Annotated in this window: 48 protein-coding genes (2 of these 48 cut by a window edge); 24 read left to right on the forward strand and 24 right to left on the reverse strand. The window is 61.4% G+C overall.

What is annotated here, in order from left to right:
• Positions 1-164: the 3' portion of an acyltransferase gene (locus tag JKA62_RS11500; protein ID WP_201817857.1), read on the forward strand. The gene continues 724 nt to the left of window position 1, outside the view; only the last 164 of its 888 coding nucleotides appear in the window; the start codon falls outside the window, past its left edge; its stop codon occupies positions 162-164.
• Position 165: 1 nt separating this feature from the next.
• Here JKA62_RS11500 and JKA62_RS11505 read toward each other — a convergent pair whose 3' ends face one another.
• Positions 166-723 (reverse strand): DUF2780 domain-containing protein, encoded by a 558-nt coding sequence (locus JKA62_RS11505; RefSeq protein ID WP_011336267.1) that lies wholly within the window; start codon positions 721-723, stop codon positions 166-168.
• Between the two features lie 148 nt (positions 724-871).
• Between JKA62_RS11505 and JKA62_RS11510 the strand changes: the two genes are divergently transcribed.
• Both JKA62_RS11510 and JKA62_RS11515 read left to right on the forward strand, forming a co-directional pair.
• Positions 872-1,645 carry an anti-sigma factor gene (locus tag JKA62_RS11510; RefSeq protein ID WP_236676521.1) on the forward strand — a complete coding sequence of 258 codons (774 nt, stop codon included), beginning with the start codon at positions 872-874 and terminating at the stop codon, positions 1,643-1,645.
• Between the two features lie 125 nt (positions 1,646-1,770).
• Positions 1,771-2,082 carry a hypothetical protein gene (locus JKA62_RS11515; RefSeq protein WP_236676512.1) on the forward strand — a complete coding sequence of 104 codons (312 nt, stop codon included), beginning with the start codon at positions 1,771-1,773 and terminating at the stop codon, positions 2,080-2,082.
• A gap of 99 nt (positions 2,083-2,181) precedes the next feature.
• Here JKA62_RS11515 and fdhA read toward each other — a convergent pair whose 3' ends face one another.
• The 8 genes from fdhA to JKA62_RS11555 all read right to left on the reverse strand — a co-directional run bounded on the left by fdhA (position 2,182) and on the right by JKA62_RS11555 (position 11,789).
• Positions 2,182-3,381 carry a formaldehyde dehydrogenase, glutathione-independent gene (fdhA, locus tag JKA62_RS11520; RefSeq protein WP_011336270.1) on the reverse strand — a complete coding sequence of 400 codons (1,200 nt, stop codon included), beginning with the start codon at positions 3,379-3,381 and terminating at the stop codon, positions 2,182-2,184.
• 99 nt (positions 3,382-3,480) lie between these two features.
• Positions 3,481-4,338 (reverse strand): formyltetrahydrofolate deformylase, encoded by an 858-nt coding sequence (purU, locus tag JKA62_RS11525; protein WP_007959808.1) that lies wholly within the window; start codon positions 4,336-4,338, stop codon positions 3,481-3,483.
• 13 nt (positions 4,339-4,351) lie between these two features.
• Positions 4,352-4,984, reverse strand: coding sequence for a sarcosine oxidase subunit gamma (locus tag JKA62_RS11530; protein ID WP_064380256.1), 633 nt, complete (start codon positions 4,982-4,984; stop codon positions 4,352-4,354).
• A gap of 55 nt (positions 4,985-5,039) precedes the next feature.
• Positions 5,040-8,057 (reverse strand): sarcosine oxidase subunit alpha, encoded by a 3,018-nt coding sequence (locus JKA62_RS11535; RefSeq protein WP_201817860.1) that lies wholly within the window; start codon positions 8,055-8,057, stop codon positions 5,040-5,042.
• Positions 8,054-8,383: a sarcosine oxidase subunit delta gene (locus JKA62_RS11540; protein ID WP_011336273.1), complete on the reverse strand. Its 330-nt coding sequence runs from the start codon at positions 8,381-8,383 to the stop codon at positions 8,054-8,056. The genes JKA62_RS11535 and JKA62_RS11540 overlap by 4 nt, the downstream gene beginning before the upstream one ends.
• Positions 8,384-8,397: 14 nt before the next feature.
• Entirely contained in the window at positions 8,398-9,648 is a 1,251-nt protein-coding gene (locus tag JKA62_RS11545) for a sarcosine oxidase subunit beta (RefSeq protein WP_003206307.1), read from the reverse strand.
• A gap of 20 nt (positions 9,649-9,668) precedes the next feature.
• Complete coding sequence (gene glyA / locus JKA62_RS11550) at positions 9,669-10,922, reverse strand: serine hydroxymethyltransferase (RefSeq protein WP_011336274.1); 1,254 nt, start codon at positions 10,920-10,922, stop codon at positions 9,669-9,671.
• 156 nt (positions 10,923-11,078) lie between these two features.
• Positions 11,079-11,789 (reverse strand): TraX family protein, encoded by a 711-nt coding sequence (locus JKA62_RS11555; RefSeq protein WP_011336275.1) that lies wholly within the window; start codon positions 11,787-11,789, stop codon positions 11,079-11,081.
• A gap of 127 nt (positions 11,790-11,916) precedes the next feature.
• On the opposite strand from JKA62_RS11555, the gene JKA62_RS11560 reads away from it, so the two are divergent.
• From JKA62_RS11560 to JKA62_RS11580, 5 genes are all read left to right on the forward strand, one after another.
• Entirely contained in the window at positions 11,917-12,957 is a 1,041-nt protein-coding gene (locus JKA62_RS11560; protein WP_201817863.1) for a threonine aldolase family protein, read from the forward strand.
• Between the two features lie 144 nt (positions 12,958-13,101).
• Positions 13,102-13,926, forward strand: coding sequence for an SDR family oxidoreductase (locus JKA62_RS11565; RefSeq protein ID WP_129972201.1), 825 nt, complete (start codon positions 13,102-13,104; stop codon positions 13,924-13,926).
• Positions 13,927-14,016: 90 nt separating this feature from the next.
• Positions 14,017-14,502 carry an Hcp family type VI secretion system effector gene (locus tag JKA62_RS11570; RefSeq protein WP_011336278.1) on the forward strand — a complete coding sequence of 162 codons (486 nt, stop codon included), beginning with the start codon at positions 14,017-14,019 and terminating at the stop codon, positions 14,500-14,502.
• Between the two features lie 47 nt (positions 14,503-14,549).
• On the forward strand, positions 14,550-15,947 hold the full coding sequence (locus tag JKA62_RS11575) for a hypothetical protein (protein WP_236676513.1): 1,398 nt from the start codon (positions 14,550-14,552) through the stop codon (positions 15,945-15,947).
• On the forward strand, positions 15,944-16,330 hold the full coding sequence (locus tag JKA62_RS11580; RefSeq protein ID WP_064380244.1) for a hypothetical protein: 387 nt from the start codon (positions 15,944-15,946) through the stop codon (positions 16,328-16,330). The genes JKA62_RS11575 and JKA62_RS11580 overlap by 4 nt, the downstream gene beginning before the upstream one ends.
• 67 nt (positions 16,331-16,397) lie before the next feature.
• Here JKA62_RS11580 and gbcB read toward each other — a convergent pair whose 3' ends face one another.
• Positions 16,398-17,498, reverse strand: coding sequence for a glycine-betaine demethylase subunit GbcB (gene gbcB, locus JKA62_RS11585; RefSeq protein WP_011336281.1), 1,101 nt, complete (start codon positions 17,496-17,498; stop codon positions 16,398-16,400).
• 281 nt (positions 17,499-17,779) lie between these two features.
• Here gbcB and gbcA point away from each other — a divergent pair, with 281 nt between their 5' ends.
• A complete protein-coding gene (gene gbcA, locus JKA62_RS11590) occupies positions 17,780-19,072 on the forward strand; it encodes a glycine-betaine demethylase subunit GbcA (protein ID WP_201817868.1) in 1,293 nt (430 codons plus the stop codon).
• Between the two features lie 50 nt (positions 19,073-19,122).
• On the opposite strand, the gene JKA62_RS11595 is transcribed toward gbcA, so the two are convergent.
• The 9 genes from JKA62_RS11595 to JKA62_RS11635 all read right to left on the reverse strand — a co-directional run bounded on the left by JKA62_RS11595 (position 19,123) and on the right by JKA62_RS11635 (position 34,622).
• Positions 19,123-20,367, reverse strand: coding sequence for a metallophosphoesterase family protein (locus JKA62_RS11595; RefSeq protein WP_011336283.1), 1,245 nt, complete (start codon positions 20,365-20,367; stop codon positions 19,123-19,125).
• Between the two features lie 25 nt (positions 20,368-20,392).
• On the reverse strand, positions 20,393-22,261 hold the full coding sequence (locus JKA62_RS11600; protein WP_201817870.1) for a hypothetical protein: 1,869 nt from the start codon (positions 22,259-22,261) through the stop codon (positions 20,393-20,395).
• Positions 22,262-22,409: 148 nt separating this feature from the next.
• Positions 22,410-25,862 (reverse strand): GMC family oxidoreductase N-terminal domain-containing protein, encoded by a 3,453-nt coding sequence (locus JKA62_RS11605; protein WP_011336285.1) that lies wholly within the window; start codon positions 25,860-25,862, stop codon positions 22,410-22,412.
• A 994-nt stretch (positions 25,863-26,856) separates the two neighbouring features.
• Complete coding sequence (gene etfB / locus JKA62_RS11610; RefSeq protein ID WP_011336286.1) at positions 26,857-27,627, reverse strand: electron transfer flavoprotein subunit beta; 771 nt, start codon at positions 27,625-27,627, stop codon at positions 26,857-26,859.
• 9 nt (positions 27,628-27,636) lie between these two features.
• On the reverse strand, positions 27,637-28,857 hold the full coding sequence (etfA, locus tag JKA62_RS11615) for an electron transfer flavoprotein subunit alpha (protein WP_011336287.1): 1,221 nt from the start codon (positions 28,855-28,857) through the stop codon (positions 27,637-27,639).
• Positions 28,857-30,806 (reverse strand): dimethylglycine demethylation protein DgcB, encoded by a 1,950-nt coding sequence (gene dgcB, locus JKA62_RS11620; protein ID WP_011336288.1) that lies wholly within the window; start codon positions 30,804-30,806, stop codon positions 28,857-28,859. The genes etfA and dgcB overlap by 1 nt, the downstream gene beginning before the upstream one ends.
• 155 nt (positions 30,807-30,961) lie before the next feature.
• A complete protein-coding gene (gene dgcA, locus JKA62_RS11625; RefSeq protein ID WP_011336289.1) occupies positions 30,962-33,022 on the reverse strand; it encodes a dimethylglycine demethylation protein DgcA in 2,061 nt (686 codons plus the stop codon).
• 15 nt (positions 33,023-33,037) lie between these two features.
• On the reverse strand, positions 33,038-33,568 hold the full coding sequence (locus tag JKA62_RS11630) for a DUF5943 domain-containing protein (protein WP_011336290.1): 531 nt from the start codon (positions 33,566-33,568) through the stop codon (positions 33,038-33,040).
• A 76-nt stretch (positions 33,569-33,644) separates the two neighbouring features.
• Complete coding sequence (locus JKA62_RS11635) at positions 33,645-34,622, reverse strand: dipeptidase (protein WP_007959776.1); 978 nt, start codon at positions 34,620-34,622, stop codon at positions 33,645-33,647.
• Between the two features lie 234 nt (positions 34,623-34,856).
• Between JKA62_RS11635 and JKA62_RS11640 the strand changes: the two genes are divergently transcribed.
• Together JKA62_RS11640 and JKA62_RS11645 are read left to right on the forward strand one after the other, a co-directional pair.
• Positions 34,857-35,258 carry a lysozyme inhibitor LprI family protein gene (locus JKA62_RS11640; RefSeq protein WP_011336291.1) on the forward strand — a complete coding sequence of 134 codons (402 nt, stop codon included), beginning with the start codon at positions 34,857-34,859 and terminating at the stop codon, positions 35,256-35,258.
• Positions 35,259-35,305: 47 nt separating this feature from the next.
• Entirely contained in the window at positions 35,306-35,722 is a 417-nt protein-coding gene (locus tag JKA62_RS11645) for a DUF3010 family protein (RefSeq protein WP_011336292.1), read from the forward strand.
• Here JKA62_RS11645 and JKA62_RS11650 read toward each other — a convergent pair whose 3' ends face one another.
• Positions 35,723-36,895, reverse strand: coding sequence for a hypothetical protein (locus JKA62_RS11650; protein ID WP_011336293.1), 1,173 nt, complete (start codon positions 36,893-36,895; stop codon positions 35,723-35,725). It lies immediately after the preceding gene.
• A gap of 68 nt (positions 36,896-36,963) precedes the next feature.
• Entirely contained in the window at positions 36,964-37,908 is a 945-nt protein-coding gene (locus JKA62_RS11655; RefSeq protein ID WP_011336294.1) for a GlxA family transcriptional regulator, read from the reverse strand.
• Positions 37,909-38,100: 192 nt separating this feature from the next.
• On the opposite strand from JKA62_RS11655, the gene choX reads away from it, so the two are divergent.
• The 6 genes from choX to JKA62_RS11685 all read left to right on the forward strand — a co-directional run bounded on the left by choX (position 38,101) and on the right by JKA62_RS11685 (position 43,298).
• Entirely contained in the window at positions 38,101-39,045 is a 945-nt protein-coding gene (gene choX / locus JKA62_RS11660; protein WP_011336295.1) for a choline ABC transporter substrate-binding protein, read from the forward strand.
• Between the two features lie 75 nt (positions 39,046-39,120).
• Complete coding sequence (locus JKA62_RS11665; protein ID WP_011336296.1) at positions 39,121-40,008, forward strand: 3-keto-5-aminohexanoate cleavage protein; 888 nt, start codon at positions 39,121-39,123, stop codon at positions 40,006-40,008.
• A gap of 70 nt (positions 40,009-40,078) precedes the next feature.
• Positions 40,079-41,044, forward strand: a complete 966-nt coding sequence (locus JKA62_RS11670; RefSeq protein WP_011336297.1) for an L-carnitine dehydrogenase — start codon at positions 40,079-40,081, stop codon at positions 41,042-41,044.
• Between the two features lie 55 nt (positions 41,045-41,099).
• Positions 41,100-41,576 carry a thioesterase family protein gene (locus JKA62_RS11675; RefSeq protein ID WP_064380221.1) on the forward strand — a complete coding sequence of 159 codons (477 nt, stop codon included), beginning with the start codon at positions 41,100-41,102 and terminating at the stop codon, positions 41,574-41,576.
• A gap of 24 nt (positions 41,577-41,600) precedes the next feature.
• Complete coding sequence (locus JKA62_RS11680; protein ID WP_201817872.1) at positions 41,601-42,764, forward strand: gamma-butyrobetaine dioxygenase; 1,164 nt, start codon at positions 41,601-41,603, stop codon at positions 42,762-42,764.
• 273 nt (positions 42,765-43,037) lie between these two features.
• Complete coding sequence (locus JKA62_RS11685; RefSeq protein ID WP_007959758.1) at positions 43,038-43,298, forward strand: hypothetical protein; 261 nt, start codon at positions 43,038-43,040, stop codon at positions 43,296-43,298.
• 75 nt (positions 43,299-43,373) lie between these two features.
• On the opposite strand, the gene JKA62_RS11690 is transcribed toward JKA62_RS11685, so the two are convergent.
• Both JKA62_RS11690 and JKA62_RS11695 read right to left on the reverse strand, forming a co-directional pair.
• Positions 43,374-44,477, reverse strand: coding sequence for a GlxA family transcriptional regulator (locus tag JKA62_RS11690; RefSeq protein WP_011336300.1), 1,104 nt, complete (start codon positions 44,475-44,477; stop codon positions 43,374-43,376).
• 445 nt (positions 44,478-44,922) lie between these two features.
• Positions 44,923-46,299, reverse strand: a complete 1,377-nt coding sequence (locus JKA62_RS11695) for an L-serine ammonia-lyase (RefSeq protein ID WP_011336301.1) — start codon at positions 46,297-46,299, stop codon at positions 44,923-44,925.
• A 434-nt stretch (positions 46,300-46,733) separates the two neighbouring features.
• Here JKA62_RS11695 and JKA62_RS11700 point away from each other — a divergent pair, with 434 nt between their 5' ends.
• The 3 genes from JKA62_RS11700 (at position 46,734) to choV (ending at position 49,769) form a co-directional block, all read left to right on the forward strand.
• Positions 46,734-47,681, forward strand: coding sequence for a choline ABC transporter substrate-binding protein (locus JKA62_RS11700; RefSeq protein WP_011336302.1), 948 nt, complete (start codon positions 46,734-46,736; stop codon positions 47,679-47,681).
• A gap of 67 nt (positions 47,682-47,748) precedes the next feature.
• Positions 47,749-48,594 (forward strand): choline ABC transporter permease subunit, encoded by an 846-nt coding sequence (gene choW / locus JKA62_RS11705; protein ID WP_039767993.1) that lies wholly within the window; start codon positions 47,749-47,751, stop codon positions 48,592-48,594.
• Entirely contained in the window at positions 48,591-49,769 is a 1,179-nt protein-coding gene (choV, locus tag JKA62_RS11710; protein ID WP_011336304.1) for a choline ABC transporter ATP-binding protein, read from the forward strand. The genes choW and choV overlap by 4 nt, the downstream gene beginning before the upstream one ends.
• 90 nt (positions 49,770-49,859) lie before the next feature.
• On the opposite strand, the gene JKA62_RS11715 is transcribed toward choV, so the two are convergent.
• Positions 49,860-51,800 carry a BCCT family transporter gene (locus JKA62_RS11715; protein ID WP_223290698.1) on the reverse strand — a complete coding sequence of 647 codons (1,941 nt, stop codon included), beginning with the start codon at positions 51,798-51,800 and terminating at the stop codon, positions 49,860-49,862.
• 483 nt (positions 51,801-52,283) lie between these two features.
• Here JKA62_RS11715 and betI point away from each other — a divergent pair, with 483 nt between their 5' ends.
• The 4 genes from betI to JKA62_RS11735 form a co-directional block, all read left to right on the forward strand.
• Positions 52,284-52,877 carry a transcriptional regulator BetI gene (gene betI / locus JKA62_RS11720; protein WP_011336305.1) on the forward strand — a complete coding sequence of 198 codons (594 nt, stop codon included), beginning with the start codon at positions 52,284-52,286 and terminating at the stop codon, positions 52,875-52,877.
• A gap of 108 nt (positions 52,878-52,985) precedes the next feature.
• The gene (gene betB / locus JKA62_RS11725) at positions 52,986-54,458 is read left to right on the forward strand and encodes a betaine-aldehyde dehydrogenase (protein ID WP_011336306.1); all 1,473 of its coding nucleotides are present in this window, start codon (positions 52,986-52,988) and stop codon (positions 54,456-54,458) included.
• Between the two features lie 107 nt (positions 54,459-54,565).
• Positions 54,566-56,269 carry a choline dehydrogenase gene (gene betA / locus JKA62_RS11730; RefSeq protein WP_011336307.1) on the forward strand — a complete coding sequence of 568 codons (1,704 nt, stop codon included), beginning with the start codon at positions 54,566-54,568 and terminating at the stop codon, positions 56,267-56,269.
• 195 nt (positions 56,270-56,464) lie between these two features.
• Positions 56,465-57,671, forward strand: the 5' portion of a protein-coding gene (locus JKA62_RS11735) for a TldD/PmbA family protein (protein WP_201817874.1). Its footprint extends 236 nt past the window's final position; only the first 1,207 of its 1,443 coding nucleotides appear in the window; its start codon is at positions 56,465-56,467; its stop codon lies off the right edge, out of view.

Consider the following 57,671-nt stretch of genomic DNA (forward strand, 5'->3'; position numbering starts at 1 on the left):
CGCGCGTGATCATCGACATCCAGACCCGCGAGCTGGATCCGGCCCTGTGGCAGGGTGATTACGAAAACGATCCGGTGTTTCGCGAAAAGGTCCAGAACTGGGTCAACCAGCTCTGGACCCTCAAGGATCAGCGCATCGCCGAACTCAAGGGCGAGCGCCGCTGAGTCAACCGTTGGTGCCGGTGCCCCAGATGCTGCCCAGGCTTTGCAGCAACGAACCGCCGACACCCTGCTGACCGAGGTATTGCAGGAGGATCGGGGCAAACTGGCCGACCATCCCGCTGTCCATGCCCAACGCACCAAAGGCGTTGTTCAGGTCATTGGTGTCCTTGACGTTGCCCAGCGCATTCTCCAGCCCGGCGGACTTGCCCGAAGAGCCGAGCAAGCCGCTCAGCGCCGCCAGATTGCCAGCGCCGCCCGACAGCTTGTCGATGCCCGGCACTTCCTTGGCCAGCTCGGAATAGTCCGTGTTGCTCAGCTGGTTCTTCGCCAGTCCCAACATCGCACTGGTGCCGCCGACCGCTTGCTGCGGCGTGACGTTCAGCGCGCTCAAGGCACTTAACAGACCGGCGGTTTCCGAGGTCGGTGCCGCGGCGGCGGCCTTGTCCCCGCCCTGCATGCCCGATACCGCACCGGCCACGTCATTCAAACTGAAACCGGCAAACACCGGCCCTGCCGCCAGGGTCAGGAGCGATGCCAGGGCAAAACCGCGTGAAATCTTCATTCAGACATCCTCTTGTGGCATGAAACCCTTCGTCGACGAAGGGGAAAACTGCCGGTTTGACCGAGTATCCGCCGGCATGTTCCGAGCGTAGCGCATCCATTCTGAACCCGGCCGCGTATATGAAACGTGAAACCCCGGATACCCCATGATGAATGGCACGAGCGCTGTAGCTGAACGAGCCTGTGAACTACCCGAAACCAGCGCCTGCGCTGTCTGGAGACTTGTCATTCCCCTCGCCGACACCGATCTGCTCCGGCAACTGCTGGCCCAGTGCTCACTGGGCGACCGCCGTGCCTTCGAAACGCTGTACCGCAGCATTGGCCCGCGCTTGCACGGTGTTGCCTTGCGATTCATGGGGCGCCCGGATCTGGCCGAGGAAGTGTTGCAGGAAAGCCTCGCCAGCCTCACCGAAACGTTGCCGGAGGTTCCGGTGCCGGAGCGCGTGTGGCATGGCGTTACCGCGCGGATCGAACCGAAAGTACTGCATGTGCCCGAGAAGCGTCCGTTCTGGAACTGGCTGCGGGTGACGGCGGCACTGGCCTCAATCGTGGTGCTGGTGTTCCTCGGCTCGCTGTACACCCACGACGATGCCCGCTACCGCGCCACCCTGCTGAGCGCCGACGCGCAACCGGCGCTGAAGGTCGAGGCGCATGATGATTACCTGCAAGTCGAACCGCTGACATTGGCGGCTGTCGATCCTCAGCGCAGTCTGGAGCTGTGGGCGATTCCGGCTGATGGCAAGCCAATTTCCCTGGGCGTGATCCCGGCGGGCGGCAAAGGCAAGGTTGAATTGAGCGACGCGCAGAAGGCGCTGATAGGCAAGCCGATTGCGTTGGCAGTCAGTCTTGAGCCGAAGGGTGGATCGCCGACCGGGCAGCCGACGGGGCCGGTTCTTTATCAAGGAGCGTTGGCGGCGTTGTAGCCAAATCGAATATAAAAGACCCCAATCATTGCTAAAAAAGAATAAAAACCTGTCAGAACTGACAGTATGCAATACGCATAATTGAGGCGAACATCGTTACTCCATCCTGTAACGGAGTAAAAACGATGAAGCTGAAACTTGCCACAGGCACCTTGGTTTTTCTGACTTTGTTGAGCAATGCCTATGCGGAAAACTGCCCAACTGTCTCTCTCACCACTAGCAGCGGCGCCGAAGACGGTAAATTCACAGCTGCACGCATCAAAGACGGAGGCACCGCCAACTCAGTCGTTGTTTGCCAGTTTGAAGGCGAAGGCGATCTCGGCATCTCTGTCGCTCAAAGACCCGAAGCTCCGGTTACCGGCACTGGACCGAACTGGAAGAACAATGAATGTTCAGTCACCGACGGTGACGCCAGCAAGTGCCCCTATAAGCGGTAAGTCAGATTGACCAACGTACTTCGATCAGACAAAACTGGCCTATCGAAATCTTTCAAAAAAACGGCGCTAAAAAGCGCCGCTTTTTTATTGCGAGAGTGTTTACGCCGCGCTGAACAACTTATGCGGATCAATCACAAACTTCTTCGGCACGCCGGCATCGAACTCGCCGTAACCTTCCGGCGCCTGATCGAGGCTGATGACTTGCACGCCCACCACTTCGGCAATGTTGATGCGGTCCCACATGATCGCCTGCATCAGCTGACGGTTGTACTTCATCACCGGAGTCTGGCCGGTGTGGAAGCTGTGGGATTTGGCCCAGCCCAGGCCGAAGCGAATGCTCAGGCTGCCCATTTTCGCGGCGGCATCGACAGCACCCGGATCTTCGGTCACGTACAGGCCCGGAATACCGATCTTGCCGGCTACGCGCACCACGCCCATCAGCGAGTTGAGCACGGTGGCCGGGGCTTCGGATTTGACGCCGTCGTGACCATGACCACGGGCTTCGAAGCCCACGCAGTCCACCGCGCAATCCACTTCAGGCTCGCCCAGCAGCGCGGCGATCTGTTCGTGCAGCGGGGTGTCTTTCGACAGGTCGACGATTTCGAAACCCTGAGCCTTGGCGTGGGCCAGGCGGATGGTGTTGACGTCGCCGACGATCACCACCGCGGCGCCGAGCAAACGGGCGGAGGCGGCAGCGGCCAGACCGACCGGGCCTGCGCCGGCAATGTAAACGGTGCTGCCCGGACCGACGCCAGCGGTAACGGCGCCGTGGTAACCGGTCGGCAGAATGTCGGAGAGGCAGGTCAGGTCACGGATTTTCTCCATGGCCTTGTCGCGGTCCGGCAGTTTCAGCAGGTTGAAGTCGGCGTACGGCACCAGCACGTATTCGGCCTGGCCGCCGGTCCAGTCGCCCATGTCGACGTAACCGTAGGCACCACCGGCACGGGCCGGGTTGACGGTCAGGCAGACGCCGGTGTGTTGCTCCTTGCAGGAACGGCAGCGCCCGCAAGCCACGTTGAACGGAACGGAGACCAGGTCGCCGATTTTCAGGCTTTCGACGTCGCTGCCCTTCTCGATCACTTCACCGGTGATCTCGTGTCCCAGCACCAGACCGACCTGAGCGGTGGTGCGGCCGCGCACCATGTGCTGGTCGGAGCCGCAAATGTTGGTTGAAACCACACGCAGGATGACACCGTGCTCGATCTTCCTGCCGCGCGGATCCTGCATTTTCGGATAGTCGATTTTCTGTACTTCGACCTTGCCAGCGCCGAGATACACCACACCACGATTGCCAGACATGCTTTCACCTCGCTGTTGTTTTTATGGAACCGCGCCGCCCAGGCAGGTAGCGCGTTAAGTGCTCGGGTTATTGCTTGTTGGTTTTGCGTTGCTTGTGACTCAAAGAACGACGGTGCGATTGGCGTTCAAAAACACCCTCCGCTCAATGTGATACCCCACGGCCCGGGCCAGGGTCAGGCCTTCGATGTCGCGGCCCTTGGCAATCAGGTCTTCGGGGTAATGACTGTGATCCACCGCCTCGACGCCTTGGGCGATGATCGGCCCCTCGTCCAGGTCGTTATTGATGTAGTGCGCGGTGGCGCCTACCAGTTTCACGCCCTTGTTGTAGGCCTGGTGATACGGCTTGGCGCCCTTGAAGCCCGGCAGCAGCGAGTGGTGAATGTTGATCGCCTTGCCATCGAGCTTGCGGCACAGTTCCGGCGACAGCACCTGCATGTAGCGGGCGAGGATCACCAGTTCAGCGCCGGCCTCTTCGATCACCTGCCACACCTGCCGCTCCTGGGCCGGTTTGTCGTTGGGGTCGAGGGGGAAATGGTAGTAGGGAATCTGGTGCCAGTCGGCCAGCGGCTTGAGGTCCGGATGGTTGGACACCACCGCCGCCACGTCCATCGACAACTGGCCGATGCGCTGGCGATAGAGCAAGTCGTTGAGGCAGTGATCGGCCTTGGAGACCATGATCACCACTTTTGGCCGGTAGTTCGGCGCAGTCAGCTCGAAGATCATGCCGAACGCCTGACCACGCTCGGCGAGGCCGGCGCGGAAGGACTGTTCGTCAAAACCGTCGGGCTGACGGAACTCCACCCGAATAAAGAAGCGGCCCGAGAGCCGGTCATCGAACGAGTGATGCTCGGTCACGTAGCAACCTTGCTCGAACAGAAAACGCGTCACCGCGTCCACGGTGCCGAGAACGCTGGGGCAGTCGGCGGTCAGAATCCATGTATCCGGGGCGCGGCTCATCGTTTTCTCCTGATCAGGCCTGAACGCTAAGGCCGTATTCGGCGGACGCATCCTGCAACCACAACCACCAGTAATCCGAGAAGCTGCGACGGATCAGCAGTTCCCAGGTGTCTTCGGCGGTGTGGCGGATCATCAACTGCGACTTGGCGAACACCGTGCCGACCGCCTTGCCGACCGGGAAGTTGTTCGGGTGCACGTCGTAGCTGGTGGATTTCATCAGCACCTGACGCACGTTCGGGCCGCTCAGTTCGAGCAACTGCTGGCCGCCGCTGACGTTGACGATTGCGATGTGCAGATCGCCCAGCGCTTCGCGCAGTTTCTGCTCGGCAGCGAACTCTTCACCGCTCGGCACGATCAGCAGCCACTCGTCCGGGCCCATCCATTGCAGGCTGGTTTCGCCTTTGACGATCACGCTCAGGGCACCCGGCAATTCAATGCCCAGCGCCTTGTGCACACCGGCAGCGAACGCGGCATCGTGGCCATCACCACGGATGGTCAGATGACCGAGGAGTTTCTTCTCGCGCACGGTCACACCGGCGTTCTTGCGGCCCTTGCCGACCAGGCTGGCGAGGTCGGCATGATGCAGCGACGACTCGGCCTTGGCCCCGGTGGTCGGGCGTTGTTGGTAAACGTTGGCTGCGGTCATAAAGCACCCTTCCTGAATTCGGTGTCGCTCCCGCGCCAGGCGCGGGAGCGATCAATTAGATGTTCTGGCGATCGCCTTTCGGATCGAAGAACACCGAAGAAACGATTTCCGCCTCGATCACGCTGCCATCCGCCAGCGGTGCGAACACCCGCTCGCCCATGCGCTTGAGACCGCCCTTCACCACGCCCATGGCAAACGAATAGCCGAGGGAGTTGTGCGCGTAGCTGGAGGTCACGTGGCCGACCATGGTCATCGGGATCGACTGCTTGGTGTTGAACACCAGTTGCGCACCTTCCGGCAGCCAGACGTTCGGATCGATCGGCTTCAGGCCCACCAGTTGCTTACGCTGGTCACGCACGCAGTCTTCACGGTTCATGCCGCGCTGGCCGATCCACGAGAACGGTTTGGTGCGGCCGACGCACCAGCCCATGTTCAGGTCGTCCGGGGTCATCGAGCCGTCGGTGTCCTGGCCGACGATGATGAAGCCTTTCTCGGCCCGCAGGACGTGCATGGTCTCGGTGCCGTAAGGCATCAGGTTGTACTGCTTGCCCGCCTCGACGATTTTTTCCAGCACGCCCATCGCGTAGTCGGCCTGGACGTTGACTTCGTACGACAGCTCACCGGTGAACGAGATACGGAACACCCGCGCCGGCACACCGCCGACCAGACCTTCTTTCCAGGTCATGAACGGAAACGCTTCATTGGCCAGGTCGATGTCGGTCACGGCGCTGAGCAGCTTGCGGCTGTTCGGGCCGGACAGGGTCATGGTCGCCCAGTGGTCGGTGACGGAGGTGAAGTACACCTTCAGGTCCGGCCATTCGGTCTGGTGGTACAGCTCCAGCCACTGCAGTACGCGAGCCGCACCGCCGGTGGTGGTGGTCATGACGAAATGGTTGTCGGCCAGACACGCCGTCACACCGTCGTCGAAGACCATGCCGTCTTCCTTGCACATCAGGCCGTAACGGGCCTTGCCCACGTCGAGCTTGGTCCAGGCGTTGGTGTACACGCGGTTGAGGAACTCGCGGGCGTCCGGGCCCTGGATGTCGATCTTGCCCAGGGTCGAAGCGTCCAGCAGACCGACGCTGTCGCGCACAGCCTTGCATTCGCGTTTGACGGCGGCATGCATGTCTTCGCCGTTTTTCGGGAAGTACCACGGACGCTTCCACTGACCGACGTCTTCGAACTCGGCGCCGTTTTTCAGGTGCCATTGATGCAGTGCGGTGTAACGCACCGGTTCGAAGATGTGCCCGCAGTGACGACCGGCTACCGCGCCAAACGTCACCGGCGTGTAGTTCGGACGGAACATCGTGGTACCCATCTGCGGGATGGTCACGTTCAGCGAACGGGCGGCGATGGCCAGACCGTTGACGTTGCCGAGCTTGCCCTGATCGGTGCCGAAGCCCAGCGCGGTGTAGCGTTTGACGTGCTCGACCGACTCGAAACCTTCGCGGGTCGCCAGTTCGATGGCGGCGGCGGTCACGTCGTTCTGCAGGTCGACGAATTGCTTCGGCGCCCGGGAAGTACCTTTCTCGTGCGGCACCTGGAACAGCGCCAACGTCGGCTCTTCCAGACGACTCAGGGCTTTCGGCAGGATCGCTTCGACGCTCTGGAAGCCGGCTTCGGACGCAGCGCGCACGCCGCCTTCAAAACCGTCAGCCAGGGAATCGCCGAGACCGTAGACGCCGTTGATGCCACCGACGCACACGCGTTTCTGCGGTGCTTCGCCCGGTACGAAACCGAGGATATCTTCGCGCCAGATCGGCTTGCCGCCGAGGTGCGACGCCAGGTGGACCACCGGGCTGTAACCACCGGAGCTGGCGATCAGGTCGCAGTCGAGCCATTCGCCCGGGCTGGTGACCTTGTGGCCTTTGACATCGATCGCCGCCACGCGGGCAGCGGTCACGTGCTTGCTGCCACGGGCCTCGATCACGGCGCTGCCGGTGAGGATGCGAATGCCTTTGGCGCGCGCTTCTTCCACCAGCGCGCCACGCGGGTTGCTGCGGGCGTCGGCGATGGCGACCACTTGCAGGCTGGCATCGAGCCAATCCAGCGCCACCCGATAGGCGTGATCGTTGTTGGTCGACAGCACCAGCTTTTTGCCCGGTGCCACGCCGTAACGGCGCACGTAAGTCGACACCGCGCCGGCGAGCATGTTGCCTGGCACGTCGTTGTTGCCGTAGACCAGCGGACGCTCGTGAGCGCCGGTCGCCAGCACCACACGCTTGGCGCGGACGCGGTGAATGCGCTGACGCACCTGGCCGATCGGCGCGCGGTCACCGAGGTGATCGGTGAGGCGTTCATGAATGGTCAGGAAGTTGTGGTCGTGGTAGCCGTTGACCGTGGCGCGCGGCAACAGCAGCACGTCCGGGGTGTTCTTCAGCTCAGCGATGACGCTGGCGACCCACTCCATCGCAGGCTTGCCGTCGAGGCTTTCACGGGAATCGAGCAGGCTGCCGCCGAACTCTTCCTGCTCGTCGGCGATGATCACCCGCGCACCGCTGCGCGCAGCGGCCAGGGCAGCGGCCAGACCGGCCGGGCCGGCGCCGACGATCAGCACGTCGCAGTGCTGGTTCATGTAATCGTAGGTGTCCGGATCGTTCTCGGTCGGCGAGCGGCCAAGACCGGCAGCCTTACGAATGTATTTCTCGTAAGTCATCCAGAACGATTGCGGGTACATGAAGGTTTTGTAGTAGAAACCCGGCGGCATCAGCTTGCCGCCGACCTTGCCGAGAATCCCCATCATGTCGTTGTTGACGCTCGGCCAGCCGTTGGTGCTGGTGGCGACCAGGCCTTGGTACAGCGCTTGTTGCGTGGCGCGCACGTTAGGGATCTGGGTGGCTTCGGTCGCACCGATCTGCAACACCGCGTTCGGCTCTTCGGCGCCGGCGGCGAAGATGCCGCGCGGACGCGAATACTTGAAGCTGCGGCCAATGATGTCGACGCCGTTGGCCAGCAGGGCGGCGGCCAGCGAGTCGCCTTCAAACCCTTTGTAGGTCTGGCCATTGAAGGTGAAGCTCAGCACTTTGTTGCGGTCGATCCGTCCACCGTTGGACAGGCGATTGGTCTGGCTCATACCTTCTCTCCCAGCGCCGTCGTGGCTGTTTTCGCAGTGTCAGCCTTGTCGGTGAATTGCGGCTTGGTGCCGATCTTGTAGGTTTCGAGAATCTCGTAGGTCACGGTGTCGCGGGTGACGTTGAAGTACTGGCGGCAACCGGCGACGTGATCCCACAACTCGTGGTGCAGACCGCGCGGGTTGTCGCGAAAGAACATGTAGTCGCCCCACTCCTCGTCGGTGCAGCTGTTCGGATCCAGCGGACGCGGAATGTGCGCCTGGCCGGATGCGTGGAATTCCTCTTCGGAGCGCAGTTCGCCGCAGTGAGGACAGAAGATATGCAACATGGGGATTTCTCCTGTTAGTGGGCGACAGCCGCAGCGCCGTGTTCGTCGATCAACGCACCGTTGTGGAAACGGTCGATGGAGAAAGGTGCGGCCAGCGGGTGCATTTCACCCTTGGCCAGGCTTGCGGCAAACACGTTGCCCGAGCCAGGTGTCGCCTTGAAGCCACCGGTGCCCCAACCGCAGTTGAAGAACATGTTCGGTACCGGGGTTTTCGAAATGATCGGGCAGGCGTCCGGCGTGGTGTCGACGATGCCGCCCCACTGACGGTTCATGCGCACTCGCGACAGCACCGGGAACATCTCGACGATGGCCTGGATGGTGTGCTCGATCACCGGGTACGAACCGCGCTGGCCGTAGCCGTTGTAGCCGTCGATACCGGCGCCGATCACCAGGTCGCCCTTGTCGGACTGGCTGATGTAACCGTGCACGGCGTTGGACATGATCACGCTGTCGATGATCGGTTTGATCGGCTCGGACACCAGCGCTTGCAGCGGGTGGGATTCGATCGGCAGACGGAAACCGGCGAGCTTGGCCATGTGCCCGGAGTTACCGGCGGTGACCACGCCGACGCGCTTGGCGCCGATGAAGCCCTTGTTGGTTTCAACGCCGATGCACACACCGTTTTCCTTGCGGAAACCGATCACTTCGGTCTGCTGGATCAGGTCCACACCGAGGGCGTCTGCGGCACGGGCAAAGCCCCACGCCACGGCATCGTGACGGGCCACGCCGCCGCGACGCTGAACGGTCGCGCCCATCACCGGGTAGCGGGTGTTTTTCGAGCAGTCGAGGTACGGAATTTCGTCCGCGACCTGCTTGGCGTTGAGCAGTTCGCCGTCGACGCCGTTGAGGCGGTTGGCGCTGACCCGACGCTCGGAATCACGGATGTCCTGCAGGGTGTGGCACAGGTTGTAGACGCCACGCTGGGAGAACATCACGTTGTAGTTCAGGTCCTGCGACAGGCCTTCCCACAGTTTCATCGCGTGTTCGTACAGGTGCGCCGACTCGTCCCACAGGTAGTTGGAGCGAACGATGGTGGTGTTGCGCGCGGTGTTACCGCCGCCCAGCCAGCCCTTCTCGACCACGGCCACGTTGGTGATGCCGTGCTCTTTGGCCAGATAGTAAGCCGTCGCCAGACCGTGCCCGCCGCCGCCGACGATGACCACGTCGTAGACCTTTTTCGGGGTCGGCGTGCGCCACATGCGCTGCCAGTTTTCGTGGTGGCTGAGGGAGTGTTTGAAGAGGCCGAAGCCCGAATAGCGTTGCATAGTCATGTACTCCAGAACGCTCAGCGATAAACCGGGAAGTCAGCGCACAGGGCCGAAACCTGCTGGGCGACGTTGGCCTCGACATCGGCATCGCCGAGGTTGTCGAGGATGTCGCAGATCCAGCCGGCCAGCGTCACGCACTGGGTCACCTTGAAGCCGCGGGTGGTCACCGCCGGGGTGCCGATGCGCAGGCCGGAGGTGACGAACGGCGACTGCGGGTCGTTCGGTACGGCGTTCTTGTTGACGGTGATGTGCGCGCGACCGAGGGCGGCGTCGGCGTCCTTACCGGTAAGGCCCTGACGGATCAGGCTGACCAGGAACAGGTGGTTGTCGGTGCCGCCGGACACTACATCGTAGCCACGTTTGATAAAGACGCTCGCCATCGCCTGGGCGTTGTCGATCACTTGTTGCTGATAGGCCTTGAAGCCGGGCTCCAGCGCTTCCTTGAAGCACACGGCCTTGCCGGCGATAACGTGCATCAGCGGGCCGCCCTGGGCGCCGGGGAATACCGCCGCGTTGAGCTTCTTCTCGATTTCTTCGTTGGCCTTGGCCAGGATCAGGCCGCCACGTGGACCGCGCAGGGTCTTGTGGGTCGTGGTGGTGACCACGTCGGCGTACGGCAGCGGGTTCGGGTACAGACCGGCAGCCACCAGACCGGCGACGTGGGCCATATCGACGAACAGCAGCGCGCCAACCTTGTCGGCGATCTGACGGAAGCGCGGGAAGTCGAGGGTTTTCGAGTAGGCCGAGAAACCAGCGACGATCATCTTCGGCTTGCACTCGACAGCCAGACGCTCGACTTCGTCGTAATCGATCAGGCCGGTTTTGGTGTCGATGCCGTACTGCACGGCGTTGTACAGCTTGCCCGAGGACGAGACCTTGGCGCCGTGGGTCAGGTGACCGCCGTGGGCCAGGCTCATGCCGAGAATGGTGTCGCCCGCTTGCAGCAGGGCCAGGTACACGGCGCTGTTGGCCGAGGAACCGGAGTGCGGCTGGACGTTGGCGTAATCGGCGCCGAACAGTTGCTTGGCGCGTTCGATGGCCAGGGCTTCGACCTTGTCGACGTGCTCGCAGCCACCGTAGTAGCGCTTGCCCGGATAGCCTTCGGCGTATTTGTTGGTCAGGCCGCTGCCTTGCGCTTGCATGACGCGTTTGCTGGTGTAGTTCTCCGACGCGATCAGCTCGATGTGATCTTCCTGACGTTGCTCCTCGGCATTCATCGCCGCCAGCAGTGCATCGTCGTAACCCTGGATCTGGTCTTGCTTGCTGAACATCGCGTCTCTCCCAGCGGCATCTGTGCGCCATTCGTCTCGGTAAGGCACGGCGCTCAGCCAGTGCCCTTTGATGCGATGGTATGGCCGGCGCAGGGAGGTCAAATGCCTACGGACGCCACGCAAAGGTGCGTTTACGACATGGCGGCGGCGACGGACTCAAACAAGTAGCTGGCGCAAGGCCAGAAGAACCACGAAATGCGCGGGATAGAGCGCATACGCCCAGCGCCGCATGGGTGGCGCGTGGAGGTAAATGGCGTGTCGCAGCAGGAACATTCCGAGCAAAGGCGCCATCAGGCAGGTCGCAATGCCGCCGATGGCGACCAAGTTGCCGAACTGCGCAGATTCGAAGAGCACCTGCCACTGATTCGCCGCCAGACACACCAGCCCCGGCAGCAGGCTGAAATACCAGGGTTTGCGAAACACCAGCAACATCGCCAATGGCAGCAGGACGCCGAACAGACCGAACATCAGTCGCTCCGGGAACATCGCCGCCAACAGCAACGCGCCGACGGCCAGCAATCGCGAAATCAGCGCTCGATCCTGCCAGCCCCGCGCCACCAGCAGGCCCAGCGCCAGGGTGGGCATCACGTTCAGGGTGTCGGGCTCCGGAATGTACAAACGGTAGGGAATCTCGCTGAGCAGGCTGAACAGCAGCAACCAGCCCAGATAGCGCCATTCGGTCTTGCGCGCGCCGTCTCGGGCCAGGTTCGCCGCCATCGCCACGCAGAACCACGGGAACGCCAGCCGCCCCGGCACATACAGCCAATCGGCGCTGATCCCGACATATTGCAGGTGATCGAGCAGCATGCTCAGCAGCGCCAGCCACTTGAGCAGATCGAGTGCGCCGTCACGCTGGCTCAGGTGCATAATCGGCTCGCATCCTTGTAAAGTTCTGACAGCGACATCCCGTGTGCTCCCCGGATGATCTTCGGTAAAGTGCGCACCCTCATTGACCAACGGAGCGCCACAAGCGCACCGATCACGGAAGCCGGCCATGACCGACAAGAGCCAACAATTCGCCAGCGACAACTACTCCGGTATCTGCCCTGAAGCCTGGGCTGCCATGGAACAGGCCAACCACGGCCACCAGCGCGCCTATGGCGACGATGAATGGACAGCCCGCGCCTCGGATGATTTCCGTAAGCTGTTCGAGACCGACTGCGAAGTGTTCTTCGCCTTCAACGGCACCGCCGCCAACTCGCTGGCGCTGTCGTCGCTGTGCCAGAGTTACCACAGCGTGATCTGCTCGGAAACCGCCCACGTCGAAACCGACGAATGCGGCGCGCCGGAATTCTTCTCCAACGGCTCGAAACTGCTGATCGCCGGCACCGAAAACGGCAAGATCACCCCGGCCTCGATCCGCGAAGTCGCCCTCAAGCGCCAGGACATCCACTACCCGAAACCGCGCGTGGTGACGCTGACCCAGGCCACCGAGGTCGGCAGTGTCTACACCCCGGAAGAAGTCCGTGCCATCAGCGACACCTGCAAGGAACTGGGCCTGAACCTGCACATGGACGGCGCGCGGTTCTCCAACGCCTGCGCCTTCCTCGGCTGCTCGCCGGCGGATCTGACCTGGAAGGCCGGCGTCGACGTGCTGTGCTTCGGCGGCACGAAAAACGGCATGGCGGTGGGTGAGGCGATCCTGTTCTTCAACCACAAACTGGCCGAAGACTTCGACTACCGCTGCAAACAGGCCGGGCAACTGGCTTCGAAGATGCGTTTCCTGTCGGCGCCGTGGGTCGGCATCCTGGGAAACGACGCCTGGCTCAAATACGCCCGCCACGCCAACCACTGCGCGCAACTGCTGGCTGAACTGGTCAGCGACATCCCGGGCGTGGAACTGATGTTCCCGGTCCAGGCCAACGGCGTGTTCCTGCAACTCTCGGAACCGGCCATCGCCGCCCTGACCGCGCGCGGCTGGCGCTTCTACACCTTCATCGGCAAGGGCGGCGCGCGCTTCATGTGCTCGTGGGACACCGAAGAGGAACGCGTACGCGAACTGGCGCGCGACATCCGCGAAGTCATGTCGGCCTGATTTATCTCTTCCGCCCCCTTCTCCTGATCGTTCCCACGCTCTGCGTGGGAACGATCAGGCAGCTCCTCCCCCTCCCGTTTCAGCTCCATCGTCTACATTGTCTGTCGAGCCATCGCTCACATAACAATAAGCAGGAGCTTGCGCATGTCGCTAAAAGGCAAAACCTTGTTCATCACTGGCGCCAGCCGTGGCATCGGGCGCGAGATTGCGCTGCGGGCTGCACAGGACGGGGCCAATATCGTGATCGCGGCCAAGAGCGCCGAGCCGCACGCCAAGTTGCCCGGCACCATCCACAGCGTCGCCGCTGAAGTCGAAGCGGCCGGCGGCAAGGCCCTGGCGCTGCAACTGGATGTGCGGGATGAGGAGGCGGTGCGACAGGCGCTGGCCCAGGCCAATCAACATTTTGGCGGGATCGATGCGCTGGTGAACAACGCCGGGGCGATCAAGTTGACCGGTGTGCAGCACATCGAACTCAAGCGTTTCGACCTGATGCACCAGATCAACACCCGCGCTGTGTTGCTGTGCAGCCAGGCGGCCTTGCCCTACCTGAAGAAATCCTCCGGGCACATCCTTAACCTGTCACCGCCGCTGAATCTGGCCAGTAAGTGGTTCGCCCAGTACAGCCCCTACACCGTGACCAAGTACGGCATGAGCATGCTGACGGTCGGGATGAGCGAGGAGTTTGCCAACTACGGCATCAGCGTCAATTCGCTGTGGCCGCAGACCATGATTGCCACGGCGGCCATCGAGTTTCAGCTGGGCAATCGGGAGTCGTTCAAGCATGCGCGCACGCCAGCGATCATGGCGGATGCGGCGCATGTGATTCTGAGCAGCAGCGGGCGGCGGATTACCGGGCGGTTGTTGATTGATGAAGAGATCTTGCGCGAAAGCGGCGTGAGCGAATTCGACCACTATCGGTTTGAGCCGAAGAGTGACGCGAAGTTGATGACGGATCTGTTTATCGACTGAGCATTTTCAGAATCGACCTACACCAGGACCTACATAAACCAAACAGGCTTCGCCATAGACTGCCTGCTCCTTTTTCGAGGAGTGCTGACTATGGCGAACCCTGCCTACATGACCATTACCGGCAAGACTCAAGGCCTTATTTCAGCCGGGTGTTCGACCCCGGAATCGGTCGGCAACAAATACCAGAAGGCCCATACCGATGAAATCATGGTGTTCGCCTTGAGCCATGAAATGCGCCGCGACAACAACCTCGGCAAAGCCGTCCACCAACCGGTCATCATCACCAAAGCGGTCGACAAATCCTCCCCCTTGCTGGCCCAGGCGCATTCGAACAGCGAAGAACTCGAATGCACAATCAGCCTTTACCGAACCTCGCCTCAAGGTCAGCAGGAGAAGTTTTATTCAATTTCCCTCGATGGGGCCGTTCTGGCTGAACTCTCGCAGGAAGTGCCCCACGTCATTCTGCAAAACGACGCTCAACCTCAAGAGCAACTGGCCATTCGTTACCGCGGCATCAGTTGGGTACACCACATTGCGGGCACCACCGGCCATACCTCGTGGGGCAGCCAGGATTGAACCCTCGACCACATGATCCCTGCGGCGTTGAGGATGCCGCAGGCAACTTGCTCGGCCAGGCGCTGACCGCCAGTGCTCGCCATCTGGCGTTCGGCATCGCGCGCGTGCAGTTCAATCAACAAGTCGCATATTTCGCCAAACACATCACCGATGAGGTTGCCGCCGGACGCCTGACTCCGGAGCAGGGAATCCTTGCGCTTGTGCAGGAACAACACAACCTGCTGAACCAGTCTCGGATCCTGCAGCAAAACAGGCACGGAGCGATCACCGGCACGGCGAAGGCACGACGCTTGTCGATGCTCCCACAGCCTGCAGCAACTCCCGATCCGGAACGTCTGCTGCGGGCCGCTCACCAGCAGAACCTGAAAGTGACACGCCCGAACTCAGCCCCGCCCTCCTCTCCGCGTCCGGTCAACGACTTGCGAATGGCTCCCCGCGAGCATTGGCCGCAGGAGCTGCCGGCGCCCGAAGAGCCAGGGTTCTACATCGTGCCCAAAAGCGTGTCCGCCGAGAAACTTCAGGCGCAGCTGTTTGCGTCGCCAAACCCGAGTGTCATCGCCAAATTCAAAAGCCTGAATCCACTGGAGGACGTGGTGAAGGCCGGATCGATGATTGTTCTGAGTGATCCAGACAATCAGCAATGCACCTATGAAGAATCACTGCTGATGGAAACCGCGCACATCGTCAGCACGGCGCTGGCGCCGTTGACGGTGGAAGAGGCGGACTTTTTTGCCCAGCACTACGAGGTCATCAGACGGACGCTTTCAGATGGGTCGAAAGTTATTGGGGTTGGTACCGCTATGGCCGCTAACCATCTGGATGGCATAAAAGCCGCTTTGAAAGATATTGAGGAATTGCATACCAGCACGATCAAGGCCAATGGCAGCCTGAATTCAAAGGCATTCAAAAAGCGCCGCGCCGGATTACTTCAACGGCTGGACGGACAGCTCACCGGATTGACCAAGAGAGCCATCGGCCTCCCTGATTACCCAAACCTTAAAATCGCTTTAGGTATTGAGCATCCTCACCGGGTGCACCGTTGGAGAAAGGCTGGCGGCATCGGCCAGACGCCCGGGTACTCCACTCACATTCAAGGCGTAGTGAAAGCCTCGCAATACATCAAATACGGTGGCTGGATTGGTACGGCCGTGGGTGGCGGAGCCTCGGCAATGAAGGTTCAAGATGTCTGTACGAACGGCAGTGCCGAGGCATGCAAAAAGGTGAAATACACTGAAGCCGGAAGTTTTCTGGGTGGAGCTGTCGGTTCTGCTGTGGGTGCAAGCGCGGCCTCCACCATTTGCGTAGCAATCGGGGTATCGACCGCAGGTATCGCTGGGGTGCTGTGTGGGGTACTGGTTGCGGGAGCCGGATCTTTTACGTTCGGCTCTGTGGGCGAAAAAGGCGGCGAAATCGCCGGTGAATTGATTTACGAGAAAATCCGATGAGTTATGCAACTGCAAGAGAAGCATTCATTATTCTAAACATCATAAATTTCGCCACACTCATAATAATAAACTGCATATCGCTATATATCGCAAAAACAAAAATAGAGCTAATTATCAGCAGCCTTCAGAACAGCTCAATATTAAGCGGCCTCATCATGCTATGGCATGGCGGGATACATGGGCGGATCTACATGATGGGAGAAATTTTTGGTTTCCTGAAACGCCCGGAAGTCTACATTTACCAAGGAAAATTGAGTGCAACCGATATAATAAATTTTCCACCAGATTTTAAACGCACGCTGCTGACACTGTATAAATACCAGCGAATTTCAGGCTTCATGTTTGTATTCTTTGGGCTTCTCGCCGTATTCGAAGTCATTTAAAAACAGCAACTAATGCCTTCTTGTGATTTCCCCTATGGGAGATCACAAGAAGGCCTGCAAACTAACCTCAATACTCGATCCGAACATCCCCCTTCGGCACACTGCAGCAAGAAAGAATGTACCCCTCCGCCTCGTCGTCCTCGGTGATCCCGCCGTTGTGATCCATCTCCACCTCGCCGCCCAGCTTGAGCACCTTGCACGTCCCGCAGATCCCCATGCCGCAGGCTTTCGGGATCATCAGGCCGACCTTGGCAGCCGCCGCATGCACGGTCTCGCCCGGCGCAACACGGATGCTCTTGTCCGAAGAGGTGAATTCCACCAGGTGCAGATCCGCCGCCGGGACTTCCGGTGCTTCCGCTGCCTGTTCGGCCTGTTCCACCGCGTCGGCACGGGCTTCCGGCGGCGTGGCGCCGAAGGATTCCTCGTGATAACGCTTCATGTCGTAGCCGGCGTTTTCCAGCAGGCGTTTGACCGCCGTCATGTACGGCGTCGGGCCGCAGCAGAAGACTTCGCGCTCGAGGAAGTCCGGCACCATCAGTTCGAGCATCTTGTGGTTGAGGTAGCCGCGATAGCCGGCCCACGGCTCGCCCAGCCCATGCTTTTCGCAGATCAGGTGCAGGCTGAAGTTGTCGATCCGCGACGCCATGTGTTCCAGCTCGCGGTGGTAAATGATGTCTTTCGGCGAGCGGGCACTGTGGATGAACGTCATGTCGACGTTGCCGTTGGTGTCGTAGAACCAGCGCGCCATGGACATCACTGGGGTGATTCCGACGCCACCGCTCAGGTAGAGCACTTTCGGGCTCGGGAAATCGATGGCGTTGAACAGCCCGACCGGTCCGTGCACCGCCAGCTCCTGGCCTTCATGCAGGGTGTCGTGCAACCAGTTGGAGACCTTGCCCCCCGGCACGCGCTTGATGGTCACCGAAAAACTGTACGGCACCGACGGCGAGCTGGAGATGGTGTACGAACGCATGATCGGCTGGCCTTCGATCTCCAGCTCCAGGGTCACGAACTGCCCGGGCTTGAAGAAGAACAGGATCGGCTGGTCGGCCATGAAGCAGAAGGTGCGCACATCCCAGGTTTCCTGGATGACTTTGACGCAACGGACGATGTGTCGGCCATTGGCCCAGGTCTGGGTGGTGACCGGATTCAGGAAGCTGTTCGACATGCTGTTCTCCACGGCCGACTGTCGGCCTTCATGTGGCGATTCTGCGTATAGCGCGAACGCCCCGTTTACCTATCCGCGACATTGACATACTTATCGCGACCAGCCCCCAACCACCGGGGGTTGCGCGTCGGGAACAGATTGCACCATGTCGCCCATGGATAAGGTTCCGGGCAGCGGCGGCCCCACACTCGCCCCCAACACAAACAGATTCTTTACACCTTGCGCTGCAACCCTGATCAGCCACTTTCGCGGCCACGCAGATGGCCTTGAGGAATTCATCGATGGACACCGCAAAAATCAGCCTGGGCGACCCGCTGGAACCCGCACGCAAGGCCACCGCACAAATGCTCCAGGAACGCGAGCGCACCTATTCGCTGCCGCAACCGTTCTACAGTGACGAACGCCTGTTCGATATCGACATGCAGGAGATCTTCCAGAAAGAGTGGTTGATCGCCGGCATGACCTGCGAGATCCCGGCCAAGGGCAACTACATCACCCTGCAGATCGGCAAGAACCCGATCATCGTCATTCGCGGCGCCGATGGCGTGGTGCATGCGTTCCACAACGTCTGCCGCCACCGTGGCTCGCGCCTGTGCACCAGCGACAAGGGCAAGGTCGCCAAACTGGTCTGCCACTACCACCAGTGGACGTACGAGCTGGACGGTCGCCTGCTGTTCGCCGGCACCGAAATGGGCGCCGACTTCGACATGAAGCAGTACGGTCTGAAACCGGTGAACGTTAAGACCGCCGGCGGTTACATCTTCATCAGCCTGGCGGAGAACCCGCCGGCCATCGATGACTTCCTGTCGACCCTGAACCACTACATGGAACCGTACGACATGGAAAACACCAAGGTGGCGGTGCAAACCACCTTGATGGAAAAGGCCAATTGGAAACTGGTGCTGGAAAACAACCGCGAGTGCTACCACTGCAGCGGTTCTCACCCGGAACTGTTGAAAACCCTGCTGGAATGGGACGACGTCACCGACCCCCGTGCCGATCAGGCGTTCAAGGATCACGTCGCCGCCTCCGCTGCCGCGTGGGAAGCCGAAAAGATCCCTTACGCCCACGCCAGTTTCGGCCTGCGCAACCGCATCGTGCGCATGCCGCTGCTCAAGGGCACCGTGTCGATGACCATGGACGGCAAACAGGGCTGCGCCAAGCTGATGGGCCGGATCAAGAACCCGGACCTGGGCTCGATGCGCATCCTGCACCTGCCGCACTCGTGGAACCACTGCATGGGCGACCATATCATCGTGTTCACCGTGTGGCCGATCAGCGCCCAGGAAACCATGGTCACCACCAAGTGGCTGGTGCACAAGGATGCGGTCGAAGGCGTGGATTACGACGTCGAACGCATGCGCCAGGTATGGGACGCGACCAACGATCAGGACCGTCGTCTGGCCGAAGAGAACCAGCGCGGGATCAACTCCACCGCCTACCAGCCGGGCCCGTACTCCAAGACCTATGAGTTCGGCGTGGTCAACTTCGTCGATTGGTACAGCGAGCGGATGCTGAGCAACCTCGGGGCCGAGCCTGCGCCGTATCTCAAGGGGGTTCCGGTTCAGGGTTGATTCGCGTCATTGATCGTTCCCGCGCCCTGCGCGGGAACGATCAGAACGGATCACGTCGATGACCACCTCACCGATCCATCCTCCCCGATAAACTCCTCGAAAATCTCCTCCCCCACCAACCTGATCTTCGCGTACCCGTTCAACACCCGCAGCGGGTAGTCCGGATCGTTCGCATCCTTCGTCTCCGAAAACAGCACCCGCGAATGCCCGTTCAGCTCGCTGGTGGTGCCGTAGGGAATCGCTCCGTGCCCGGCACAACGCGCATGCAGTCCGCCCTGGGCCGCATAGACAATGCCGTTGTGCAAATGGCCCCAATACCAATAATCCGGCTCACGCCCCAGCGCATCGCACACCGGTTGATACAGCGCAGTCTTGTGGTGCCCGGTGATGTCGAAGCCCTGATGGTGGCTGAGCACCATGAGTTTTTTGCGCTTCGGCAGGCCCTTCATCCATTCGATCTGCGGCTTGTTCAGGGTGCCGTCCATGTACAGGTTCATGACGTCCGAGGCGTACGCCGTATCCAGCCCGACAATCAGCCAGTCGTCATTGATCAGGGCAAAGTAACTGGTGCCCTGCTGCCCCGGAAAGCGCGCCGCCAGTTCCTTGAAGTAACCGTGGGCGCCGCTGTACATCTCGTGGTTGGAATTGAGGGTGAACGAGCCGTGGGTGCCCATCGGCCAGCCGGCCATGTCGGTGTCTTCCTGGGAGTGAGTGCCGGCGTAATAGACGTCCCCCAGGTGAATGGTGAAATCGGCATTGGCCAGTTGCATCTGGTTGGCCACCGACACCGCCGGCGCATGGCTGTTGAACGGTCCGGTGCCCCAGTCGCCGGCAATCGCCAGCGTCACTTCGCGCTCCATGGTCACCAGCGCCGGATCGGTGCCGAAAGTCGCGTGATGGCGCAGGTTCTCGATCCACTTGAGCAGAGCCTCGCTCCACAGCAGATCCAGCAGTTCCCATTTGCGGCAGCCAAGCAACGTGCCGTCCTTGAGCACCTTGGTCTGCAATTGATCGGGCGATTGCGGCAACGGCGTCGCGTTGCCGATGCGCAGGATCGACAAACCGTGGGCCAACTCCCACGGCACGGCCGGCTCGTCGGTCGGCAACTCGCCGTGCTTGAGCACGTATTGCGCCTGATCGTGACCGCGTTGGAGCAACTTGATGATGGCCTCGAATTCCTTGGGTTCGAGTTCGCTGATGAGCTTCATCCAGGCCATTTCGATGCGCGTGAACAAGCCGTGCAGGCGCAGCTTGACCTTGTCGTATTCGTGTTTCAGATGTCCGACCGCTGACATGACGTAATCCTCTATCCGTAAGGGTTCACAGGGTTTTCATGAATTCGATCAGCGCACGCTTGTCGTCGTCCGACAGCGTCGTGCCGTACAGGTGACCGCTGTTGTGGTTGCCTTCCAGGCGCGTGTCGTAGGTGAAATCCGCCGAGGCTTTGGCCTGGGCGCCACTCGTCACGAAGCCGACGTTGACCGGGTCGTAGACATCGGAGCCGGTGATGAACACCTGCGGACGTTTTTCCGGCGGTTGCAGCAAGTCCCACAGGGTCGGCACCGAACCGTTGTGCAGGTAAGGTGCGCGCAGCCAGATGCCGTCGGTGGGCGTGTTGCTGTAGCTCTGGGTCTTGCGATAGGCACCGAAATCGAACGGCGGTTTCTTGAAGGTGTGGAACGCCGCTACCAGCCCGGTGGTGAACGAGTTCAGCCGGTGCGGATCGGTGCCGAGCTGGTCGATGTTGGTGGTGACTTGCCCGGTATCGACGCGACCGAAATCGTGACAACCCGCGCAGTTAGCCTCCCACACCGGTTTGCCCTGGGCGACTTTTGCCTGATCCAGTGCCCACGGCCACGCCGGCGCCTTGTGCCCGAGCAGCCAGTTGGTCACCCGGTTGAAACTCGGCGGCAGCACCGACTCCGGCGTCGCGCCCACCGCCATCGCAGCGGCGTAGTTGCGCTCGTGGATCTTGTTGTTATTGCCGTCCCAGTGCAGGTACATCGATTCCCGGGGTTTCTGGTTCCACACTTGCGGCAGGTCGACAGTGCCGATGGTCGAGTCATCCGGGAAGCCGAACACCACCATTTTCGTCGGGTTGAAGGTGTCGGTGCGCCCCGGCCCCTGTTGCGGGCGCAGCTTCTGCCAGGCGTAGGCCTGCTTCTGTTTGAGCAGCGCGGTCTTGGCCATCGGGATGATCAGGTAGCGGTTGTAGAGCTTCTCGAAAAAGCCCAGCTGGAATTTGCTGTTGATCGCCGCCATCACCGCGTCGGTGGTGAATTTCGGATCGCTGGCGCAATCGTAGGCGAACCACTGGAAGGCCTGCAGTTGCAGGGTGTTGGCCGGCGCGCTCGGCACATTCACCGCAACGTCGCTGGCATTCGCCCGGTAGGAACCGGTGTGGCACAGCGCGCAGTTCGGCTCGACGGTCGGGTAGCCGATCTGCCGCTTGGCCATGCCGATCGGCAGGTCCTTGCCGTTCTCGAACAGGAAACCGAAGACTTCCCAGCCACCGGGTTTCGGCAGTTTTTCCGGGCACATTTGTGGCAGCACGGAGAACAGGTAATAGGGAATCCGCGCCTCGATACCCAGGCCAATCGCGGCGTACTTGTAGTGATCTTCGTCTGAGGCGTAATCCTGCTCCGGCACCACGCGCAGCATCTGATACCAGGTCTGGTAACCGATGAACGCCAGCAGCGCCACCACGATCAGGGTGCCGACTTTGAACGCGTGACTCTGCCACTGCCGCGCCCACGCCGCCCGCCATTCGCGCCAGCCGTCACACAGCAGCGCCAGGGGTCGGTTTTCAGGGGGGGTGCCGAGGTACAGCAGGATGCCGAGGATCAGGAAAAAGCTCAGGTCACCCATCAGCATCGGCACGAACACCGAACCCTGGCTGCTGGTGTTGATCAGGTAGATCCAGAACACCACCGCAATCAGCCGCGTCAGCACGCACAACCAGGAATGCACCACGTAGCGCGGCGCGTCGAAGCCCGACGGCATGTAGAACACGCTGATGCCGACCAGCAGCATTCCGGCGTTTTCCAGCCACGGGTCGGAGAGTTGCGGCGGCAGGCCGACCACCGATGTCAGCAACCCCGGCGCGAACAGCGCCGGGATCGCGAACACCATGTTCATCGCAATGCCGAGCCAGATGAAGCGTTGAAACCAGCGGATGTAGCTGTCCATATCAGTTCCCCAGATCGTTCCCCCGTCGAAGCGTCGAACCGTCCGCGGGGGAATGCATCTCGTGACGCTCCGCGTCACAAAAGCGGACGCAGAGCGTCCATGGCGGCGTTCCCACGCAGAGCGTGGGAACGATCGACACGATCGGGGGCTATCCGAGGGCCGTTTTCTCCAGGTGTTCAAGGATGATCGGATACACATCGACCACCGCGTTCTTGCCGAACATGCAATCGATGTGGCCGTAACCCGGCACCACATGCCGGCTGTAGCGTTCCGGCCCGTGCTTCTCACAAACCCGCTGATAGGTCTTGAGCGTGCTTTCCGGCAGATAACACTGGTTGTCGGCACCGCTGATAAAGCAGATCGGCATGGTCAGCCGATCAAAGTGCGGCATGTACACGTCGCGCCCTTTGAAATCCACCAGATGCCCTTTGCGCACGATCAGCGCCAGGTGCTCGAAGGTCTCGATGTTCGACTCGCCGAACAGCTCGTGCAGGTTGTCATGCAGGGTTTCATTGAGGGTGTCGTGGCGATACAGCGAGGCGTACATGAAGGTGATGCGGTGGCACACCGGGTTGGTGCAATAGCCCTGGGCTTCGATCCGCGCGTAGCCGTTGAGCGCCTTGTCGTAGAGCCGGTTGAACCAGTTCTCCTTGCTGTCGGCGTAGGCAGTCATCGATTTGATGCCGATCGCATCGAGCATCCCCGGCAGGTGCAGCCCGGCCTTCAGCCCCGTAGCGGTCGCGACCACCGTGTCGGCGGCAATCTGCGAGCAGACCACCGAACGCACGCCCTGCAAACCGGCGAGCAGCGACATGAAGAAGGTCGTGGCGCCGTAGCAATGCACCACGCACTGCACGTCTTTGGCTTTGGTTTCCTGCTGGATCTGTGCGATGGCGGCCTTGAAGTCGTACTGGGCGATCTGGTCGCCGTTCCATTCCTTCTTGCTCGCCGGCAGCAGGATGCTCACCCGGAAATCCAGCAGCCACACGTCGTAGTCGTGCTTGCACAAAAATTCCAGCAGGTTGGTCTGGATCGTATCGGTGGAGAAGATATTCGAACCCACACCCAGACCATGCACCAGCATCACCGGGCCTTTGCTGCCGGCCTGATAACGGGTCAGGCGCAACTGCACGCCGTCTTCGGTGGAGAAGAAATGCACGGCCGGCGTCGGCGCATCCAGTGGCCGTTTCAGCCGTGGCGGCGCGTCGGGGTTGAAGTATTTGTCACCGGCAAACACCCCGCCATAACTCTCCCAGAGAATCCCGGCGAAGAACTTGCCGAACCGCGCCAGCCCTTCGATGCGCTCACGCTCGTTACGCGCATTGAGGACTTTCATGGTGGTCATCTGCTTGGCGAAGTCGGTCGGTTTGATGTGCATCACCCCGGAGCCGATCACCTCGCCGGTCTTGTCCGGCCCGCGATACAGCGTGACGTAGAGGGTGCTGGTGTCATGCCAGATGTTCAGCACGCCATTGTCTTCCGGCACGGTCTTGAAGGCGCTGAAGAAGTAGTCGTTGCCGTCCTCGGCGGTCAGTTTCATGTCGTACTTCATGTGACGCGTATCGACCTGCTGCTCGAATTGCTCGAACAGGTTGAACACGCCGTTGCTGGCAGTCAGCGGTTCCGGCGACAGCGCCGGAGCGATCACCGTGCCGACGATGGTCGCGGCGTGTTCCGGCTCCTTGATCATCCGGTTGAGGTCGTTGGCGGTGATGGTCAGGGTGAAGTCGATCGGCGAGTTGTCCGCCTCGCCACGTTTGGCGGCAGCTTCATAGACTTTGAGGTCGGTGCTTTGCGCGGCGGTGAAGGCGCGGGAGAAGTAGCCTTTCATGGTTTCGGTGAACTGCACGCCAAGGGTCGGCGGCGCGGTTTGTTTGCGCGGCGCCGACGGCAGCGTGTAGTCGATCGTCCAGCCACGATCGGCCGCCAGCAGGCCCATGTTGCGCTCGCTCACGGCGGAGATGGTCAGCAGCGGATTGACCGCCAGTGATGTCGGGATCACCGCGCCGTCGGTCACGTACAGGTTGGCGTAGACATCGGTGCCGCTGGCGCCGCTGAACACCTGGCCCTTGTGATTGACCACGCCTTGCGCGGCATCTTCACCCATCACACAACCACCCAGCGGATGCACCGAGACGATGCTGTGCTTGAGCAACTTGGTCCAGATCGGATTCTCGACCCAGATCCCGCCCAGGGCCTTGGTGCTCTGGTACAAGCGTTCGTTGCCGATCTTGAAGTTTTCCTGCTCGCCGACGCCCGGCCAGTCGATGCGCAGTTGATCCTTGTTGTCGAGGACCATGCGTCCCTGGCCGCTGTCGTGGCTCATGATCAGGTAGGTCTGCATGTTGTGCAGCGCGCCGTGGTACGGGCCGCGCAGGAAGCTTTCGGCTTCGCGCTCCTTGTACTTCACCTTGCCGCTGAAGCTGTCGTCGGTGGGCTTGCCGATCATCTCGGCGAACCCGGCCATCGCCGGCACCATCGGCCGGCCAAGGGCGCCGGGGATCGAGCCTTCCTCGATGACCATGCGACTGCTGCGGTCACCCTCGGTGCGCATGTCGATGATCGAGGTGATGCACGGGCCGACCGGTTGCAGTTCCTTGGCCGAATGCGCGCCGAAACCGATGCCGTTGATGGTCTGCTCGCAGTTGTGGCCGAAGCCGAGGATGTCGCCGTTGCCGCTCATGTTCTCGCCGAGCTGGCCGGACATCACCAGGCCTTTGTCCCGCGAGCGCAGCAGAATTTCAGTGGAGCCGAGGGTGCCGGCGGAGACCACGACGATGTCGGCTTTCACAAACAGCGTCGGCGCGTCGAATTTTTCGCGACCGCTGTCCAGGTACTGAAAGTGCACGATCCAGCCATTGCCGTCGCGCTCCAGATGCCGCACCTGGGCCTGACAGAAAATCTCCGCGCCGTGATTGGTGGCGTCCGGCAGGTAGTTCATCAGCGTGGTGTTCTTGGCCTTGTTGTTACAGCCCGACACGCAGTCGCCACAGTGGTTGCACGGCAGTTGCTCGACGCCGACGTGATTGAGGTTGTTGGGCAGTTTGTCGAAGGTCACGTTGATCGGCGGCTTGTAGAAATGCGCGCCTTGCTTGAGGAAGTCTGCCGATTTTTTGTTGGCATCAAGCTTCGGCAGGTTCGGCGCGGTGCTTGGGTAGGGATTGGGCTTGAGCATCTCTCGGGCTTTTTCGTAACCCGCCTTGAGTAAGCCGTCGTGATCCTCGCGCACCGCCAGTGGCCAGCGTGGATCCTTGAACACGTCGGCGGTCGGTTCCAGCGAGACGTTGGCATTGATCAGCGACGTGCCGCCGAGGCCGCAGCCGACCACCACGTTCTGCTGGGCGTTGACGTGCAGGTCGAACAACCCGGTGCGCGAGCCGATGTGGCCGTCCGGATCGTGTACCTGCAACTCCTCGGTCGCGGCGATCATGGTGTTGGGGTATTCGCCGGGCTGGATTTCCCGACCGCGTTCCAGCAGACAGACCCTTTTACCGGCCCTGGACAGGCGCGACGCGGCAATGCCGCCGCCATACCCGGAGCCGATGACGATCACGTCGTAGTGTTCCTTGATTTCGCTGATGGGCGTTGCGATCCGTGTCATGAGGGGGTTCCTCTCTCAGGCAGATGGGGCAACTCTGCGGTTGCCTGCAATCAATGGGCGAACGGGCACCTGGCCTCCGGGAAATCCCGACGGCAGTACAACGGTTTGGGCAGGAATCAGGTGCTACAGACGGGCGTGCTGATTGACGGCACGACGCAACGTACGCTTGCGCGGCGAAGGAGCCGGCAGAACGCGGAGCGTGCAGGGATTGGGGGGTAAGCGGTGTGGCTGGGTATCCATCACGCGTTCTCCCTGAACCAGATGTGGATAAGTGACAGCTGTCCTTGTGCCATTGCAGTGAAGACAGGCACCGGATCGAAGTCAAGGCGGGCTCTTAGAACTGTATGAAATCTGATCAATTGCGATTTGGACTAAGCCCGCCGGGGTTTGCAGGGTTTGGCGAACAAGTTATCCACACAGACACCCACAGCTAATGGGGACAACTGTGGATGACCTGGAAAAATAATCGGAGTTTTGTGAAGAAAATTCGTGACTTATCCAGATGCAGGGTTTCCATTAGCGATTGATCATTTTTTGATCAATCCTCTACATGGCACGGATTACCTGGCTTGCAGAGGATGGCGAACACCTTATCCACAGAAGCGCCAACAGAGTTCGGGGGTAACTTGGCGAGTGCTGTGGAAAAGCGCTGAGGGCGTTGATAAATCGGGGTTTGCGTGGGGATTGGCGGGTTAAAAGGTTGAATTGAGCGTTTTTTGATCAGATCCTTGTAAGCCACGGTTTATAGGGCTCTTGGCGGATAGCGAACATCTTATCCACAGAAGCGCCAACAGAGATTGGGGGCAAGTCTGGGCGTTGTTCTGGGGAAAACCTCAGAAAAAACCGCGAGTTAGGCTGGTTGTTTTTTGACCTGAGGGCTGGAGAGCTTGATTGGCGTGGGGTACAGGGAGGGGCGAACACGTTATCCACAGATCCGCCAACAGGGATTGTGGGTAAAGCGCCCTCTCCTGAAGGGAGAGGGTCAGCAAAGGTTTCAGCGGACAACACCTTCTTCGATCAGCAGTTTGAGAATGGCTTCAGCACCGGCCTGCGCCGTCACGCCCTTAAGCACTTGCCCACCACCGCCGCTAGCCTTGGCCGTCGCCGCCTTCATCCGGTCCGCCCCGCTCTTGGCCTTGATCACCTTCAACCGTTTCGGCCGGGGCTTGGCCGGTTGCAGGGTCGCCACCGCGAGCAGTTCGTCATCCACCACTTCCACGTCTTTCGCCTGAAGAACACCACGCCGCGCCGGACCGTAAGCACTCTGCCGAGGCTTGGGCGCAGCGTTATCCACAGTCGCGAGAAACGGCAGGCGCACCTTCAACCGGCGCCGCTGCCCGCGAGGCAACGCTTGCAGCACCAGCGCCGAACCGTCGTTGATCGACTCGACCTGCGCCAGCCCCACCACCAGCGGCCAGCCCAGCCCTTCAGCCAGCAGAAACGGCAGCATCCCCGAACCTTCTCCGGTTTCCGCCTGACTGCCGGTCAGTACGACTTGCGCGCCAGCATCACGCAGATAGTCGGTCAACGCCGGCAGCGCATCGGCGCCCGCCGGTTGTTCCAGCACATGCATCTGCGCAAGCCCCATGCCCAGATAGGCGCGCAGCGCCGGTTCCGCGATGTCGCCGGCGTGCAGCACTTGCAGGTTGTCCCCCGCCAGTTGCAGGCCGAGTTCTACCGCGCGGGCGTCCTGATCGGCGCGGCGAGGGCGGCCGGAGGTCGGGTGGGCGCCGATTGAAACCAGACTGATGATCTTTGTGCTCATAACCGTTCCTTAAGCCGCATCGCGCTTGGCTTCGTTGCGGTAAGCCTCTACCGCCGCGATCAAGGCCTGAAGAATTTCCGCGCTCTCACCGATCACCGACAGGTCGGCACGCTTGATCATGTCGCAGCCCGGATCGAGGTTGATCGCCACCACTTTGTCGCAGGCACCGATGCCCTGCAGGTGCTGGATCGCCCCGGAAATCCCCACGGCCACGTAAACCCGCGCCGTAACCCAGGTGCCGGACGCGCCGACCTGGCGGTCGCGGGCCATGAAGCCATCGTCCACTGCCACCCGCGAGGCGCCTTCGGTGGCGCCGAGGGCGGCGGCGGTCCTGTGGAAAAGCTCCCAGTCCTTGACCCCGTTACCACCTGAGAAGATGAACTCGGCTTCGGCCATCGGAATCGCTGCCGGATCCACCGCCACCGCACCCAGATCCTCGATCCGCGACAGGCTGCGTGCGACGGGTGTGGATAACTCCACCGGCAGCGCTTCGTGACGGGTTTCGCTGACCGGTTCGGCACATTCGGCGGACGCCAGAATCAACCGCGCCACCGGACGGGCCAGATCCTGCAGACCAGCACCGGCGCGGCCGATGCACTCCTGATCCTTGACCTGCCACACCCGTGTCGCCGGGCGTTCACCCAGTGCGGCAGCAAAGCGCCGCCCGAGTTCGCCGCCACCGCTGCGGCTGTCCGGCAGCAGCCAGTGACGCGGGGTGAACTGGTTATCCACAGCCCGCAGGCCCTGGATCCGTTGCTCCGGTGCATAACCGCTGAATTCTTCGCCTTCCAGCACCAGCAAGCGGTCAACGCCTGCGGTGGCGAAAGCGTTTTCCTTGTGCTCACCGAACACCACGGCCAGCACCGCGCCGTCGCTGCCGGCCAGCTGATGAGCCAGACCAAGCAGGTCGCGGTCGTGGCTGCTCAAGCGGCCGCCGACCATGTCCGGCACCACGCTGATGTAGAACGCCGGCGCCGGCACCTGATGCAGCGGCAACTGCACTTCGACCGCGGCCGAGCGTTTGACCGCCCCGCCCTGCTGGGCGCCGCTGCGGTCGATACGCTTGATGCCGTTCGGCCCGATGAAGCCGATGCCGTGCAGGTTCTTGCGGATGATCCCGTTGGGGCCCATCCAGCTGTGTTGCGCCGGCTGCATGGCCGCGTGCAGCGGGTGCAGACGGTTGCGTGCGATCCATTCGGCGCGGGGATCGCGGCGGATAATGTCGCTCATCAGTGGGCCTCCGCAGGTTCACGCTTGGCCGGGGTGGCAGGCTTGTTCGGCGCGGCGTCTTCGAGCAGCGCGTCGGCCACCAGTTCGGCAATGTCCTTGATCAGCGGACGCGGTTCGACCACGCCTTCGAGCATCGCCGTGCACTGTGGACAACCCACGGCCACCAGCTCGGCGCCGGTCTCGCGGATGTCTTCCATGCGCATGTCGGGGATCCGCTGCTTGCCCGGAATGTCAGTGATCGGCGCCCCGCCACCGCCGCCGCAGCAGCGCGAACGGAAGCCGGAACGTTGCATCTCCTTGATCTCGATGCCGAGCGCACGCAGCACTTCGCGCGGTGCCTCGTACTCGCCGTTGTAGCGGCCGAGGTAGCACGGATCGTGGTAGGTCACGCTGTTGCCTTTGTGCTGACCGAGGTTCAGCGCGCCGGCCTGGATGATTTCCGCCAGGTAGGTGCTGTGGTGCTGCACGAGGTAGTTGCCGTCGAACGCGCCGTACTCGTTTTTCAGCACGTGGAAACTGTGCGGATCGCAGGTAACGATGCGGTTGAAGCTGTATTTGGCCAGGGTCTGGATATTGCGCTTGGCGAGCAGCTGGAAAGTCGCTTCGTCACCCAGACGGCGGGCCACGTCGCCGCTGTCGCGCTCTTCCAGACCCAGCACCGCGAAGTCGACCTTGGCCGCTTTCAGCACTTTGACGAACGCCCGCAGAGTGCGCTGGTTGCGCATGTCGAAAGCGCCATCGCCGACCCAGAACAGCACGTCGGTGGACTTCTTCTCGCTGAGCAGGTTGAGGTTCAGGTCCGCCGCCCAGTTCATCCGTCCGCCCGGGGCAAAACCGCCAGGGTTGTCGGTGGCGATCAGGTTTTCCAGGACTTCGGCGCCCTTGTTCGGGGTCGCGCCTTTTTCCAGGGTCAAGTGTCGGCGCATGTCGACGATGGCATCGACGTGCTCGATCATCATCGGGCATTCCTCGACGCAGGCGCGGCAAGTGGTGCACGACCACAGGGTTTCGGCATCGACCAGACCGTTGACGATCGGTTGATGCGGATTGCCGCTGTGTTCGCCCACCGGTTTGCCCGGATACGGGCTGCCGGCGAACTGGGCATCGGTGCCGCCGGCGAGGCCGACGACCATGTCCTGAATCAGCTTTTTCGGGTTCAACGGCTGGCCGGCGGCGAACGCCGGGCACGCGGCTTCGCACTTGCCGCACTGCACGCAGGCGTCGAAACCGAGCAACTGGTTCCAGGTGAAATCCTTGGGTTTCTCCACGCCCAGCGGCGCGGTCGGATCATTCAGGTCCAGCGGTTTCAAACCGGTGGAACGGCCGCCACCAAAACGTTCGGCGCGACGGTGCCAGGCCAGGTGCAGGGCACCGGCGAAGGCGTGTTTCATCGGCCCGCCCCAGGTCATACCGAAGAACAACTCGGACACACCCCACAGCACACCGATCCCGAGAATTGCTGCGAGCACCCAGCCGCCGAAGTTCTCCGGCAGGATTCCGGCCACCGGCAAGGTCACCAGGAAGAACGAGGCCGAGAACGCCAGCAGGCTTTTCGGCAGGCGCATCCACGGGCCTTTCGACAGCCGCGCCGGCGGGTTGAGCCGGCGCCGATAAACGAAGATCGCCCCGACGAACATCACCGCCGTCATCAGCAGCAACGCGTAGCCGAGGATCCGGTTATGCAGGCCGAAACCGTGCACCAGAATCGCCAGCACAATCGACGCCACCGCCCCGCCCGCCGTGGCGACGTGGGTGTTGGCGATGTATTTGTCCCGCGCCACCACGTGGTGCAGATCGACCATGTAACGCTTGGGCATGGCGAACAGGCCGCCGATCAGATCGACCTTCGAGGCCCGGCCCCGACGCCACATGGCCACCCGCCGCAACGCCCCCAGCACCGCAAGGGCCAGGGCTGCGAACAACAGGATTGGAAGAAGGGTGTTCAACATGGTGAAGCTCCCACCAGTACAGCCTGGAGAAACACGTTCGGCGTGTTCCTGTGGGAGCGAGCTTGCTCGCGAAAGCGCCGGGTCAGTCGATGCAGCGGTGACTGACAGCATGCATTCGCGGGCAAGCCCACTCCCACAGGGTCATGTGCAAGCCTTTAGAAGTCTTTGCACAACCGCAGGGCGTCATAGATCGCAGCGTGAGTATTACGCTGCGCCACGCAGTCACCGATGCGGAACAGCAAGTAACCGTCGCCGGTGCTGCTCAACGAAGGTTGTGGCTGGATCGCAAACAGTGCCTCGACATCGATCTGGCCCTTGTTACGCGAGCCGTCCTTGAGGGCGTAGTAGATTTCTTCGTCCGGGCGCACGCCGTTCTCGACGACCACCTGATCCACCACCCGCTCCTCTTTGGCGCCGGTGTATTCGTTCTCCAGCACGGCGACGAGTTTGTCGCCTTCGCGGTAAACCTTCTCCAGCATCATGTCGCCGGTCATGATCACTTCTTTCGGGTACATGCTGCGGTAGTAGGTCGGGAACGACGTACCACCGATGGCCACGCCCGGTTTGATGTCGTCGGTGACGATCTCGACCTGGCTGCCCTTGTCGGCAAGGAAGTCGGCCACCGACATCCCGGTGAATTCGCAGATGGTGTCGTAGACCAGCACGTTCTTGCCCGGCGCGACCTTGCCGTCGAGCACGTCCCAGCTGCTGACCACCAGCCCTTCGGCGGCGCCCCAGTGTTCGTTCTGTTCAAGGTATGGATGCCCGCCAACCGCCAGCACCACGATGTCCGGGCGCAGGTCCATGATGGTGTCGGCGTCTGCGGCAGTGCCCAGGCGCAGGTCGACTTTCAGCCGTGCCAGCTCCAGCTGGAACCAGCGGGTGATGCCGGCGATCTGGTCACGCTGCGGCGCTTTCGAGGCCGTAGTGATCTGGCCGCCGATGAATTCCTTCTTCTCGAACAGGGTCACGTCGTGGCCACGTTCGGCCGCCACACGGGCAGCTTCCATCCCCGCCGGGCCGGCACCGACGATCACCACCTTGCGTTTCGGCCCGGTGGATTTCTCGATGATGTGCGGCACGCCCATGTATTCACGGGAGGTCGCGGCGTTCTGGATGCACAGCACGTCCAGACCTTGATACTGACGGTCGATGCAGTAGTTGGCGCCGACGCACTGTTTGATCTGGTCGATCTGGCCCATCTTGATCTTGGCGATCAGGTGCGGGTCGGCGATGTGGGCGCGGGTCATGCCGACCATGTCGACGTAACCGCCCTCGAGAATCCGCGTGGCCTGGTTCGGGTCCTTGATGTTCTGCGCGTGCAGCACCGGAACCTTGACCACTTCCTTGATTCCGGCCGCCAGGTGCAGGAACGGCTCCGGCGGATAACTCATGTTCGGAATCACGTTGGCCAGGGTGTTGTGGGTGTCGCAACCCGAGCCGACGACGCCGATGAAATCGAGCATGCCGGTGTCGTCGTAATATTTGGCGATCTGCTTCATGTCTTCGTGGGACAGACCGTCCGGGTGGAACTCGTCACCGCAGATGCGCATGCCGACGCAGAAGTCGTCACCTACCTCGGCGCGTACGGCTTTCAGGACTTCCAGACCGAACTTCATGCGGCCCTCGAAAGTGCCGCCCCATTCGTCGGTCCGCTTGTTGACGCGCGGGCTCCAGAACTGGTCGATCATGTGCTGGTGCACGGCCGACAGTTCGACGCCGTCCAGGCCACCGGCCTTGGCGCGGCGCGCGGCTTGCGCGTAGTTACCGATCACCCGCCAGATTTCTTCCGGCTCGATGGTCTTGCAGGTGGCGCGGTGCACCGGTTCGCGGATACCCGACGGCGACATCAGGGTCGGCCAGTGGAAACCGTCCCAACGGGAGCGACGGCCCATGTGGGTAATCTGGATCATGATCTTGGCGCCGTGCTTGTGCATGGCGTCGGCGAGATTCTGGAAGTGCGGGATGATCCGGTCGGTGGACAGGTTCACCGAACTCCACCATTGCTGCGGGCTGTCGATCGCCACCACGGACGAACCGCCACAGATCGCCAGGCCGATGCCGCCCTTGGCTTTCTCTTCGTAATACTTGACGTACCGCTCGGTGGTCATGCCGCCGTCGGTCGCGTAGACCTCGGCGTGCGCGGTGCTGAGCACGCGGTTGCGGATGGTCAGTTTGCCAATTTGAATTGGCTGAAACATTGCTTCGAAAGCCATGGCGGGTTCCTCGACTTACAACGGCTTGACGGTGAACAGGCCGTCGTCGTGGCCTTCTTCGGAGCCACCGTAAACCTGCTCGGCCACGGTGCGGATCTGGCTGCCGCGCGCGGCGAGGATCTGATCCATGGCACCGGCAAACCAGCCGGTGAACATGTAGTCGACCTTGCGCCCGACCTTGCCGTAGACGTAGACGAATGCGGAGTGTTCGAGCTTGACGCTGGCGGTGCCTTTGTCGAGGTCGATGTCCTGGATCTTGAACAGGCCCCAGCCGCGCTGCGACAGGCGCTTCATGTAGTGCTCGAACACCGCGACGCCTTCCAGGCCGTGGCACTCGGCTTCTTTTTCACACCAGTGCCAGGCGGATTTGTAGCCAGCCTTGTAGAGGATTTCGGCATAGGCGTCAGCGCCCAGCACTTCCTCGATGCCCATGTGGTTGTTGACGAAGAAATGGCGCGGCACGTACAGCATCGGCAGGGCGTCGGAGGTCCAGACACCGGTCTCGCTGTCGACTTCGATTGGCAATTGCGGGGCGATCTTGGCCATGGAAACTTAACTCCAGAAAATTTTGGTGTTGCCCCCGGCACGGACGGCCGGGGGAAAGTATTCGGGAAGCGGCGGCTTACTCGCCCCAAACGTCTTTGAGGACGTTCACCCAGTTTTCGCCCATGATCTTGCGTACCACGCGCTCGGAGTGGCCGCGCTTGAGCAGGGTTTCGGTCAGGTTCGGGAACTCGCCGACGGTGCGGATGCCCAGCGGGTTGATGATCTTGCCGAAGTTGGTCAGACGGCGGGCGTAGCCCTTGTCGTGGGTCAGGTATTCGAAGAAGTCCTGGCCGTGACCCTGGGTGAAGTCGGTGCCGATGCCGATGGCGTCTTCGCCGACGATGTTCATGGTGTATTCGATGGCTTCGGCGTAGTCGTCGATGGTCGAATCGATGCCCTTGGCCAGGAACGGCGCGAACATGGTCACGCCGACGAAACCGCCGTGGTCAGCGATGAACTTCAGCTCTTCATCGGACTTGTTGCGCGGGTGCTCTTTCAGCCCCGACGGCAGGCAGTGGGAATAGCAGACCGGTTTTTTCGATTCGAGGATGACTTCTTCGGAGGTCTTGGAGCCGACGTGGGACAGGTCGCACATGACGCCGACACGGTTCATCTCGGCGACGATTTCGCGACCGAAGCCCGACAGGCCGCCGTCACGTTCGTAGCAACCGGTGCCCACCAGGTTCTGGGTGTTGTAGCACATCTGTACGATGCCGACGCCGAGCTGCTTGAACACCTCGACATAACCGATCTGGTCTTCGAACGCATGGGCGTTCTGGAAGCCGAAGAGGATGCCGGTCTTGCCCTGCTCCTTGGCCTTGCGGATGTCGGCGGTGGTGCGGACGGGGATCACCAGGTCGCTGTTTTCGCGAATCAGTTTCTGGCTGGCGGCGATGTTGTTGACCGTGGCCTGAAAGCCCTCCCACACCGACACGGTGCAGTTGGCCGCCGTCAGACCGCCCTTGCGCATGTCTTCGAACAGCTCGCGGTTCCATTTGGCAATGATCAGACCGTCGATAACGATGCTGTCGGCGTGTAATTCGGCTGGGCTCATCAGGCGTCCCCTTATTGGCGATTCATGCGCCGAATCGTCTGCCGGCGCTTTGGGGCCAGCATATGCCTCGGTGCGCGACCAGCCGGGTGCAAAAACGACAGGGGAATTGCCGAAAGCGTCAATCCGCGACAAAGGGTCGCCAACCGGTCCGACCGGCCACCTGTTCAAGCCCGCGAGCTTGAGCCAGAATCTGCCGCATCCCGGAAACACCACTGGATTAGAGCGGCGACATCAATGAAATCGATCTTCCTGGCCCTGGCCCTGATTGCGACCGGCGTACACGCCGCCGAAGAGTCCGACAACAACCCGTGCGACGCGGTGGAAAACGACATCCAGACCCTGGAATGCTCGACCTACAGCCGCACCACCGCCGAGGACCTGCTCAAGGACAACTACGCCAGCCTGAACGAGCGCATGCAGACCACCTACGGCAAGAACCCGGCGCAACTGGCCGACATCACCGCCAGACTCAAGGCCGCCCAGCAACAATGGCTGAAAACCCGCGACGCCGACTGCGCCGTAGAAGCCTTCCCGGCGACGGACGGCAGCAAGGCGTTCAAGATTGCGCAGAATGATTGCGTGGCGCGGATGAGTGACGAGCGGTCGGAGTTTTTGGAGTCGATCGGACAGGAGTGAGGGCTTGAGCTGTAAGCTGCACCTCTTCAGCTAATCAAGGGATTCACATGAACATCTGCGGTATCGAAATCAAAGGCAGTGAAGCGATCATCGCCGTGGCGTCCCTCGACGGTTCGGTGCTGAGCCATGTCGCGTTGAACACCAAGAAAATCGCCCTGGACGATGACGACGAGGCGGCCAACGTCAAACTGTTCGCCGCTCAGGTGGCGTCGTTCGTGCGCGAGAACTCTATCGATCGCATCGCGATCAAGAAGCGCAGCAAGAAGGGCGAGTTTGCCGGTGGACCGACCACGTTCAAGATCGAGGGTGTGTTTCAACTGCTGGACGGTTGCGAGGTGACGCTGCTGTCGCCGCAGACGATCAATGCCCAGGCCAAGAAGCACACTTTCGAGCTGCCGGGCACGCTGAACAAGTATCAGCATGAAGCCTACAAGGCAGCGTGCTCGGCATTGGTGAAGAAGTAACTAGCGCGCTTTACGTGCGCTCAGCCAGTCACCGAAGGACTTGTCTTCCAGCGCATAGCCACCACGGCTCGACTTCCACACCAGCTCCTTGTCGCGCAGGGCATCGATGCAGGCCTGAATGGTCTGGGTGCCCGGCACCACGTCGCTGCCCATGTTTTCCAGTGCCTTGCCGACGGCCATGAGCGTGCTGTCAGTGAACGGTGCAAAGGGCTCGTTGTTCTGTGAGCGCTCCACCATCACCTCCAGCACGGCGCGCTGAGGGATGGTCAGAGCGTTCCACGCGCTCTCGAACTCGGTCCACACGCCTGCGCGCAACAATTCGGCACGGCTTTGCAGCAACTGCCCCAGATTGCTGGCCTCGCCCAACTCCAGCGCGACTTCACCAATGATGGTGCGCAACATCTCCGGGCGCCGCCCCACCAATTCAAAGGCATCGTCGATATCGGCCGCGCTGAACTGATTGGTCTCGGCCAGATGGGCGTTGAGGTGCAAGGTGTACGCCTGGGTGAACTCTTTTCCCAACAACGGAAAGGGCGTGATGCTCGAGCCGAAAAACGGTTGGCTCTTGCCCAGCACCAGATGGGCGAGTTTGTCGCGATTGGAACCGGTGAACACCAGGTGCAAACCGCTGCCCTCGCCTTCCCGTCCCTGGTTGAGCTGATCCCGTGCAGCCTTCAGGGCAAACATCGCGTTGATGCCTGCGGCGGTGGTGAGCGCGTGCTGGGCCTCATCAATCACCAGCACTACGGATTTTTCCGCGGCACTGTGGAGCAGTTCCAGCGCTTGCGTCAGGGTCGCGCCGGCCGGCAGTTGCGGCTTGGTGAAATCCCAGGACAAGGTGCGCAGGAAGCTGAGTTTTTCGATGCCGATATTCTTTGCCAGCTTGCGAATGCCCTTTTCGAAGGGGACCAATGCGCCTGCAATGGCACTGGCGATCAAGTCTGCAGGGTCTTTTTCCTTGTCGGCCCACAGGTCGACGTAAACCGTCAGCCAGCCTCGGGCCTGGCATTCCGGGATCAGATCTTCGCGCAGAAAGGTACTTTTGCCGGTGCGACGCGGCGCTGCCAGAAAAAGGCCGGAGGTGAAATCCTGCAGACCTGCACCCACCAGACCATCGGCAACGCTGCGGGCCAGCGCGGGGCGGCGGAAAACGAAGCCGTTGTTTCGGGACATGGTTTTACACTCAATTATTCAAACGACTGTAATTTATACCTGAAAGTATAATTAACTATAATCGTCCGTCAAACGGCCTCCCGTCGCCGATCCTCCCGCGGACACCGGGCAAACTTCGCCCGGTAGCTGCGGGTGAAATACGACGGGGATTCAAACCCGCAGGCGATGCTGACTTCCAGCACGCTCATGTCGGTCTGGCGCAACAGCTGACGGGCCTTTTCCAGTCTTAGGCGCAGATAGAAATTGCTCGGTGTGTCGTTCAGGTGCAGACGGAACAACCGCTCAAGTTGCCGCCGGGTCACCTTGATCGATTCCGCCAGTTCCAAAGTTGTCAGCGGCGGTTCGCTGTGCTGCTCCATCTCGCCGATCACATGCACCAGCTTCTTGTTGCTGATGCCGTAGCGCGTGGCGACCTCCATGCGCTGGTGGTCCTTGCGCGGACGAATCCGCCCCAATACAAACTGCTCGCTGACCTGGATCGCCAGTTGCGGGCCGTGGGCCTGAGCGATCAGGTCGAGCATCAGGTCGATGGACGCGGTGCCGCCGGCAGACGTGATGCGTCGGCGGTCGATCTCGAACAGCTCCTGGGTGACGCTGAGCTGTGGATAAGATTCCTTGAAGGCGTCGATGGCTTCCCAGTGCAGGGTCAGGCGATGGCCATCGAGCAGGCCCGCCTCGGCAAGGACGAAGCTGCCGGTGTCGATGGCGCCGAGGGTCACGCCTTCGTTGTCCAGCCGTCGCAGCCAGTGCTCCAGCGCCGGGGTGGCGAACTTCAGCGGTTCGAAACCGGCGACCACCAGCAGCGTCGCACCTTTCTTCAGCGGCTCCAGCGCCGCATCGGCGTTGACCGACATCCCGTTGCTTGCCAGCACCGCCCCGCCATCGGCGCTCAACACATGCCAGCGGTACAGCTCGCCGCGAAAGCGGTTGGCCACTCGCAACGGTTCGATCGCAGAGATGAACCCGATGGCGGAAAAACCCGGCATCAACAGAAAGTAGAAATCCTGGGACATGGCGCGCACTCGGTCAGCGGGTAGCGTGCAACGTTGATACGCCAGTTGCGAGCGGCATTCAAGAGCACAGGTCGCTGCAGTGCAAGAGCTGGTCGCCGCAGTGCGCTTTCAAGGGCGTACAGCTGCGTAATTTGAGCATCACCGGCGCACAGACACCGGAACCCACAATAACGACCTGCCGAGGAACCCGACATGAAACGACTGATCAGCAGCTGTGTTCTCGCACTCAGCGGTACCGCGTTTTTAAGCGCCAGTGTCATGGCGGCCGATTCCCCATCGTGTCAGAACGTGCGCATGGGTGTGGTGAACTGGACCGACGTGATCGCCACCAGCGCCATGGCCCAGGTTCTGCTCGACGGCCTCGGCTACAGCACCAAACAGACCAGCGCCTCCCAGCAGATAGTCTTTGCCGGCATCCGCGACCAGCGTCTGGACCTGTTCCTCGGCTACTGGAACCCGCTGATGACCCAGACTATCACCCCGTTCGTCGATGCCAACCAGGTCAAAGTGCTCGAAGCACCAAGCCTCAAAGACGCCCGCGCCACCCTCGCCGTGCCGACCTATCTGGCGGACAAGGGCCTGAAAACCTTCGCCGACATCGCCAAGTTCGAGAAAGAACTGGGCGGCAAGATCTACGGCATCGAGCCTGGCTCGGGCGCCAACACCCAGATCAAGGCGATGATCGCCAAGAACCAGTTCGGCCTTGGCAAGTTCCAGCTTGTGGAATCCAGCGAGGCCGGCATGCTCGCCGCCGTTGATCGCGCCGTGCGTCGCAAGGAGGCCGTAGTGTTCTTCGGCTGGGCGCCGCACCCGATGAACGTCAACGTGCAGATGACCTATCTGACCGGCAGCGATGACGCCCTCGGCCCGAACGAAGGTATGGCCACCGTGTGGACCGTCACCGCGCCGAAATACGCCGAACAATGCCCGAACGTCAGCCGCCTGCTGAGCAACCTGACGTTCACCGCCGAAGACGAGAGCCGGATGATGCAGCCGCTGCTCGATCACAAGGACGCTTTCGAATCGGCCAAACAATGGCTCAAGGATCACCCGCAGGACAAACAGCGCTGGCTCGAAGGCGTCACCACTTTCGATGGCAAACCGGCGGCTGAAAACCTCCAGCTCACCAGCAAATAAACCGCAACGAACGAACCACTTCGCAGCCTGCCACGGGCTGCGAACAGACCCATCACGCCTGAAGGAAAACGCACCATGAATCACGACGTCATCATCACCTGCGCACTCACCGGTGCTGGCGACACGACCGCCAAAAGCCCACACGTGCCGGTCACCCCAAAACAGATCGCAGCTGCCGCAGTAGAAGCGGCCAAGGCCGGCGCCACGGTCGTGCACTGTCACGTTCGTGACCCGCAGACCGGCAAGTTCAGCCGCGACGTGGCGCTGTACCGCGAAGTCATGGAGCGTATCCGCGAAGCCGACGTCGACATCATCGTCAACCTCACCGCCGGCATGGGTGGCGACCTGGAAATCGGCCCGGGCGAGAACCCGATGGAGTTCGGCCCGAACACCGATCTGGTCGGCCCGCTGACCCGCTTGGCCCACGTCGAAGAACTGCTGCCGGAAATCTGCACCCTGGATTGCGGCACCCTGAACTTCGGTGACGGCGACACCATTTATGTCTCCACCCCGGCCCAGCTGCGCGCCGGTGCCAAGCGCATCACCGAGCTGGGCGTGAAGGCGGAGCTGGAGATTTTCGACACCGGCCACCTGTGGTTCGCCAAACAGATGATCAAGGAAGGCCTGCTCGACAATCCGCTGTTCCAGCTGTGCCTGGGCATCCCGTGGGGCGCGCCGGCCGACACCACCACCATGAAAGCCATGGTCGACAACCTGCCTGCCGACGCGGTGTGGGCCGGGTTCGGCATCGGCCGGATGCAGATGCCGATGGCCGCGCAAGCGGTACTGCTCGGCGGCAACGTGCGGGTCGGTCTGGAAGACAACCTGTGGCTGGACAAAGGCGTGCTGGCGACCAACGGCCAACTGGTCGAACGCGCCAGCGAAATCCTCAGCCGCCTCGGCGCCCGCGTGCTGACCCCGGCTGAAGGTCGCAAGAAAATGGGCCTGACCCAGCGCGGCTGAAATCACCCTTTCCCCCGGTGGGCGGGCGATTGACGCCCACCGTTTTTTTGCCTCACTCCAGGAAGTGACCATGAGCTTTATCACCGAAATCAAAACCTTCGCAGCACTCGGCAGCGGCGTCATCGGCAGCGGCTGGGTCGCCCGCGCCCTCGCCCACGGCCTCGACGTGGTGGCCTGGGACCCGGCGCCGGGCGCTGAAGCGGCGCTGCGCAAACGCGTGGCCAATGCCTGGGGCGCGCTGGAGAAAAATGGTCTGGCGCCGGGTGCGTCGCAGGATCGCCTGCGCTTTGTCGCGACCATTGAAGAGTGCGTGCGCGATGCGGACTTCATCCAGGAAAGCGCCCCGGAACGCCTCGAACTGAAACTGGACCTGCACAGCAAGATCAGCGCAGCGGCCAAGCCGAATGCGCTGATCGGTTCCAGCACTTCCGGCCTGTTGCCGAGCGAGTTCTACGAGAGCTCGACCCACCCGGAACGTTGCGTGGTCGGTCACCCGTTCAACCCGGTTTATCTGCTGCCATTGGTGGAAGTGGTCGGCGGCAAGAACACCGCGCCCGAAGCCGTGCAGGCCGCGATGAAAGTCTACGAATCCCTCGGCATGCGCCCGCTGCATGTGCGCAAGGAAGTCCCGGGCTTCATCGCCGACCGCCTGCTCGAAGCGCTGTGGCGCGAGGCGCTGCACCTGGTCAACGACGGGGTGGCGACCACCGGTGAAATCGATGATGCAATCCGCTTTGGCGCCGGGCTGCGCTGGTCGTTCATGGGCACATTCTTGACTTACACCCTGGCCGGTGGCGATGCCGGTATGCGCCACTTCATGTCGCAGTTCGGCCCGGCGTTGCAGCTGCCGTGGACATACCTGCCAGCGCCGGAACTGACCGACAAGTTGATCGACGATGTGGTGGACGGCACCAGCGATCAACTGGGCCGGCACAGTATTTCGGCGCTGGAGCGCTATCGTGATGATTGCTTGCTGGCGGTGCTTGAGGCGGTGAAGACCACCAAAGAAAAGCATGGAATGAGTTTCAGCGAGTAATCGCATATTGAGCGTCCCACGCAAAGCGTGGGAACGCTCGTGTCTGGAGATAAACATGCCCACCCTCACCACCTACCAAACCCGCATCATCCCGGACTGGGTCGACTACAACGGCCACCTGCGCGACGCCTTTTATCTGCTGATTTTCAGCTACGCCACCGACGCCCTGATGGATCGCCTCGGCATGGACAGCAACAACCGCGAAGCCAGCGGCCACTCGCTGTTCACCCTCGAACTGCACCTCAACTACCTGCACGAAGTGAAGCTCGATGCCGAGGTCGAAGTGCGCACGCAGATCATCGGCCACGACCAGAAACGCCTGCACCTCTATCACAGCCTGCACCTGGCCGGCGGTGACAAGGAGCTGGCCGGCAACGAACAGATGCTGCTGCACGTCGACCTCGCCGGGCCGCGTTCCGCACCGTTTACCCCGGACACCCTGGGCCGTCTGCAAGCCATCGTCGCCGAGCAGGCCGATCTGCCCGCTCCCGCTTACATCGGCCGGGTCATCGCCCTGCCCCCAGCCCGGTAAATCCATCCCTCACAAGGAGCCGCCATGCAAACCGCCGCTGCAGTTGCCGATTTCCGTACTTATCCGTTGATCAGCGCGCTGAACGGCGTGCAGAACCTGGCGGATCGCGTCCTGATTGAATGGGCTGACGGGCGTGTCAGCCCGTTCCACCACGTGTGGTTGCGCGACAACTGTCCGTGTCCGCAATGCGTCTACAGCGTCACCCGCGAGCAGGTGTTCGAGATCGTCGACGCGGCACAGGATCTGTCGCCCTCCGCCGTGCACATCGACACCGATGGTTGTCTGCGCATCGACTGGCAGGACGGCCACCTCAGCCGCTTCGATGCCGGCTGGTTGCGCGCCCACGCCTATGACGACGAATCCCGTGCCGAACGCCTCGCCGCCAAACCTGAACCCTTCCTGTGGCGCAGCGATTTGCAGTTGCCGGTGTTCGACTATGCAGCCCTGATGAACGACAACGCCGCACTGCTGCAATGGTTGCTGGCGGTACGCGATATCGGCCTGACCCAGGTGCGCGGCGTGCCCACCGAACCCGGCTCACTGAAGCTGATCGCCCAGCGCATTTCGTTCATCCGCGAGAGCAACTTCGGCGTGCTGTTCAACGTGCAATCCAAGGCGGACGCCGACAGCAACGCCTACACCGCTTTCAACCTGCCATTGCACACCGACCTGCCGACCCGCGAGCTGCAACCGGGGCTGCAATTTCTGCATTGTCTGGTGAACGACGCCGAGGGTGGCGAGAGCATTTTCGTCGACGGTTTTGCGATTGCCGAAACGCTGCGTCAGGAAGATCCCGCGTCGTTTCAGGCGCTGTGCGAAATCCCGGTGGAGTTTCGCAACAAGGACCGCCACAGCGACTATCGCTGCCTCGCGCCGGTCATCGCCCTGGACGCGTTGGGTCGGGTCGCAGAAATCCGCATGGCCAACTTCTTGCGCGGGGCGTTCGACACGTCCGTGGAGCAAATGCCCCTGCTGTATCGCGCTTATCGGCGCTTCATCGCCATGACCCGCGAGCCACGTTTTCGGGTCATGCAGCGGCTCAATCCGGGCGAGCTGTGGTGCTTCGACAACCGCCGCACTTTGCACGCGCGCAACGCCTTCGACCCGGCCACCGGGGCCCGACATTTTCAGGGCTGCTACATCGATCGGGATGAATTGTTGTCGCGGATTCTGGTGTTGCAGCGCTAGACCGCATCATCGTAATTCGCAGGCAAAAAAAGCCCCGATACAAGCCGTGACAGGATCGGGGCGAGGGTACTGTTGAGGAGCTGCCGTGGCGAGGGTGACCAAACCTTCGTGAAGCAAGCTGAGGCCAGTGTGCCCACTCCCCTTGACGGCAAGTTAGCCGAAAACGACCTGTTCATAGTTGTCGCGGCCACTGCGACAAATCGCCCTTGCCGTGCCTGGGCAGGCCTACCAGAATCGAGCCACGACCTCCGTTGCCGAAGAAGGATTCGCGTCATGATGTATGCCGATTTGATCGATCAGGAAGACCTGTTGGGCCAGCTCAAGTCGTTGGGATTCGAAGTACCGTCGGGCTCCACCGCCCAGCAGGCCTGCGAGTGCGCGGTGCGGGGTCTGGATGATGTGCGGGCCAACACGCTGCGCACCATGGTCAAGCAAATGTACACCAGCAGCGCGAGCATTCAGCCGACCGTGCGCGAAGCCATCGACAAGCAGTTGCTGCCGGCCCTGGCGCAGTATCAGCAAACCCGCGCCTGAAACCTGACAAAAAAAGATCGCAGCCTGCGACAGTGCCTTTCCTGAAGGCGCTGTCGCAGGCTGCGATCTTTCGTTTTAGAGGCGCACGCTGGCGAAGGTCGACTCGTTGCGTGCCTGGCTCAGCGCCGACATCGGCCCGGACAGCGGCGACATCACGATGGCCTGCGGCAGCGGCATCATCGCCACCTGCTGGGTGGTGTTGGAGCCGACGCGCTCGTCACGCGGCGGAATGCCGAAGTATTCGCGGTAGCACTTGGAGAAGTGCGGTGTCGACACGAAGCCGCAGACCGACGCCACTTCGATGATCGACATCGGCGTCTGCTTGAGCAGTTGCCGCGCACGGATCAGGCGCAGCTTGAGGTAGTAGCGCGACGGCGAGCAGTGCAGGTATTTCTGGAACAGGCGCTCGAGCTGGCGACGGGACACGGCGACGTACACCGCCAGTTCGTCGAGGTCGATCGGCTCTTCCAGGTTGGCTTCCATCAGCGCAACGATTTCCTGCAGTTTCGGCTGGTTGGTGCCGAGCATGTGCTTGAGCGGGACACGCTGGTGATCCTGCTCGTTGCGGATGCGTTCGTAGACGAACATTTCCGAGATCGCGGCGGACAGTTCACGGCCGTGATCGCGGCTGATCAGGTGCAGCATCATGTCCAGCGGCGCGGTGCCGCCGGAGCTGGTGAAACGGTTACGGTCGAGGGTAAACAGGCGGGTGCTCATCGCAACACGCGGGAAAGCTTCCTGCATCGCCGCCAGACATTCCCAGTGCACGCTGCAATCGAAGCCGTCGAGCAGGCCGGCGCAGGCCAGGGCCCAACTGCCGGTGCACACGGCACCGAGGCGGCGTGACTGACGCGCCTGGCTTTGCAGCCACGAGACGTGTTCACGGGTAACAGTGCGCTGAATGCCGATCCCGCCGCACACGATGACGGTGTCGAGGGCCGGGGCTTTGTGCATGGAGGCGTCGGGGGTGATCTGCAGACCGTCACTGGCCCAGACCTGGCCGCCATCAACGGTGAGGGTGGTCCAGCGATACAGCTCGCGACCGGACAACTGGTTGGCCATGCGCAGGGGTTCGACTGCGGAAGCCAGGGAAATCAGCGTGAAATTGTCCAGCAGCAGAAAGCCGATGGATTGAGGCGCACGGTTCTGGGGTTGAGCCCCGGAGTTGAACGACGTCATCGCGGTATCTCCTCACACAAAGCGGGTGATGGCCTCAGGCGGAGGCTCTTGTTATTGCCATCGTTCTCTTGCGTGAGACGGGCTTTGTTATGACAGAGCAATTGCCATGCCTAAAATTGAATGGCTGTTCAATAACTCCTGAAAACGACGTCGCGACGCGTCTATACAAGCGCTCCGCCGGAGGGTAATTCGAAGTGCCATCAGCGGCCGCGAAAGCCCTGCTCCGGAGCGTGTGAGCAAATCGGTAGCACTTGTGGGAACTGGCCTGTGCGCGATTGTCCTACAGTGTCACCGCAGGCACGGGTGACGGACGGTAGCGCCTGCGAATCAGGCGCTGGAGGTGGGAAAGGCTCTTATCTGATAACGACGCGCCAAAAGGTGGCGCGTTTTATTGCCCATGCTCACTTGGTGCGCAGTTTTGACTGGTCCGACGTTATCTGAGGAATCAGCATTCCACCGCGCTGACCGCCAACCCGCCCCGCGATGTCTCTTTATATTTGTCATGCATGTCGGCGCCGGTATCGCGCATGGTGCGGATCACCCGATCCAGCGAAATAAAGTGCTGACCGTCCCCGCGCAAGGCCATCTGCGCCGCGTTGATCGCCTTCACCGCCGCAATCGCATTGCGCTCGATGCACGGCACTTGCACCAGACCACCCACCGGATCGCAGGTCAGGCCGAGGTTGTGTTCCAGGCCGATTTCCGCCGCGTTGCACAATTGCTCCGGGCTTGCGCCGAGGATTTCCGCCAACCCTGCCGCCGCCATCGCACAGGCCGAACCGACCTCACCCTGACAGCCGACTTCGGCGCCGGAGATCGAAGCGTTCTTCTTGCACAGAATCCCCACCGCCGCCGCCCCGAGGAAATAGTCGACCACGTTGGCGTCAGTCACCGCCTCGCTGAATTTCATGAAGTAGTGCAGCACCGCCGGAATGATCCCCGCCGCGCCGTTGGTGGGCGCCGTGACCATGCGTCCGCCGGCGGCGTTTTCCTCGTTCACCGCGAGGGCGAACAGGTTGACCCACTCCATCGCGCTGAGGGTCGAGCCGATCACGTTGGGCTTGTTCAACTCCTGAAGGCTGCGGTGCAACTTCGCCGCGCGGCGGCGCACGTTGAGACCGCCGGGCAGGATGCCTTCGTGCTTGAGGCCCTGCTCGACGCAATCCTGCATCGCCCGCCAGAGCTTCATCAGGCCGGCGCGGATTTCCTCTTCGCTGCGCCAGACCTTTTCGTTGGCCATCATCAATTCGGCCACGCGCAGGTTGTGGGTCTTGCACAGCTCCAGCAACTCCACCGCGCTGGAAAAATCGTAAGGCAACTCGGTGCGATCCAGATCCACCACACCACTGGAAGCCTGCGCCTCGTCCACCACAAAACCGCCGCCGACCGAATAGTAGGTGTCGCGATGCAGCTCGCCGCGATCGCCTTCGGCAACCAGGGTCATGGCGTTAGGGTGAAACGGCAGGTTTTCGTCGATCAGGCGCATGTCGCGGCCCCATATAAAGGGCACCGACAAACGACCGTCGAGCAACAGCGTGTGGGTTTCGCGCAGGGCCTGGATCCGCGGGCCGATCTGCGACGGGTCGATCGCGTCCGGCCACTCGCCCATCAGGCCCATGATCACCGCGTTGTCGCTGCCGTGACCGACACCGGTGGCCGACAGCGAGCCGAACAGCTGCACCTCGATGCGACGCACCTGCTCCAGTAGATGTTTGTCGCGCAACGACTCGACGAACAGGGCGGCGGCGCGCATGGGCCCGACGGTGTGGGAACTGGACGGGCCAATGCCGATTTTGAACAGGTCGAAAACGCTGATAGCCATTGCTGCAGAGCTCCTGAGAGTGCCGGTCCGGGGCGTGAAGCGCCCGCTGGCGGAGCTGCTACGCTCAAGCTGCGATCCGCCGGAATGCCCGCATCATCGGGCTTTTCCCGGGTCGTTCGGCGTCTGACACCGACGCACTCATGCCCACCAACGCCGTGCCGGTTTCAGCCCGTGTTTTCGCCGTTTTTATGCGGTTCAGATGGCCAGACAGGGCAGAAAAAAGCTGTAAACGACGTCACTGACACTGGATGCGACCATCCCTGTACTGGATACGACGCACCCTGTAGGCGTCAGATTTTCACTGGTACATGATCGTATCGACTCGATTGCAAGGCGCTGCGGTAGAGCTGTCTCCAGAACGCCATCCAACCGCAACCCATAAGTGCGGTGGTCCAATCGGAACACTGCCAAAAAAAACACCAAGGAGTCCATTCATGAAAGGTTCCCCGTCGTTGTTGTTGGCCGCCATGCTGAGTCTGCCGTTACTGGCTCAAGCCGCAGAACCGGCGCAGTGCAGTACCGTGAACTTCTCCGATGTCGGCTGGACCGACATCACCGCAACCACCGCCACCACCAGCGTTGTGCTCAACGCCCTCGGCTACAAGACCAAGACCACCATGATTTCCGTACCCGTGACCTATAAGTCGCTGGCCGACGGCAAGAACATGGACGTGTTCCTTGGCAACTGGATGCCGACCATGGAAAACGACATCAAGGCCTACCGCGACGCCGGCACCGTGGAAACCGTGCGCACCAACCTCAAGGGCGCCAAGTACACCCTCGCCGTTCCGCAGGCCTTGTATGACAAGGGTCTGCACGACTTCGCCGACATCGCCAAATTCAAGAAAGAACTCGACGGCAAGATCTACGGGATCGAACCGGGCAACGACGGTAACCGCCTGATCCAGAGCATGATCGACAAGAACGCCTTTGGCCTGAAAGACGCCGGTTTCAAGGTCGTCGAGTCCAGCGAAGCGGGCATGCTGTCACAGGTCGACCGCGCGCAGAAACGCGACACCGCCGTGGTGTTCCTCGGCTGGGCGCCGCACCCGATGAACAAGCGCTTCAAGATTCAGTACCTGACCGGCGGCGATGACTTCTTCGGCCCGGATTTCGGCGCCGCCACCGTGGCGACCAACACCCGCAAGGGCTACGCCGAGGAATGCAGCAACGTTGGCCAGCTGCTGAAAAACCTGGAGTTCACCGTCGACATGGAAAGCGAACTGATGGGCAACATCCTGGACGACAAGATGAAGCCTGACGCGGCCGCCAAGGCCTGGCTGAAAAAGAATCCACAGGTGCTCGATACCTGGCTCGCTGGCGTGACCACCATTGACGGTAAACCTGGCCTGGAGGCCGTGAAAGCCAAGATTGCCCAGTAATCGCTTATGCCGGGCGGGCTAGTCCCGTCCGGGCTGTTTATTTCCTTGCATGCGGACGTTCACTACCATGCTGATTGATCAGAAAATCCCTTTAGGCCAGTACATCGCGGGCTTCGTTGAATGGTTGACGCAACACGGCGCCAACACCTTCGACGCAATCGCCGTGACACTGGAAACGATGATCCACGGCGTGACGTTTGCGCTGACCTGGTTCAACCCGCTGGTGCTGATCGGCCTCATCGCCCTGCTGGCCCACTTCATTCAACGCAAATGGGGCCTGACCGCGTTCGTGGTCGCTTCCTTCCTGCTGATCCTCAACCTGGGGTACTGGCAGGAAACCATGGAAACCCTCGCCCAGGTCATGTTCGCGACCCTGGTCTGCGTGGTCATCGGCGTGCCGCTGGGCATCGTCGCCGCGCACAAACCGATGTTCTACACTTTGATGAGGCCGGTACTCGATCTGATGCAGACCGTACCGACCTTCGTTTACCTCATTCCTACCCTGACCCTCTTCGGGCTGGGCGTGGTGCCGGGCCTGATCTCGACGGTGGTGTTCGCCATCGCCGCGCCGATCCGCCTGACCTACCTGGGCATCCGCGATGTCCCGCAAGAACTGATGGACGCCGGCAAGGCCTTCGGCTGCTCGCGTCGCCAACTGCTTTCACGGATCGAACTGCCTCACGCCATGCCGAGCATCGCGGCCGGCATCACCCAGTGCATCATGCTGTCGCTGTCGATGGTGGTGATCGCGGCACTGGTGGGCGCCGACGGACTCGGCAAACCGGTGGTCAACGCACTGAACACTGCTGATATCGCCCTGGGCTTCGAAGCGGGCCTGGCGATCGTACTGCTGGCGATCATGCTCGACCGTATCTGCAAACAACCCGACGCCAAAGCAGGGGGTGACGCATGAGCATAATTCGCTTCGATAACGTTGACGTGATCTTCACCAAGGATCCGCGCGAAGCACTGAAACTTCTCGATCAAGGCCTGACCCGCAGTGAAATCCTGAAAAAGACCGGGCAGATCGTCGGCGTTGAAAAGGCCAGCCTGGACATCAACAAAGGCGAGATCTGCGTGCTGATGGGCCTCTCCGGCTCCGGCAAGTCGAGCCTGCTGCGCTGCATCAACGGCCTCAACACCGTGAGCCGCGGCAAGCTGTTCGTCGAACATGAAGGCAAGCAGATCGACATCGCCTCCTGCTCCCCGGCCGAGCTGAAAATGATGCGCACCAAACGCATCGCCATGGTGTTCCAGAAGTTCGCCCTGATGCCCTGGCTGACGGTGCGCGAGAACATCAGTTTCGGTCTGGAAATGCAGGGTCGTCCGGAGAAGGAACGGCGCAAACTGGTCGATGACAAACTCGAACTGGTGGGCCTGACCCAATGGCGCAACAAGAAGCCCGACGAGCTGTCCGGCGGCATGCAGCAGCGTGTCGGCCTGGCCCGCGCGCTGGCGATGGACGCCGACATTCTGCTGATGGACGAACCGTTCTCGGCCCTCGACCCGCTGATCCGTCAGGGCCTGCAGGATGAACTGCTGGAACTGCAACGCAAGCTGAGCAAGACCATCGTGTTCGTGAGCCACGACCTCGACGAGGCGCTGAAACTCGGCAGCCGCATCGCGATCATGAAAGACGGCCGGATCATCCAGTACAGCGTGCCGGAAGAGATCGTGCTCAATCCTGCGGACGATTACGTGCGCACCTTCGTCGCCCACACCAACCCGCTGAACGTGCTGTGCGGTCGCAGCCTGATGCGCACCCTGGACAACTGCAAACGCATCAACGGTTCGGTATGTCTGGATCCGGGCGGCGATTCGTGGCTGGACCTGGCCGAAGGCAACACCATCAAGGGTGCGCGGCAGAACGGTTCGGTGCTGAACCTGCAGAACTGGGCACCGGGGCAAGCCGTGGAAGGGCTGGAGCGCAAACCGACGCTGGTGGACTCGAACATCGGCATGCGCGACGCGTTGCAGATCCGATACCAGACCGGCAACAAACTGGTGCTGCACGACAACAACCATGTGGTGGGGATTCTTGGGGACAGCGAGCTGTATCACGCGTTGCTCGGGAAGAACCTAGGGTAAAGAGAGCAGACACAAAAACGCCGCGAGAGGATCGCGGCGTTTTTGTTTTCATCATTCCCACGCATCGCGTGGGATTGATCACTTCACAACTCAGCTATAGACCCGGCCAAGGAGCTGCCGATGGCTTTCAAACTGATCGAGCACATCGCGTGTGATCTGATCCTGTGTGAAGCCCATCAGGTCGTAGTCCTGGCTGCCGTTGTGCAGGTACACCTCGGCGCGATAGAAACGCTGGCGCGCTTCATCGGACTGAACCGACTCGCTCGGGGTCGCCAGGTAGCCGTCCAGGCTCACTTCGTAGACAAAAGGGTTGCCCTCTTCCATCTCGACCCGCACGCCCATGCAGCGCTTGGATTTGCCCAGCAGCGTCTGCACTTCCAGACCCTGTGCACGCATTTGCGCAGCGGCATCTTCCAGTGCCGGGCTGACGTGTTTGTCCATGAAGCGCTGAACCACCGACTGGCTCGGTTGCAGATCCAGCTGGGTCAGGCGCTCGCTGAAACCACGACGACCGCGTTCAGCCAGTTGCGCCTGTTCCTGTTCGATCTGCATGTCCTGGCGCATCGCCTTGTGCAGGCCGAACATGAAGCACACCAGCACCACCGAGAACGGCAGACCGGCCAGCACCACCATGGTCTGCATGGCTTCGAAGTTACCGGCGAACAGCAGGCCGATGGTCACCAGCGTGATCACGACCGACCAGAAGATCCGCAGCCAGTGCGGGGCGTCTTCGTCGACGTTGCCGCCCTTGCAGGACAGGTTCGCCATCATCACCGCGCCGGAGTCGGCCGGGGTCAGGAACAGCACGAAACCAACGAAGATCGAAACACCGATCACGACTTTCGACGCCGGGTAGTGTTCCAGCAACTGATAGATCGCCATCGACGGCTGTTCCAGCGCCGTCTTGCCGAGTTCCACCGCGCCCTGGTTCATCACCAGATCCAGCGCCGAGTTACCGAAGATCGACAGCCACGCCAGGGTGAAACCCAGCGGAATCAGCAGCACGCCAGCCACCAGTTCACGCACGGTACGACCACGGGAAATCCGCGCGATGAACATGCCGACGAATGGGGCCCAAGAAATCCACCAGGCCCAGTAGAACAGCGTCCACAGGCCCAGCCAGCGGTCGGACTTCTCGCTGTCGCCTTCATAGACGTACAGGTCGAAAGTCTTCAGCACCACGCCGTTGAGGTAGTCGCCGATGTTCTGCACGAAGCCGTTGAGCAAATGCAGGGTCGGGCCGAACAGCAGGACGAAAATCAGCAGGCCGCTGAACAGGATGATGTTGAGGTTGGACAGACGACGGATACCGTTTTCCACGCCGGACACGGCAGCGATGGTCGCCACTGTGCTCATCACGATGATCACGATCAGCAGGTTGGTGTTGCTGTGTTCCATGCCGAACAGGTTTTCCAGGCCCGAGGACACTTGCAGCGAGCCGATCCCCAGGTTGGTCACCAGACCCAGCAGGGTCACGAACATGCCGAAGCCGTCCACCGCATGACCGGCAGCGCCCTTGACCCAACGCTCGCCCACCAGCGGGTACAGCGCCGAACGCAGGGCCAGCGGCTGGTTATGACGGTAAGCGAAATAGGCCACGGCCAGACCGACCAGTGCGTAGATCGCCCAGCCGTGCAGGCCCCAGTGCAGGAAAGTCAGCTGAACAGCCTGACGTGCCGCCATGTTGGTGGCCGACGCGCCTTCCGGCGGATTGAAGTAGTGATCCAGTGGCTCGGAGGCGCCAAAGTACAGCAGCGAAATACCGATACCCGACGAGAACAGCATCCCGGCCCAGGCGCCGTAGCTGAAATCCGGGGTGTCGTCCTTGCTACCCAGTTTGAGTTTGCCGTACGAGGAAAACGCCAAGCCCACCACAAACACCAGGTAAGCGGCGATCACCACCATGTAGTACCAGCCGAAGCTGCGGGACAACCAGGCCTGAGCCACTCCCAGCATTCTGCCGGCCTCTTGCGGGGCGATGATCAGAATGGCGGTCAACAACAGAATCAGCGCGGTAGAGGTGTAGAACACCCAACCGTTGACCGTCACCTTCTCGGGCGGGGTCTTTATTAGCGAGGCAGAACTCATGGCACAAATGCTCCAGGCAGTGCGAGAGAAGAACACAAGGCAACACGGAACCCGACCAATCGGTTAGTTGGCAGCCGACCGGCGGGTGATATAAAGACACCCCGAAAAAAGCCCGAACCTGCAGAGTTGGCACCGCGAATCGCCGTCGTGGCCGAGGCTTGGACGTTCATCCGAAACCTGGCCTTGAGCGTCTTGCCCATTCAACACGTCCATCGAACGTCGAACCGCGCCTTGCCCCGCGCAGGTTTCGAGCATTTTCGGATGTCGGTTTTATCGCCACTTACACGTAGGAAAAATCTGTAGGCAGCGACGATTTGTCGCAGATCTTATTCTTTGTTGATTGAACGTTCAATCAAAACAAAATAGACTGGCCCTCAATCCGATCGGCGTTTGTCGTCCGTCGGAAGGCCTAAGGAGATGTGCAAGATGCCCAAGGTCGGTATGCAACCCATCCGCCGCCAACAACTGATCGAAGCCACTTTGCAGGCGGTTGATCAGGTCGGAATGGGGGACGCCAGCATTGCGCTGATCGCCCGTTTGGCCGGTGTCTCGAATGGCATCATCAGTCACTATTTTCAGGACAAGAACGGCCTGATTGCCGCCACGATGCGGTATCTGATGAGCGTCCTCAGCGAGAACGTCACCGCGCGCCGTCAGGCGCTGGCAGACAGCAGCCCCCGGGCGCATCTGCAGGTGATCATCGAAGGCAACTTCGACGCCAGCCAGGTCAATGGCCCGGCAATGAAAACCTGGCTGGCCTTCTGGGCCACCAGCATGCACCAGCCGTCTTTGCACAGGTTGCAGCGGATCAACGATCACCGTCTGTATTCCAACCTGTGCTGCGAGTTCCGCCGTGTGTTGCCGCTCGAAGATGCGCGCACCGCCGCCCGTGGACTGGCAGCTCTGATCGACGGCTTGTGGTTACGCGGCGCGCTGTCGGGAGACGCTTTCGACACTGCGCAGGCGCAACAGATCGCTTACGAATACATGGATTTCCAATTGGCCAAGCAGGTGAGCTAGAGCACAGAAAAAACGCTCGGCCCCTGAACTGTCACCGACCAGCGATGCCACAGCTACATGGCTCACCCGGTGACCAACGCCAACCACTAATGCACTTGCGAGGACACTATGGCCCGTTTCGAACTGCAAAAACTCTACATCGATGGCGCGTACTCCGACGCCGGCAGCGATGCCACCTTCGAAGCCATCAACCCGGCTAACGGTGAAGTCCTCGCACATGTGCAACGTGCGACCAAGGAAGACGTCGAGCGTGCTGTGGTCAGCGCCGAAAAGGGCCAGAAAATCTGGGCCGCGATGACCGCCATGGAGCGTTCGCGCATCCTGCGTCGCGCCGTCGACATCCTGCGCGAGCGCAACGATGAACTGGCTGCCCTGGAAACCCTGGACACCGGTAAAGCCTTCTCCGAAACCAAGTACGTCGACATCGTCACCGGCGCCGACGTGCTGGAATACTACGCAGGCCTGGTACCCGCCATCGAAGGCGAGCAGATCCCGCTGCGTGACACTTCCTTCGTTTACACCCGTCGCGAGCCGCTGGGCGTTGTCGCTGGTATCGGCGCGTGGAACTACCCGATCCAGATCGCCCTGTGGAAATCCGCGCCAGCCCTGGCGGCCGGTAACGCGATGATCTTCAAGCCAAGCGAAGTCACATCGCTGACCACCCTGAAACTGGCTGAGATCTACACCGAAGCCGGCGTTCCGAACGGCGTGTTCAACGTACTGACCGGCAGCGGCCGTGAAGTCGGCACCTGGCTGACCGAGCACCCGCGCATCGAGAAGATCTCCTTCACCGGCGGCACCGACACCGGCAAGAAGGTCATGGCCAGCGCTTCGGCTTCGTCGCTCAAAGACGTGACCATGGAACTGGGCGGCAAGTCCCCGCTGATCATCTGCGACGACGCCGATCTTGATCGCGCCGCCGACACCGCCATGATGGCCAACTTCTACAGCTCCGGTCAGGTCTGCACCAACGGCACTCGCGTGTTCGTGCCGAGCCACCTGAAAGCCGCTTTCGAAGCCAAGATCGTCGAGCGCGTTGCGCGCATCCGTGTTGGCAATCCGGAAGACGAGAACACCAACTTCGGCCCGCTGGTCAGCTTCCCGCACATGGAAAGCGTGCTGGGCTACATCGCCAAGGGTAAAGAAGAAGGCGCCCGCGTTCTGTGCGGTGGCGAGCGTCTGACCGACGGCGAATTCGCCAAAGGCGCGTTCGTGGCTCCAACCGTGTTCACCGACTGCACCGACGACATGACTATCGTCCGTGAAGAAATCTTCGGCCCGGTGATGGCGATCCTGAGCTACGAAACCGAAGAAGAAGTGATCCGTCGCGCCAACGACACCGACTTCGGCCTGGCCGCCGGCATCGTCACCCGCGACCTGAACCGCGCGCACCGCGTGATTCATCAACTGGAAGCCGGTATCTGCTGGATCAACGCCTGGGGCGAGTCCGACGCAAAAATGCCGGTTGGCGGCTACAAGCAGTCGGGCGTCGGCCGTGAGAACGGCATCAGCTCGCTGAACAACTTCACTCGCATCAAATCGGTGCAGGTCGAGCTGGGCGATTACGTCTCGGTGTTCTAAGACCCGCCATTGTGTGCTGCCCGCGAAGCCGCCTTCGCGGGCAAGCCCGTTCCCACTAGGGAAGCGCTGGCTGTCTGACCTGACCAACTTCAAAGAGGGTGCATTCAATGTCCCAAGAATTCGATTACATCATCGTCGGTGCCGGCTCTGCCGGTAACACCCTGGCGACCCGTCTGACTGAAGACGAAGGCGTCACCGTCCTGCTGCTTGAAGCCGGCGGCCCGGACTATCGTTTCGACTTCCGTACGCAAATGCCGGCCGCTCTGGCATTCCCGCTGCAAGGTCGTCGCTACAACTGGGCGTACGAAACCGATCCGGAGCCACACATGGACGGTCGCCGGATGGAATGCGGTCGCGGCAAGGGCCTCGGCGGTTCCTCGCTGATCAACGGCATGTGCTACATCCGCGGCAACGCAATGGACTACGACGGCTGGGCCAAACTGCCAGGCCTGGAAGACTGGTCCTACCTCGACTGCCTGCCGTATTTCCGAAAAGCGGAAACCCGCGACATCGGCCCGAACGACTACCACGGTGGCGACGGCCCGGTCAGCGTGACCACGCCGAAAGCGGGCAACAACCCGCTGTTCCACGCCATGGTTGAAGCTGGCGTGCAGGCCGGTTACCCGCGCACCGAAGACTTGAACGGCTATCAGCAGGAAGGCTTTGGCCCGATGGACCGCACCGTGACGCCGAATGGCCGTCGTGCTTCCACCGCCCGTGGTTACCTGGACGTGGCCAAGAAGCGTTCGACCCTGACCATCGTTACTCACGCCCTGACCGACAAGGTTCTGTTCGAAGGCAAGCGTGCCGTTGGAGTGCGTTACCTGGTCGGCGCCGCTGAAGAGCGCGTCGAAGCCCGCGCCCGCAAAGAAGTCATCGTCTGCTCCGGCGCGATCGCTTCGCCGCAACTGCTGCAACGCTCCGGTGTCGGCCCGGCGAAACTGCTGGAAAGCCTCGACATCCCAGTGGTTCACGATCTGCCAGGCGTTGGCGAAAACCTGCAGGATCACCTTGAGCTGTACCTGCAATACGCTTGCACCCAACCGGTCTCGCTGTACCCGTCGCTGCTCTGGTACAACCAGCCGGCCATCGGTGCCGAGTGGCTGTTCAACGGCACCGGCATTGGCGCCAGCAACCAGTTCGAAGCCGGCGGTTTCATCCGTACCCGTCCGGAATTCGAGTGGCCGAACATCCAGTATCACTTCCTGCCGGTGGCGATTAACTACAACGGCAGCAACGGTGTGAAAGAGCACGGTTTCCAGGCGCACATGGGTTCCATGCGTTCGCCGAGCCGCGGTCGCGTCCAGGTCAAATCCAAGGATCCGCGCCAGCACCCGAGCATCCTGTTCAACTACATGGCCACCGAGCAGGACTGGCAGGAATTTCGCGACGGCATCCGCCTGACCCGTGAAATCATGCAACAGCCTGCACTGGACGCCTTCCGTGGCCGCGAAATCAGCCCGGGCATCGAAGTGCAAACCGATGAGCAGCTGGACAAGTTCATCCGCGAGCACGCCGAAACCGCGTTCCACCCGTCCTGCTCGTGCAAGATGGGCACCGACGACATGGCCGTAGTGGATGGCGAAGGCCGCGTGCATGGCATGCAGGGTCTGCGTGTGGTCGATGCGTCGATCATGCCGATCATCACCACCGGCAACCTGAACGCGCCGACGATCATGATGGCCGAGAAAATCGCCGACAAGATCCGTGGCCGTCAGCCGCTGCCGCGCAGCAAGGCGCCGTACTACGTCGCTGGCGATGCGCCAGTGAAAGGCAAGGCGATGCGTGATGTGAGCGCTGTTGCTCAGTAAGTTGTAATACCGGGCGGTGATCGTTCCCATGCAATGTGGGAACGATCAGCCTACTCAAAGCAGTAAATCCCCCTACACCCCCTCTTCACTTGATCCTACCCCCTCGCAGGCCTACTCTAGTCCTCGCCCAATCGTTTCACCCCCTCCCCGCCGAATTCGCTTCGCCGCTGCTCCCATGACAAGGAGGTTCCCCTGATGTTCGATTTCCACCCCCAGCTCAAGCAGCGCTTTGCTGCCTTGCGCACGGGCGCCGAGTTTTTTTCCCTGCGGTATGTACGCGAGTCCGGCCAGTACCTGTCGGTGCGCAAGAACGTCGCCGAGCCGCCGAGCCTGAGCCGCGACGAAGGCGCGATGCTCACCGTGCGCGTCAACGGCGTCGAAGCCTACGCCGCGACCAATGACCTGTCGCAACAAGGCCTGCAAGCCGCCCTCGAGCGCGCCGAACAGCAGGCCCGGCGGATCAAGCCCCACGCCCTGCTCGATCTGAGCCAGCAGCCGGTGTCCAGCGACCGCGCCGACTACTTTTCACCCAATCTCGAACAACCCTTTCCGTCCCTGAGCGAATGCTTCGAGCTGCTCGGCGCGGAATCCGCCTCGGTGCCAAAGGATGAGCGCCTGGTGAATTGGGAAGTGAGCATCGGCATCACCTACGTCGAACAGATCTACCTGAGCAGCGCCGGCGCTGAATTGCGCCAGGCCCAGCGCTTCGTCTATCCGGGCCTGGACGTCACCGCCTACGACGGCAACGACAGCCAGACCCGCAGCCTCGGCCGCGAGAACTTCGGTCAGCAGGGCGGCGCCGACGTGATCAGCCGTTGCGGCCTGATCGGTGCCGGCCCACAAGTCGCCGATCAGGCGCTGCAACTGCTGCTCGCGCCGAACACCCCGCAAGGCCCGCGCGATTTGCTGCTGATGCCCGACCAGATGATGCTGCAGATCCACGAATCCATCGGCCACCCGCTGGAACTCGACCGGATTCTCGGCGACGAGCGCAATTACGCCGGCACCAGTTTCGTCAAAGCCTCGGATTTCGGCAGCCTGCAATACGGCTCGAAACTGCTCAACGTGACGTTCGATCCGGGCATTCCCGAAGAACTGGCGAGTTACGGTCACGATGACGACGGTTCCAAGACCAGCAAGCAGTTTTTGATTCACGAAGGCCTGCTGGTCCGTCCGTTGGGCGGCGCACTGTCGCAGTTCCGCGCGGGTCTGGACGGCGTCGCCAACAGCCGCGCCTGTGGCTGGAACCGCCCACCGATCGATCGCATGGCCAACCTTAACATCGAGCCGGGCGACCAGCCGCTTGATCAGCTGATCGGCGGCATCGAAAACGGCATCCTGATGAGCACCAACCGTTCGTGGTCGATCGACGATGCGCGCAACAAATTCCAGTTCGGCTGCG

The organism is Pseudomonas sp. B7, assembly GCF_016735645.1.
Classification (GTDB): domain Bacteria; phylum Pseudomonadota; class Gammaproteobacteria; order Pseudomonadales; family Pseudomonadaceae; genus Aquipseudomonas; species Aquipseudomonas glycinae.

What these genes read in the sequence shown, in the direction of transcription:
- JKA62_RS11695 (WP_011336301.1), bottom strand. Translation starts at nt 46,299, where the DNA reads ATGGCTATCAGCGTTTTCGACCTGTTCAAAATCGGCATTGGCCCGTCC.
- glyA (WP_011336274.1), bottom strand. Translation starts at nt 10,922, where the DNA reads ATGTTCAGCAAGCAAGACCAGATCCAGGGTTACGACGATGCACTGCTG.
- JKA62_RS11505 (WP_011336267.1), bottom strand. Translation starts at nt 723, where the DNA reads ATGAAGATTTCACGCGGTTTTGCCCTGGCATCGCTCCTGACCCTGGCG.
- etfB (WP_011336286.1), bottom strand. Translation starts at nt 27,627, where the DNA reads ATGAGCACAAAGATCATCAGTCTGGTTTCAATCGGCGCCCACCCGACC.
- JKA62_RS11650 (WP_011336293.1), bottom strand. Translation starts at nt 36,895, where the DNA reads ATGTCCCGAAACAACGGCTTCGTTTTCCGCCGCCCCGCGCTGGCCCGC.
- JKA62_RS11545 (WP_003206307.1), bottom strand. Translation starts at nt 9,648, where the DNA reads ATGCAACGCTATTCGGGCTTCGGCCTCTTCAAACACTCCCTCAGCCAC.
- betI (WP_011336305.1), top strand. Translation starts at nt 52,284, where the DNA reads ATGCCCAAGGTCGGTATGCAACCCATCCGCCGCCAACAACTGATCGAA.
- JKA62_RS11510 (WP_236676521.1), top strand. Translation starts at nt 872, where the DNA reads ATGAATGGCACGAGCGCTGTAGCTGAACGAGCCTGTGAACTACCCGAA.
- JKA62_RS11570 (WP_011336278.1), top strand. Translation starts at nt 14,017, where the DNA reads ATGGCGAACCCTGCCTACATGACCATTACCGGCAAGACTCAAGGCCTT.
- JKA62_RS11655 (WP_011336294.1), bottom strand. Translation starts at nt 37,908, where the DNA reads ATGTCCCAGGATTTCTACTTTCTGTTGATGCCGGGTTTTTCCGCCATC.
- JKA62_RS11685 (WP_007959758.1), top strand. Translation starts at nt 43,038, where the DNA reads ATGATGTATGCCGATTTGATCGATCAGGAAGACCTGTTGGGCCAGCTC.
- dgcB (WP_011336288.1), bottom strand. Translation starts at nt 30,806, where the DNA reads ATGTTGAACACCCTTCTTCCAATCCTGTTGTTCGCAGCCCTGGCCCTT.
- fdhA (WP_011336270.1), bottom strand. Translation starts at nt 3,381, where the DNA reads ATGTCTGGCAATCGTGGTGTGGTGTATCTCGGCGCTGGCAAGGTCGAA.
- JKA62_RS11535 (WP_201817860.1), bottom strand. Translation starts at nt 8,057, where the DNA reads ATGAGCCAGACCAATCGCCTGTCCAACGGTGGACGGATCGACCGCAAC.
- choW (WP_039767993.1), top strand. Translation starts at nt 47,749, where the DNA reads ATGCTGATTGATCAGAAAATCCCTTTAGGCCAGTACATCGCGGGCTTC.
- JKA62_RS11540 (WP_011336273.1), bottom strand. Translation starts at nt 8,383, where the DNA reads ATGTTGCATATCTTCTGTCCTCACTGCGGCGAACTGCGCTCCGAAGAG.
- JKA62_RS11700 (WP_011336302.1), top strand. Translation starts at nt 46,734, where the DNA reads ATGAAAGGTTCCCCGTCGTTGTTGTTGGCCGCCATGCTGAGTCTGCCG.
- gbcB (WP_011336281.1), bottom strand. Translation starts at nt 17,498, where the DNA reads ATGTCGAACAGCTTCCTGAATCCGGTCACCACCCAGACCTGGGCCAAT.
- purU (WP_007959808.1), bottom strand. Translation starts at nt 4,338, where the DNA reads ATGAGCCGCGCCCCGGATACATGGATTCTGACCGCCGACTGCCCCAGC.
- JKA62_RS11530 (WP_064380256.1), bottom strand. Translation starts at nt 4,984, where the DNA reads ATGACCGCAGCCAACGTTTACCAACAACGCCCGACCACCGGGGCCAAG.
- JKA62_RS11605 (WP_011336285.1), bottom strand. Translation starts at nt 25,862, where the DNA reads ATGACACGGATCGCAACGCCCATCAGCGAAATCAAGGAACACTACGAC.
- JKA62_RS11630 (WP_011336290.1), bottom strand. Translation starts at nt 33,568, where the DNA reads ATGGCCAAGATCGCCCCGCAATTGCCAATCGAAGTCGACAGCGAGACC.
- JKA62_RS11560 (WP_201817863.1), top strand. Translation starts at nt 11,917, where the DNA reads ATGACCGACAAGAGCCAACAATTCGCCAGCGACAACTACTCCGGTATC.
- JKA62_RS11665 (WP_011336296.1), top strand. Translation starts at nt 39,121, where the DNA reads ATGAATCACGACGTCATCATCACCTGCGCACTCACCGGTGCTGGCGAC.
- JKA62_RS11515 (WP_236676512.1), top strand. Translation starts at nt 1,771, where the DNA reads ATGAAGCTGAAACTTGCCACAGGCACCTTGGTTTTTCTGACTTTGTTG.
- betB (WP_011336306.1), top strand. Translation starts at nt 52,986, where the DNA reads ATGGCCCGTTTCGAACTGCAAAAACTCTACATCGATGGCGCGTACTCC.
- JKA62_RS11690 (WP_011336300.1), bottom strand. Translation starts at nt 44,477, where the DNA reads ATGACGTCGTTCAACTCCGGGGCTCAACCCCAGAACCGTGCGCCTCAA.
- choV (WP_011336304.1), top strand. Translation starts at nt 48,591, where the DNA reads ATGAGCATAATTCGCTTCGATAACGTTGACGTGATCTTCACCAAGGAT.
- JKA62_RS11640 (WP_011336291.1), top strand. Translation starts at nt 34,857, where the DNA reads ATGAAATCGATCTTCCTGGCCCTGGCCCTGATTGCGACCGGCGTACAC.
- JKA62_RS11565 (WP_129972201.1), top strand. Translation starts at nt 13,102, where the DNA reads ATGTCGCTAAAAGGCAAAACCTTGTTCATCACTGGCGCCAGCCGTGGC.
- etfA (WP_011336287.1), bottom strand. Translation starts at nt 28,857, where the DNA reads ATGAGCGACATTATCCGCCGCGATCCCCGCGCCGAATGGATCGCACGC.
- JKA62_RS11595 (WP_011336283.1), bottom strand. Translation starts at nt 20,367, where the DNA reads ATGTCAGCGGTCGGACATCTGAAACACGAATACGACAAGGTCAAGCTG.
- JKA62_RS11645 (WP_011336292.1), top strand. Translation starts at nt 35,306, where the DNA reads ATGAACATCTGCGGTATCGAAATCAAAGGCAGTGAAGCGATCATCGCC.
- gbcA (WP_201817868.1), top strand. Translation starts at nt 17,780, where the DNA reads ATGGACACCGCAAAAATCAGCCTGGGCGACCCGCTGGAACCCGCACGC.
- JKA62_RS11670 (WP_011336297.1), top strand. Translation starts at nt 40,079, where the DNA reads ATGAGCTTTATCACCGAAATCAAAACCTTCGCAGCACTCGGCAGCGGC.
- JKA62_RS11635 (WP_007959776.1), bottom strand. Translation starts at nt 34,622, where the DNA reads ATGAGCCCAGCCGAATTACACGCCGACAGCATCGTTATCGACGGTCTG.
- JKA62_RS11580 (WP_064380244.1), top strand. Translation starts at nt 15,944, where the DNA reads ATGAGTTATGCAACTGCAAGAGAAGCATTCATTATTCTAAACATCATA.
- JKA62_RS11680 (WP_201817872.1), top strand. Translation starts at nt 41,601, where the DNA reads ATGCAAACCGCCGCTGCAGTTGCCGATTTCCGTACTTATCCGTTGATC.
- JKA62_RS11555 (WP_011336275.1), bottom strand. Translation starts at nt 11,789, where the DNA reads ATGCACCTGAGCCAGCGTGACGGCGCACTCGATCTGCTCAAGTGGCTG.
- JKA62_RS11675 (WP_064380221.1), top strand. Translation starts at nt 41,100, where the DNA reads ATGCCCACCCTCACCACCTACCAAACCCGCATCATCCCGGACTGGGTC.
- choX (WP_011336295.1), top strand. Translation starts at nt 38,101, where the DNA reads ATGAAACGACTGATCAGCAGCTGTGTTCTCGCACTCAGCGGTACCGCG.
- dgcA (WP_011336289.1), bottom strand. Translation starts at nt 33,022, where the DNA reads ATGGCTTTCGAAGCAATGTTTCAGCCAATTCAAATTGGCAAACTGACC.
- JKA62_RS11600 (WP_201817870.1), bottom strand. Translation starts at nt 22,261, where the DNA reads ATGGACAGCTACATCCGCTGGTTTCAACGCTTCATCTGGCTCGGCATT.
- betA (WP_011336307.1), top strand. Translation starts at nt 54,566, where the DNA reads ATGTCCCAAGAATTCGATTACATCATCGTCGGTGCCGGCTCTGCCGGT.